The sequence below is a fragment of the Kineococcus deserti genome, assembly GCF_050871945.1.
GTDB lineage: Bacteria > Actinomycetota > Actinomycetes > Actinomycetales > Kineococcaceae > Kineococcus.
In genome coordinates, this window is record NZ_JBJLSI010000010.1 from 56,812 (window position 1) to 114,482 (window position 57,671).

The following is a 57,671-nucleotide window of genomic DNA, read 5'->3' on the forward strand; positions in this document are numbered from 1 at the left end:
AGCAGCAGCACGAGCAGACCGGACGCCGTGGGGGGCGCGCCGGTGAACAGGTGCGCCGCGGCGTAGGCCAGCAGCGCGGCCAGGATGATGACGACCCCGCCCATGGTGGGCGTTCCGCGCTTGGTGTGGTGCGTGGTCGGGCCGTCGTCGCGGACGAACTGCCCGTACCCGCGGCGCACCAGCCAGCGGATGTACAGCGGCGTCCCGAAGAGGGAGACGACGAGCGAGAACACTCCCGCGATGAGGACGGTCCTCACTTCTGCGACCCCTCCGAACTGATCAGGGTTTCGGCGAGCCGGCCCAGGCCCGCCCCGTTGGACGACTTCACCAGGACCACGTCACCGGGACGCAACCTGGCTCGCAGGAACTCCAGGGCCGCGTCGACGTCGTCGGCGAACGCCGCCTCCTCGCCCCAGGACCCCTCCATGACGGCGCCGGTGTAGATGGGCCGGGCACCGGCGCCCACGACGAGGAGCTGGTCGACGTCGAGGCGCACCACGGTGCGGCCCAGCACGTCGTGCTCGTCGCGGGAGGCGGGCCCGAGTTCGAGCATCTCCCCCAGCACGGCCCAGCTGCGCCGCTCGCCGGCCATCCCGACGAGGGCCTTCAGCGCGGCGCGCATCGAGTCCGGGTTGGCGTTGTAGGCGTCGTGCACGACCGTCACGCCGTCGGCCCGCTCGACGACCTGCATCCGGCCGGGGCTGGTGGTCCCGGCCTGCGACAGCCGCTGCGCGACCTCCTCCAGCGGGTTCCCGGTGCCCAGCGCGACGGCGGCCGCGGCCAGGGCGTTGGTGACCTGGTGCTCGCCGTGCAGCCGCAGCCGCACCGGCGCGCTCGCCCCGTCGTGGGCCAGGGTGAACCCGGGGCGGGCGTGCGCGTCGAGGACGACGTCGAGCGCGCGGACGTCGGCGTGCGGGCTGCGGCCGAAGGTCAGGACGCGGGCGCGGGTGCGCGAGGCCATCGCCGCGACGCGGTCGTCGTCGGCGTTGAGCACGGCCAGCCCGGTGGCCGGCAGCGCCTCGACGAGCTCGCCCTTGGCCTGCGCGGTCGCCTCCAGCGAGCCGAACTCCCCCGCGTGCGCGGCGCCGACGACGAGTTCGACCCCGACGTCGGGCTGGGCGATGGCGCACAGCCGGGCGATGTGCCCGATCCCGCGGGCGCCCATCTCCACGACGAGCGAGCGGGTGCCGGCCTCGGCGCGCAGCACGGTCAGCGGCGCGCCGATCTCGTTGTTGAAGCTGCCCTGCGGAGCCACGACGGGACCGGGCAGCACGCCGGCGAGCAGGTCCTTGGTCGTCGTCTTGCCCTGCGAGCCGGTGACGCCCACGACGAGGGGCCCCTGCCCGGTCGCCCGCAACCGCTGCAGCACACCGTTCGCGAGCCGCCCCAGCGCCGCGACGCCGTCCTCGACGAGCACCAGCGCGGCACCCTCGGGCAGGTCGACCTCGCGTTCGGCCAGGACGACGGTCGCGCCGGAGCGCACCGCCGCCGCGGCGTAGTCGGCGCCGTCGACCCGTTCCCCGGGCAGCGCCACGAACAGCGCTCCCGGTGCGGCGGAACGGGAGTCGATGACGACCGGCCCCTGGGCCGTCGTCGACGCGGCGCCGTGGGCGACCCGGCCACCGGCCAGGTCGGCCACCTCGGCCGCGGTCAGCGCGATCACTGCGTACCTCCCGTCGCGGCGCTCGCCGCGTGTCCAGCCCACTGCTCGAGTTCCTCGGCGCCGACCAGCCGGTCGTCGAACGGGGTCACGACCCCGGCGGTCTCCTGGCCGGTCTCGTGCCCCTTGCCGGCCAGCAGCACCGTGTCCGCCGGCCCGTCGCACGCGGCCAGCGCCGTCCTGATCGCCTCGCGGCGGTCGGCGACCTCCAGCACCCGCGCACCGCCCCGCGCGCCGGCCAGCACCGCGGCGCGGATCGCGGCCGGGTCCTCCGAACGCGGGTTGTCGTCGGTGACGACGACGACGTCGGCGGCGGCGGCCACGGCCGCACCCATCAGCGGGCGCTTGCCCCGGTCCCGGTCGCCGCCTGCGCCCAGGACGGCGACGAGCCGGCCCGGCGTGGTGCCGCGCAGCGTGTGCAGGACCCGCTCGAGGGCGTCGGGTGTGTGCGCGTAGTCGACGACCACGAGCGGGGCCTGGTCGGGGTCGTGGTCGCGGACGACGGGCTGCATGCGCCCGGGAACGCCCTGGGCGGCGGCCAGCCCGGCCACGACCGTCCGCGCGGGGACCTGCAGGCTCAGGGCGGCCACGGCGGCCAGCGCGGCGTTGGCGACGTTGAAGTCCCCCGGCAGCGGGCAGGTCAGGTCCAGCTCGTGGCCGGGACCCGACAGGTGGAAGGTGCTGCGGGCGCGGTCGGTGCGCACCGCCGACACGCGCCAGTCCCCCGCCGGGCCCACGGTGCTCACCGGGACCGTGGCCCGTTCGGCCAGGCGCGCACCCCAGCGGTCCGGGTCGGCCGGGTCGACCCAGACGACACCGCGGCGGGAGTGCGCGGGGGTGAACAGCTGCGCCTTGGCGGCGAAGTACTCCTCCATCGACCCGTGGAAGTCCAGGTGGTCCTGGGACAGGTTGGTGAAGGCGGCGACGTCGACGACGAGGCCGTCGACGCGGTGCTGGGCCAGGGCGTGGGAGGACACCTCCAGGGCGCAGCCACGCACCCCGGCGGCGACCATGCGGGCCAGCAGGGCGTGCAGGTCGGGTGCCTCGGGGGTGGTGCGGACGCTGCTGACGCGCTCGCCGGCGATGCGGGTCTCCACGGTGCCGAGCAGCCCGGTGGTCCACCCGGCCGCGCGCAGCAGCGACTCCACGAGGTAGGCCGTGGTCGTCTTGCCGTTGGTGCCCGTCACCCCGACGGTGGTCAGCGCCTCACCGGGGCGGCCGAAGATCCGGGCGGCCAGGTCGCCGAGCACGGCGCGGGGGTGGTCGACGACGAGGACGGGCAGTCCGGTGGCGGCGGCCTCGGCCTGGCCGGCGGGGTCGGTGAGCACGGCCACGGCCCCGGCCGCGGCGGCCTGGGCGGCGAAGCGCGCGCCGTGGACGTTGGCCCCGGGCAGCGCGGCGTACAGGTCCCCGGCACCGACGCGGCGGGAGTCGAGGGTCACACCGCGGACGGCGACGTTCCCGACCCCGGGGACACCGGTGCCGAGGGCCGTCGCGAGGTCGGCGAGAGTCAGCGGCTCGCCGTCGGTCATCGGCACGGTGGGAGGTTACCCGCCCGCACGATGCCTTCCGCACCGGTGACGGTGCGTGTCGAGGTCCCGGCGCCGGGAACCGTCGCGGGGATCGTCGCGGGGATCGTCGCGGGGATCACCGTCCCGTCGCTTCTCCGTCGGCCGGGCTGGTGATCTCGGCTTCGGTGTACGAGCGCCCCTCCCACGTCAACGGCAGGTGCGCGGGCGGCTGGCTCGAGGGGGCCACGCCGCGCTGGGTGAGCGCGTACGTCATGACGTCCTTGAACACCGGGCCGGCGGCCGAGCCGCCGTAGTAGTTCGTCTTCGGGTCCTGCAGGATGACCGCGACGACGAGTTCGGGCTCGTCGGCGGGGGCCAGCCCGATGAACGAGGCGGTGTAGCCGGAGTAGCGGCCCAGTTCCTCGTCGTAGCGCTGCGCCGTTCCCGTCTTGCCCGCGACGAGGTACCCGGGGATCTCCGCCGCGGCGGCCGTCCCCTCCTCGCTGACGACGGCCTGCATCATGTCCCGCAACGTCTTCGCCGTCTCGGCGCTGACCACGCGGGTGGATTCCCCCGGCGGGCTCGCGGTGCGGTTGCCGTCCGGGTCGGAGGTGCCGGAGACGAGCGTGGGTTCGACGCGGACACCGTCGTTGGCGATGGTCGCGAACACCGAGGCGGCCTGCACGGCGTTGACGGACAAACCCTGCCCGAACATCACGGTGAACCGCTGGGTGCCGGAGTAGTCCTCGGGTTCGGCCACGATCCCGCCGGTCTCCCCGGGGAACTCCAGGGTGGTCCTGCTGCCGAAGCCGAAGGCGCGCTGGTAGTCGTAGAGGGTCTGGGCGTCCAGTTCCTCCCCGGCCATGATGGTGCCGGTGTTGCTGGACTGGGCCAGCACACCGGAGAGGGTGAGCTTCTCGTCCTCGTGCTCGTGGGAGTCGTTGAACGTCTTGTCCGAGCGCTTCAGCTGGTCGGGCACGACGAAGGGGCTGTCGGGCGAGAACACGCCCTCCTCCAGCACGGCGGCCAGGGTCACGACCTTGGCCGTCGAACCCGGCTCGAAGGCCTCCGTGAGCGCGGTGTTCTGCAACTGGGCGTTGGTCATGCCCGAGAGGTTGGCCGGGTCGATGCTCGGGGCGCTGGCCAGGGCGAGCAGCCGCTGCTGGGTGTCCATGACCACGACGGTTCCCGAGCGGGCGCCGGTCTCGGCGACCTTGGCGGCGATCGCCGTCTGCGCCTTCCACTGCAGGTCCGAGTCGATCGTCAGGTGCAGCGTGGTGCCGTCGGCGGGATCGACGGTCTCGCTCTCGCCCAGCGGGATCTCCTGGCCGCCGAGGCTGCGCTCGTAGCTCATCCAGCCGTTGCGGCCGCGCAGCACGCTGTTCTCGGCCAGTTCCAGCCCGGACAGCGGCTTGTCGACGACGTTGCCGTCCTCGTCCTCCTCGGCCGTGCCCAGGATGCCGACCAGCGTGGAGGAGGCCGCGCCCGTGGGGTAGATGCGCTGGGTCTGGCGCACGGCGGTGATGCCGCTGATGCGCAGGTCCGCGACCTGCTGCCACAGCTCGGGGGTGATCCCGACGGCCACGACGGCGTACCGGTTGGTCCCGGTCAGCTTGGTGGTCAGCGTGGCCTCGTCGACGCCGAGGACCGGGGACAGCAGTGCCGCCGCACCGGCCGGTCCCTGCCCGCGGTCCTCCTTGTACTTCGAGCCGTCGGCCAGGGTGTTGAAGGAGGAGATGATCGAGGGGTCGGCGATGACGTCGCGTCGCTCCACCGAGGTGGCCAGCACGACGCCCTGGTCGTCGAGGATGTCCCCGCGCCGCGCGTACAGGGTCGTCTTCGACGTCCGCTGCTCCAGCGCGTCCTCGGCGAGCTGGGAGGCGTCGGCGCCCTGCAGCTGGACGAGCCGGCCGCCGAGGACCGTCAGCCCGCCGAGGACCCCCAGGGTGTAGACCCGCATGCGCATGTCCGGGCGGGGACGCCCCTCGTCGGGGGTGCTGCTGCGGCGCGGTCGGGACACGCGGGAACCTCTCGGACCTCGGTGGGGCGGCGTGGGGGTCGGGTGGTCCGTCAGTCGCTCACGGCGTCGTCCCCGGTGGCCGTCGGGGTCGGGGCGGGGGTCGCCTCGCCGACGGCACCGGATCCGGTGAGGTGGACGGCGTCGGGCGCCGGGACCATGCCGAGCTCGGTCGCGCGCTGGGCCAGCTGACCCGGCGAGGACTGGCGGGCCAGCGACTCCGCGGCGGCCTGCTGCTGGTCGGACAGCCGCTGGGACTGGACCTTCAGGTCGGTGATGCGGTAGGCGTCGCCGGCGATGGCGATGTTGGTCATGAGCAGGCCGAACAACCCCAGGCTGAGCAGGAGCACGCAGGCCACCGGCAGCGGCAGCCGCAACCGCCGGGCCACCGGCGGAGCGACGACCTGCAGCTCGGGCCGGGCGTCCTCGCGCGCCTTGAGCTGGCGGACCGGAGCGTTCCGGGCCGCGATCAGGGGCTGGCTCATCACGGCGTCCTTCCGTCGGTCGTGCCGTCGTCCGGCGCGAGGGGGGTTTCGGTCTGCTGCTGGGTCGGTGCGGGGGGTGGTGTCCGGGAGTTCCGGGGACCGGATCGGGCCTGGCCGCTGGAACTGCTCCGATCTTCTTCGGGCAGCCGGCGCACCGCGCGGAGGCGCGCCGAGGCCGCCCGTGGATTCTCCGCCAGTTCGGTCTCGTCGGCCTGTTCCCCGCCGCGCGTGAGCAGTTCGCCGCGCGGTCCGGAACCCGCCGGGACGAACGGCAGGTCCGGTGGCGCGGAACTGCTGGACAACTGCCGCAGCACGGTCTTCGCGATGCGGTCCTCGAGCGAGTGGAACGTCAGGACGGCGAGGCGGCCGTTCGGCGCGAGCCGTTCGAAGGCGGTCGGGAGGGTTCTCTCGACGACGCCGAGTTCGTCGTTCACCGCGATGCGCAGGGCCTGGAACGTGCGCTTGGCGGGGTTTCCGCCGGTGCGCCGGGTGGCGGCAGGAACGTTGGCGCGCACCAGGTCCACCAGCCGGGCCGAGGTCGTGAAGGGTTCGCGCTCACGTTCGCGGACGACGGCCGAGGCGATCCGCGGGGCGAACCGCTCCTCGCCGTACACCCGCAGGACGCGCGTCAGCTCGCCGTGCGACCAGGTGTTCAGGACGTCGGCCGCGGTCAGGGCCGCGCCGGGGTCCATGCGCATGTCCAGGGCGGTGTCGCGGGCGTAGGAGAAACCCCGCTCGTCGTCGTCGAGCTGCAGCGAGGAGACGCCGAGGTCGAGGAACACCGCGTCGACCGTCTCCAGCCCCAGGTCGTCCAGGGCGTCGGCGAAGCGGTCGGAGACGGTGTGCACGAACGTCGTCCGGTCGGCGAACTCGTGCAGCCGTTGCGCGGCCAGTTCCAGGGCCTGCGGGTCGCGGTCCATGCCGACCAGCCGCAGGCCGGGGTGCCGGCGCAGCAGTTCGGCCGCGTGCCCGCCCATGCCGAGGGTGAGGTCGACGCTCACCGCGCCGGGGTGCTGCAGGGCCGGGCTCAGCACCTGGGTGCAGCGCTCGAGCATGACCGAGGCGTGCCGGGCGGCGGCGCCGGCGGCCAGTTCCTCCGGGGTCCGCCGCGGACCGGCGAGCTCTCCGAGGCGCTCGGGGTCGGCGACGGACGGACGCTCGTCGTCCACCACGACCACCTCCGCCACCCGCCTTCTCGAGCTGCTCACCGCACGTGCCCGCCTCGCCTGCTCACCGCTGTCCACCGGCCGTCGAGCGCGGTCCCCATCCGCTCGTGCCCGTCGGCCCTGCCACCGGGGAAGTGGCGTCAGGACCATCGGGACCGGGCGGCTGGAGGCCGCGTCCGACGGCTCGGCCCTCGAGTCTCGACTCGAGGCGGGAGTCACAGGATCCCCGGCAGGACCTCCTCGCTGCGCTCGGCGAACGACGACTCCGCGTCGGCCAGGTAGCTCTCCCAGGTCGGCAGGTCCCACAGCTCGACACGACTGCCGGCACCGATGACGGCGACGTCGCGGTCGAGCGCCGCGTACTGCCGCAGCAACGGCGGAACGGTGATCCGGCCCTGCTTGTCCGGCACCTCGCTCGAGGCACCCGACAGGAAGACGCGCTGGTAGTCGCGCGCCTCCTTGTTGGTGAGCGGCGCCCGCCGCAGCTCCTCGTGCATCTGCTGGAACTCCTGCATGGGGAAGAGGTAGAGGCAGCGGTCCTGCCCCCTCGTGATCACCAGTCCGTCGAGCAGCTGGTCCCGGAACCGCGCCGGGAGGATCAGCCGCCCCTTGTCGTCCAGCCGGGGTGTGTGGGTGCCCAGGAACACCACGCACCCCCACCGGACGGGTCGTCGAACCTGTGTCCAGGCCCGTGTCAGTGCCGTCTGTCCGGCCCCCTGTGGACCAGACTCCTCCACGGTACTCCACTTTCCTCCACCGTCAACGCCGTTCCACCCAGAGTGACGACGTGATCGCGGTGTCGATGCAGGTCAGGACGGTGGAGCGTGGTGGGGGCCTGCCGAAGCCCCCCGCTCGGTCACCGTCCGCAACGGGCCGCCCCAGAGCCCCGGACCCCTTGTTCCGGTACCGGGACCGGTCGGCGGCGCCGGCCGTGGAGGGAAGTGGGGGGCGCGGGGACGTCCCGGGGGCCTCGCGGAGGTGCCGCAGGGGGGCGGGTACGTCGGTGAACGGGCGCAGGAGGACCACCGTGGGGCAGAGTGGAGCCGTCCGGCGCCGTCGCCCGGACCGCGGGGCGCTCGGGCCGCGCGGGCCGGCACGCGGTGCCGGCTCCGGACGTTCGCACCCGCACACGTCCACCGAACGAGACGAGGCCACGTGACCACGACGAGCGCACTCCCCGGCAGCCACGCCGCCGAACCTTCGTCCCTGGACCCGGCCGAGCTGCCCGCCGCGCTCGAACGACTGCGCAGCACCGCCGACGACCTCGCCGCGGCCGTCGACCGCGTCATCCAGGGCAAGGACGACACCGTGCGCCTGGCGCTGACGGTCCTGTTCGCCGGGGGCCACCTGCTGGTCGAGGACGTGCCCGGGGTCGGCAAGACCATGCTCGCCAAGTCGCTGGCCCGCGCGATCGACGGCACGGTGCGGCGCATCCAGTTCACCCCGGACCTGCTGCCCAGCGACGTCACCGGGTCCAGCATCTGGAACCAGGAACGGGCCGCCTTCGAGTTCCGTCCCGGCGCGGTCTTCGCCAACGTGGTCATCGGCGACGAGATCAACCGGGCCTCCCCCAAGACCCAGTCGGCGCTGCTGGAGTGCATGGAGGAGGGGCAGGTCACCGTCGACGGGACCACCTGGCGACTGGACCGGCCCTTCATCGTCTTCGCCACCCAGAACCCGGTCGAGATGGACGGCACCTACCCGCTGCCGGAAGCGCAGCGCGACCGCTTCACGGCCCGCATCTCGATGGGCTACCCCTCGGCCGAGGCCGAGCTGACGATGCTCAGCGAGCACGGCGCCACCACCCCGCTGGAGGACGTCGAGCCCGTCGTGGACGTCGCGGAGGTGCGCCGGCTGTCGCAGGCGGTGCGGGAGGTGCACGCCGCCGAGGCGCTCAAGCAGTACGTGGTGGACCTGGTGCGCCGCACGCGCACGCACCCCGACCTGCGGCTGGGCGCCTCCCCCCGGGCCGCGCTGCACCTGCTGCGGGCGGCGCGCTCCCGAGCCGCCCTGGAGGGCCGCGACCACGTGCTGCCCGACGACGTGCAGGCCCTGGCCGTGCACGTCGTGGCGCACCGGCTGCTGCTGACCGCCGACGCGCTGCTCGCCGGCCGCGACGGAGCCGACGTGGTGACCGACGTCCTGCGCACGACCGCACTGCCCTCACCGCGGTGAACACCCGCCCGGTCCGGGTGCGGCCGACCGCGCGCGGCTGGTCCTTCGCCGTCGCCGGTCTCGCCGTGCTGGTCGGGGCGCCACTGCTGGGTCAGCGGGACATCCTGCGCATCGGGGTCCTGCTGCTGGCGCTCGTCGCCGTCGCCGTGTGGTCGACCGTGCGCAGCGTCCGGACCCTCGACCTGGTGTCGAGGTCGAAGGGCGAGCTCGTGGAGGCGGGCGTGGCCAGCACCGTCCGCCTCGGCGTCGTGGGCCGGTCCCGGCCCGGCGTGCGACTGGTCGTCGAGGACCAGTCGCCGTTGGCCCTGGGGGGCACCGCGCGCCTCGGCGTTCCGCGGCTGCGGGAAGGCGAAACCCTCGACCTGCAGTACACGGTGAGGTCGGAGGTCCGGGGGTCGTACCAGCTCGGGCCCGCCACCGTCGTCGCTGCCGACGTGTTCGGGCTGGTCCGCGCCAGCCGGGGGGTCGGCGACAGCGTCACGCTCGACGTCCTGCCCCGCGTCCACCAGCTGGGCGACCTGACCCTGGGTGAGCTGGGCGGCGCCCGAGGAGCCTCCGCCAGCGCCTCGGCGGCCGCGGCGCCCGACGACGTCTCGATCCGCGAGTACCGGGTCGGCGACGACCTGCGCCGGGTGCACTGGCGCTCCACCGCCCGCCGCGGGACCGTCATGGTCCGCTCCGACGAGCACCCCGGCCGGCCCGACGTGGTGCTGCTGCTCGACACCCGCTCCACCGCGCACGCCGGCCACGGCGCGGCGTCCTCCCTGGAGTGGGCGATCAGCGCGGCGGCCTCGGCGGCGGTGCACCTGCACCGGCGGGGGCACCGGGTGCGCCTGCTGCACGACGGGGCCTACGACCCGCCGCGGGAACTGGACGAGACCTCGGCCGTGCGCGGCCTGCTGCGCTCGCTGGCCCGGTTGCGTCCGGGAGGAGCGGACGGGCTGGCCCGCTCGGTGGCGAGTCTGGGCCGGGCCGAGTCGACGCTGCTCGTCGCGGTCCTGGGCGCGGTCGACGAGGACGACGTGGCTCCCCTGCTGTCCGCCCGGCCACTGGGGGTGCCCGCCCTGGCCGTCCTGCTGCGGACCCGGGCCTGGTCCTCCTCCCCTTCCTCGTCCCCGGCTCCCGGTGAGTCCGAAGCGGGCCTGGAGCGGGCGCACCTGGTCCTGGCACGGGCCGGCTGGCGGACCTCACAGGCCGGGCCGGCCGACACCGTGCCCGACGTCTGGGCACACCTGACCCGGGTCGGGGCCCGGGGAAGTTACCGTGCAGCCTCACCCACCCCCCGTTCCACCCCGTCAGCCGAGGAGGTCGGCCCGTGACCCGCAGCGCCCGGACGGCTCTGTGGGCGGCCGCGGCCAGTGCGGCCGCCGTCGCCTCGTTGCGCCCGCTCGTCGTCTCCCCCGGCTGGCTGGTCGGCGCGCTCGGCATGGTCTGCGCCGTCGCCGGCGCGGGGTTGCTGGTGCGCGGGCTGTTCCGGCGGCGGCGGCTGGCCGTGCTCGTGCAGGCCCTCGTCGGGTTCGCCGTGGTGCTGGTCCTGTTCGGCGGCAGCACGACCGTGCTCGGCGTCGTCCCCACCGGAGCCACCGTCGACCGGCTCGTCCAGCTGGCCACCGACGGGGTCCAGGTGGTGCAGCGCTACAGCGTGCCCGCGGTGGACCTGCGCGGGTTGCGGCTGCTGCTGGTCGCCGGGGCCGGTCTGGTGGCCTTCGCCGTCGACCTGTTCGCGGTGACGCTGCGCCGCCCGGCCCTGGCGGGGATTCCGCTGCTGGCGGTGATGGCCGTGCCGCTGGCGCTGGCCCCCGGCGGGTCGAGCGCGGTGGCCTTCGTGCTGGCGGGCATCCCGTTCCTGGTGCTGCTGGCCGGTGACCGGCGGGGCGGGTGGCTGCGCTCGGGCGCACGGGTCGGCGCCCCGGGGCGTGCGGCGACCGGCCGGTCGGTCGCGGGGGTGACCGCGAGCGCCACGGCGGCGGTGGCCCTGGTGGCGGCGGTGGCCGTCCCGGCGGCCGTGCCCGGGCTGGACGAGCGACCGCTGACGATCGACACCGGGCCGGGCGACACCATCGCGGTGATCAATCCGATCCTGAACCTCAAGGCCAGCCTGGGCGCCCGCTCGGACGCGACGATCATCACGTACACGACCGACGAGCCGGATCCGGCGCCGCTGCGGATCGTGACGGCCGACGTCTTCGACGGCGAGACGTGGGCGCCGAGCACGGGCGCCGACATCCCGCGCAGCCAGCGGGTGCAGGACGGCCTGGCCCCCGCTCCGGGGATGTCCGACGCGGTGCGCAACGCCTCCACCGTGCGCTCGACCGGCATCTCGATCCGTGGTCTGGACCAGACCTACCTGCCGCTGCCCTACCCGAGCGTGCGCGTCGACATCTCCGGTGAGTGGCTGTACGAGACCGACAGCCTCAACGTCGTCGGCGACGGTGAGACCACGCGGGGCCGGCAGTACACCGCGACGCACCTGGAGGTCACGCCCACCGAGGCCGAGCTGCGGTCGGCGCCGGAGCCCCCCGAGGACCTGTGGGAGCGCTACACCGCGCTGCCGGAGTCGCTGCCGGCGGTGGTGGGCGACACGGCGCGCGAGGTGACGGCCGGGGCGAGCGACGCCTACGAGCGGGCCGCGGCGCTGCAGCGCTACTTCCGGTCCACGGGCGGCTTCACGTACTCCACGACGGCTCCCAACGACGGCGGCGCGGATGCCGTGGCGACGTTCCTGGCGGAGAAGTCGGGCTTCTGCGTGCAGTTCGCCTCGGCGATGGCGGTGATGGCCCGATCGCTGGACATCCCGGCGCGGGTCGCGATCGGGTTCCTGCCCGGTGACGAGAGCTCGGACGGGCGCTGGCGGATCAGCGCCCAGGACGCTCACGCGTGGCCCGAGCTGTACTTCGAGGGGGTGGGCTGGACCCGGTTCGAGCCGACCCCGGCGACGCGGACCGGTCAGTCGCCGACGTGGACGACGCCGTTGACCCCGATCTCGACGGCGGCGCCGTCGACCTCGGCCTCGGCTGCGGCCGCCCCCACCGCGACGGCGCCGAGCGCGAGCGCCAGCACGTCGACGTCGACCACGAGCGCGGCGGCCGGTCAGGAGCAGCTCACCGGCTGGGACCGGGTCTGGGCGCTGCCCTGGGGCTGGATCCTCGGGGCGCTGCTGCTGGTGGTGGCGCTGTTGACGCCGTGGGTGTCGGCGACGCTGCTGTCGCGGCGCCGGTGGGCCCGCGTGCACGACACGGCCACCTCGGCGGAGGCGGCCTGGGCCGAGCTCGGCGACCGGGTGCACGACCTGGGTGTCTCGTGGCCGCCGTCGACCACCCCGCGCCAGCGGGCGGCGGGGTTGTCGGAGTTCACCGAGCCCGGCTCGCCGGCCGCCGCGGAGTTGCAGCGGATGCGTGCCGCGGTCGAGAGCACGCGTTTCGGTGCGGCCCCGGCCCGTTCGGGCGGGGTGCTCGTGGAGCAGCGGACGACCCGGCGGGTGGGGCAGCAGTCCGGGCGGCTGGTGCGCGCCCAGGCCGACGTCGTCGTGGAGGCCGTGGCGGCCGGCCGGCCGCGATGGCTGCGGTGGCGGGCGAGGCTGTTCCCGATGGCCGGGGTGCGGCGGGCGCTGGACTGGTGGGACCAGGACTAGGACTGGGAGCTTCCCGCCGTCCGCCTCGAACGTCCGCGGCGCGTGCACTCTCCGCCGTGTCGTGCGGGTGGTGCAGGGCGGTGGGCGCTTTCCGCCGGTAGGTCCGTGGACGTGGGAACGGGCGCCGTGGAGTTCCACGACGCCCGTTCGATCTCACCGCGTCCGGTGCGGTGAGGAGTTGATCACCATTGACCGCGTCTGCGGTCCCACCGTTGCTCGAGGCGTTCCATGAACGACCCGCTGCGCCGCGACTTCCCCGATCGCGGCGGGCGCGGCGCGCCCGCAGGAGGCTGCCCGCTCGCGGCGCCGTGTGCTCCCCGAGCCGGTGAGAAGGCCCAGATCGTGCCGGCGAGCATGACGATGAAACCGCCTGCTCCCAACCAGATCTGACTCGTGCTGGCCCCGATGATCAGGAGCACGAGACCCACCACGACGGCTGCGATGCCGATGAAGAGGCGCCGCTTGGCGGCGCGTCCGTGACGGGTGCCTTTCATGGCGTTGGCGAACTTGGGATCGTCCGCGGACAGCGCACGTTCCATCTGCTCGAGCAGACGCTGCTCATGTTCCGAGAGCGGCACCTGTACCTCCTGGCGTGCGCACGTTGTTGTCCAAGGATATGTCCCCGTAGCGTCGGACGAAACTCGACTTACCACATCGTCTCCCACCGGACGTCGTGCTGGGGTCCGGATGGCGTGTCTCGTCCTCCCGTCGGAGGAACGACGCAGCGTTGCGATCGGTTCCTCCGCAGGTCAGCGCCCTGCTCCGTCCGGAGAAGTCGGACCGGGGCCCGTTCCCCGGTGATCACCGCCGGTCAGGAGGGTGGCCGGTCTCACACTCCCGGCGCCGAACCGGGCACTGGCCCGGTCCACCGCTCCGTCGGCCTCGCGCCACCCGTGCGCCCGCTCCCCGAGGAGCAGTTGACGCGGTGCGGTCGCCGACTCGGCCAGGCCCTCCAGCCGGATGCCCACCAGCCGGAGCCGGGCCCGCTCCAGGGCCAGGGCGTCGAAGAGGTCACGGGCCGTGGCGTGGATCTCCCGGGTGACGTCGGTGCGTTCGCGCAGGGTGCGCGAACGGGTGATCGTCCTGAAGTCGGCGAACCGGACCTTGAGCACGACGGTGCGCCCGGCCATTCCCTGCGCCCGGGCGCGAGCGGCGGTGCGCTCGGCGAGGCGGAGCAGTTCGCGGTGCACGTAGCGGGGGTCGTCGACGTCGCGGGGGAACGTCTCCTCCGCCCCGATGCTGCGCTCAGGGGCCGTGGCCACCACCCGCCGGTCGTCGCGACCCCAGGCCAGGGCGTGCAGGTGCCGGCCCGTGGCCTCCCCCAGCCCGCGCACGAGCGTGGTCACCGGGGTGTGCGCGATGTCGGCGACGGTGCGCAACCCGAGCCGGCCGAGCGCCTCCTCGATGCGTTCTCCCACTCCCCACAGCGCGGACACCGGCAGTGCGTGCAGGAAGGCCACCGTCTGGGCGTGCGGCACCACGAGCAGCCCGTCGGGTTTGGCGCCGCCGGAGGCCAGCTTGGCGACGAACTTCGTCGAGGCCACCCCCACCGAGCAGGTGATGCCCTGCTCGTCGGCGATCCGGTCGCGCAGCACCGCCCCGATCGCGGCCGGGCTGCCGAGCCGGCGGACCGCGCCGGAGACGTCGAGGAAGGCCTCGTCCAGGCTGAGCGGCTCGACGACCGGGGTCACCGAGCGGAACACCTCCATGACCCCGGCCGAGATCCGGCTGTAGTCCTCGTGGTGCGGCAGCAGGACGGTGGCGCTCGGGCACAACCGACGGGCCCGGGCCATCGGCATGGCGGCGTGCACGCCGTAGCGACGGGCCTCGTAGGTGGCCGACAGGACCACCCCGCGGCTGCCCCCGCCGACGATGACCGGGGTGCCGACCAGGTCGGGTCGGCGCAGCAGCTCCACGGAGGCGTAGAAGGCGTCCATGTCGACGTGCAGCACCGTGCAGCCGGTGTCGTCGTCGTCCAGGCCCCAGCCGTCGGGGGCCTGCGGCCGGCGCAGCTGGCGGCGGCTCACCGCTGGTCCCCCCGTCCTCCGGGAGTGGGGTCAGCGGGTGGCGTGCAGGTGCAGGTGAGCGGCCAGGACGAGCAGTTCCTCCGTCGCCGAGGCCAGCGACTCCAGCTCGCGCAGCAGTGCGAGGTCGTCGTCGGACTCGGTGACGGTCGAGGGCACGAGGTCGCTGAACGTGCGGGTGCCTTCGACCGCGGTGACGGCGAACCCGGCCTCCTCGGCCAGCGCCGTCGCGCCCGCCCGGTCGAACCGGCGTCGCAGCGGGTCGTTCGGGCTCCACCGGCGGTCGTCGCCGGAGAGCACGTGCAGCGCCTGCCCGAGCTGACCGGCCAGGACGCGGGACAGCACGCTGGCCGGCCACTGGGCGACCAGCAGACTGAGCCGGCCGCCGGGACGCAGGGTGCCGTGCGCGGCGCGCAGGGCGGCGGCGGGGTCGTCGACGACCTCCAGGACGCCGTGGCACAGCAGCACGTCGACGCTGCCGGGGACCAGCAGGGTGGACAGCTCGGTCGCGTCGCCCTGGACCGACCGGACCCGCTCGGACAATCCGGCCTCGACGGTACGCCGTTCCAGGGCCGCGAGGGCGTCCGGTGAGGGATCGACGACGACGACGCGGTGGCCGAGCGCGGCCACGCGCACCGCGAGCCCGCCGGTGCCTCCGCCGAGGTCGACGACGGTGAGTTCGTCGGTTCCCAGCTGCGCGCTCGCCTCGGCGAGCAGGCGCTGGACCCCCTCCCAGAGGACCGTCGACGTGCGGGGACGGCCCCGTTCCTTCGCCACTCGTTCCTCCAGCCTCGTGCGGGTGGTCCTGCGGTCCCCCACCCTAGACACCCGGCCGCCGCGCGCCCGTCCGCCATCCCGATCACCGCTGCGCTCACCGTCCGGAACTGCCGGAGCTGGAGTGCCACAGCTTGCGGTCGGGTCGGGCGTCGGCCGGCTGCTCGGTGGGATTGCGGCCGATGGAGCGGGAGTTGCGGCTGTCCTCCCCCGCCGGACGCAGGTCGGCGTAGGGCGACTGACGGAAACCGCTGGCGTGCACCAGGACCCGGCGACGGCCCGTGCCGCCCGCGGCGGACCCGTGCTCCTGGAGGTGGGTGGGCGGGTTGGCCACGACCGGCCGCGAGGAACGGCTCGCTGCCGCCCCTGCAGTGGCGGCGCGGGAGTACCCGGGGTCGGGCGCAGCGGCGATGACCTCGTGCACCGCCCCGATCCCGCCGTCGGTCCAGGTGTCCCACAACGCCGGCAGTTCCCACGCACCGGTGGCCCGCAACGACACCCCGCGCGGGCCGGTGCGGCGCACCACCCCGCGCACGACGAGCAGCCAGGAGTGGAACACCGTCGCCGCGTACGGCCCCTGCGCGTCCTCGAAGAACGTCGCGTCGAGCGGACCGGTGGCGTCGTCGAGGGTGAGGAACACGACCCGGCGCCCGGAGCGGACCGGTGGGGTCTGGGTCGCGACCTTCACCCCGGCGACGAGGAGTTCGGCTCCGCTGCGCGCCGAGCGCAGGTCGCGGGCGGGGGTGACCCGCAGCGCTCGGAGCAGAGGGGCGTAGAAGTCGACGACGTGCGCGCTGGCGTCGAGACCGAGGACGTCGAGCTCGGCGCGGACCCGTTCGGAACCGGTCATCTCCGGCAGCCCGCTGAGCGTGACCTCCTCGGGCGCCTCGCCGAGGTCGAGGGCGAGTTGCACCGTGCGGGTGGAGTCGTCGACCGGGCAGGCGGCCTGCGACTGCGCCGCGGCGGCGGCGCGCACGTCGAGTGCGCCCTGGGCCGCCCGTGCGGCCTTGCGGGGTTTGGGTGCGCCGCCTGCCGCGCGGCTCCAGCGGTCGAGTTCGGCGACCTGCAGCAGCAGGTCCCGGCGGGTGGTCCTGCCCCTGCGGGGCACGGCGTCACCGGCCCGGCCGACCGGACGCATCCCGTGCAGGGAGTCCAGTGCGCCGGCCAGCACGAGTCGTTCGGCGACGGGCCGGGAGGGCCGGGCCCGCTGCCACAGGTCGGCCAGCGACCGGTACGGCTGTCCGGCGACGATGCGGGTCACCTCGGCCTCGGAGATGCCCTTGACGTCGGTGAGCGACAACCGGATGCCGAAGCCCCGGCCGTCGGCGACGCCGTCCCCGAGGCCGTCGGGGTTCCTCATCCCCTCCCCACCGAGCCAGGGGTCGAAAGTGGCCTCCTCCCCGGGGCCTCGCTCGGGAACGTCCAGGCGATCGACCCGTTCGACGCGGTAGGCGTCGCCGGAGGCGTTGACGTCCAGGCCCAGGACGGTGATGCCCAGGTTGCGGGCGTCGTCGAGGATCAGCCGCTTGGGGTACATGCCGGGATCGTGGGTGAGGACACCGGCCAGGAACGCGGCCGGGTGGTGGGCCTTCAGCCACGCCGACTGGTAGGTCGGCAGCGCGAACGCCGCGGCGTGCGCCTTGCAGAACCCGAACGAGGCGAACGCCGTGAGGACCTCCCAGATGCGGTCCACCGTCTCCTCCGGGTAGCCGTGCTCGAGGGCCCGGCGACGGAACTGCGGTTCCATCTCCTCCTGGCCGGCGCGGGTGCCGAGGTGGCGGCGGTACTCGTCGGCCAGGGCGAGGCCGTGCCCGGTGGTGGCCTGGATGAGCTCGATGACCTGCTCGTGGAAGACGACGACGCCGACGGTGGGTTCCAGGACGTGCCGCAACCGGTCGTCGAGGTACTCCGGCTGCGCCCAGCCCTGCCGGGCCTGGAGGAACGGCGTCACCATGTCCGACTTCACCGGCCCGGGGCGGAACAGCGAGATGTCGACGATGATGTCGTCGAAGGTCTGCGGGTCGAACTTGCCGACGAGTTCGCGTTGCCCCGGGGACTCGATCTGGAAGCAGCCGAGGGTCCGGGTGGACTGGATGAGCCGGTAGGTCGACGGGTCGTCCAGCGGGACCTGCTCGCGGTCGTCGATGTCCACCACCACGTCCTCGACGCGGGCGACCTCCTGCACCGCGTAGGCCATCGCGGACTGCATCCGGATGCCGAGGACGTCGAGCTTGAGCAAGCCCATGTCCTCGACGTCGTCCTTGTCGAACTGGCTCATCGGGAACCCCTTCCAGCTGGCCTCGACCGGGGTCCGGTCCAGGAGCCGGGGGTTGGACAGCACCACGCCGCAGGGGTGCAGGGCGATGTGTCGGGGCAGGCCGTCGAGCCGTTCGACGAGGTCGAAGAACGCGTCGAGACGCTCCTCGCCCAGACCGCTGCGCTGCAGTTCGGGCAGCTCGGCGACGGCGGTGCGCGCGTCGCGGGCGCGCAGGTGCGGGAACGCGGTGGCGATGGCGTCGATCTCCACCGGCGGCAGACCGAGGGCGGCGCCGGCGTCGCGGACGGCGTGCCGGACGCGGTAGCTGTCCATCATCGACACGCACGTCACCCGCTCCCCGCCGAACCGGTCGAGGATCGCCCCGTAGACGTCCTCGCGGCGGGCGGACTCGACGTCGAGGTCGATGTCGGGCAACTGCCCGCGCAGGGGGTTGAGGAAGCGCTCCATGAGGAGGCGGTGCTCGAGGGGTTCGACGTCGGAGATCCGCAGCAGGTGGTTCACCAGGCTGCCCGCCCCCGACCCCCGGGCGGCGATCCGCACGCCCAGGTCGCGCGTGAGGTCGCAGACGTCGGCGACGGTGAGGAAGTAGCTGGCGAACCCCACCTCGGAGATGATCGCGAGTTCCTCGTCCAGGCGGCGGCGCACCCTGGCCTCGTGCTTGAGGTCGGCCGCCGGGTAGCGGCGGGAGATCCCGGCCTCGCACCGGGCCCGCAGGATCCCGTTCTGGTCGGCGTCGCCGGTGAGTCCCAAGGCCGCCGGGTCGGGCAGGTGGTGCCCGCCGATGCCGAGGTCGGTCCCCGGGTCCTGGGTGGCCCGCTGCGCGAGGCAGTGGGTGGCGGCGAGGAGTTCGGCCGCAGCGGTCGGATCACCGACGGCACGGGCGACGTCGGCGGCGGTGCGGACCATGTCGACGGTGGGCAGCAGGTGTCCCTGACCGCTGACCCGGTCGGTGTGCCGGGTGCCCAGCGGCACCAGCCGGCGGACCGCGTCGAGCAGGTCGGCGGTCAGGGCGCCGTCGGGCCCGGCCGACCGGACGGCGGCGGTGAGCACGGCGGGAACTCCTGCGGCGCGGGCGAAGGAGAGCATCCGGGCGGCGTGCTCCACGCTGCCGGCCGTTCCGGGCGGGGCGTGGTGGCAGACGACCTCGACGTGCAGTGAACCGGTCGGCAGGACCTCGCGCCAGCGCCGCAGGACGGCGTGGGCGAGGTCGTCGCGACGGGCCAGCAGAGCGCGGCCGAGTTCCGAACCCGGCCCGAGCAGCACGGCCAGCGCCGGCCGGCCGTCGGCGCGGCCGGCGTGGGCGGCGACGAGCTCGAGGTTGCTGACCGGGTTTCCGCGTTGCCCACCCAGGTGGGTGGCGCTGACCAGTCGGCACAACGCGGCCCACCCGTTCCCGGCCCCGGCGTCGTCGGCGCCCAGCGCCAGGACGACGATCCTCGGCAACCTCGGGTCGACCACGGCACCACCGCGGGCAGGAGTTCGGGCGGTGGTGCGGCGCACGGCGACCGAGGGATCGGCCCACGGCGGGAGCCCGTCGGCCAGACCGGTCGGGGTGGTGGCGAGGTCGACGCCCAGGACGGGGTTCAGACCGGCCTCGCTGCAGGAGCGGACGAACTTCACCGCACCGTAGAGACCGTCGCGGTCGGTGAGGGCGAGGGTGGGCATGCCGAGCCCGGCGGCGCGGGCGACGAGGTCGGCCGGGGTGGAGGTGCCGTGGCGCAGTGAGTACCCGGAGGCCACGTGCAGGTGCGGAAAGGCCTCGCTGGTCGACGCGGCGATCGGTGCGGTGCCCTGCGCGGCGGTCAGTGCGGCGGTGGTCATGGGGACGTCCTTCGGTGGAACGCGCCCGTGGGGAAGACCGGAGCAGCGGTGTTTCTGGGTCGGTCTGGTCTGCTGGGGTCGTCGGACGAGGTCAGCCCGCCAGCGGTAGGGCGCTGAGGCCGAGCCGGGACTCCACGACGCGGTGGAACCGTTCGGCGTCGGCCAGCAGGTCGTCGGCGGATGCGGCGTCCACCATCCCGGTGCGGCCCGCCTCGACGGCCGACCGCACCGCGGCGGTCGAGGCGAACCGGTCGGACCAGCCCTGCAGGTCCGGCGCGAGGGCCTGCAGCATCTCCCACACGCTGCGCGGACCACCGCCGCGCCGGCCCCGGACGGCGGGACGACCGTGCACCGCGACGAGGGCGGCCCCGGCCCGCAGCGCCGCGAGGTGGGCGTGGACGTAGCGCTCGGCCACGTCATCGGTGCGCAGAGCGGTGAGGAGCTCGTCCTCGCACCGGGCGAGGAGGTCCAGAGCGGCTGTGGTCAGCGGGCGGGGGACGCCCGCAGGGACGTCGAAGGTGGTGGGCATCGCGTTCTCCTCCGGTCGTTCGGTCGGTCTGCTGCGGGTCGGTGGGCCGTCAGTCGCTGACGCGCAGCAACTGCCAGTCCTCCGACGCCTCGGACGAAGGAGTACCAGCGCCCTCCGACACAGCGGCCGTCCCAGGCGCCACAGGGCGGGCGAGGTCATAGACACCGGCTCCGCCGGTGCGGCCGATGCTGGCCTCGACGCGGAAGACCTCGCGTTCGAGGTCGCCGATCTCCAGGACGGCGCGCTTCGTCGGCCCCTTCCCGGAACCGGTGGCATCACCGTGGACCGCGGCCACCGCGGCGTGCTCCCACCAGGCGCTGCGTTCGCGCCAGCAGGACAGCACCTCCCGCACGACGTAGAGCCGTCCGCGCCAGACGAACTGGACCGGGGCACCCGCCGTCCCGCCCACCTCGCCGGACTGGACGTGCACCTCGTCGGAGAACCGTCTCACCGTTGTCACCCTCCCCACTCGAGCCGGCGCCGCGACGGATCGCGCAGCGCGGCGAGCCGGGGGAAGCGGCTCGCGAGCACGCACTCGGGGCGCGGCCCGCGGAGCTTCCCCTCTCCGGCGGACCGCGCCTCGAGCGGTCTCATCATGTTCGAACGCCGGTTCGAACACATCTCGAAGCTACACCACGGTGCTCAGGTGGCGTCAACGGTGGAGCGGGTTGTCCACAAGACGGAGCGTCGCTTCGCAACACGGATCGTAACCAACGCGGACGGGTCACCCGAACGGCCGACGGGTTGTCCACAGTCCCCCGTTCGGCGCCTCCACCCAGCCCAGGATCGTGCGACGGTGCGCCCGTGATCCAGCTCCGTCCCGCCTCCATCGCGGTCGCCGGCCTCGCCGTGGCCGGCCTGGTCGCCGGGTGTTCGAACGAGACCGCGCCCACGGTTCCAGCGGCGGCGAAGCCTGTCGCGACGACGCCGGCAGACACAGCTCTCGAGGCATCCGCTTCGCCCGACACCTCCTCTCAGCCGGCCCCGACCGCGACTCGCGTGTTGCCAGCGCCCGAGTTGTCGGAGCTGGGCACAACCTTCACTCAAGACGGCGCCAGCGCCTTCGCTGGCTACTACGTGCAAGTGCTGAACTACTCGAGGAACTCAGGAGACGCTGGACCTCTACGCGCCATCTCCGACGCTGGATGCTCCGGCTGCAGCTACAACATCGACGAGATCCAAAAGATGTTGGAGGGCGGGTACTCACACGTAGGCTTGGAAACCCGCTTCAGAGGAACTTGGTATCTGCAGTGGAGTCCGGACATCGGCGAAATTCAGATGGACGTCTACGTCGATCGCGACCCTCACGTGATTGTCGATGAGAACGGACGCGAAGCCGCTCAGATCCCTGGCGCCAAAGAGGCTTCATTCTTCCTCTGGTTGAAGTGGGTAGATGGTCGATGGCTCGTTTGGGAGACGGAGTGAGGGCCTGCAGGACCGCAGGTGTGACAGCCGCCATGGCGGCGCTGACCCTTTCCGGTTCCATCACCGCGAACGCGAACGTCGACTCGTCCGGAACATGGAGCGGGGCAGACGCCGTCATTGATGCCAGCTCGGGGCATGCATCCGCGAGGCCCGGCAGACATGATCGAGGAGGACGACCCGCAGGCTCTGCTCCCATCGAAGTGGTCCGCACCCCCGCCTGCAGCCGCAACGGCCCCGAGGGCTCCCTCGGCGACAACTCCTGCGGTGCCGCCGCGAACAACTGCCCACCCGGCCAGACCCTGACCACCACCTGGGTCCAGAACCAGGGCGATCCCCGGTGGACCAACGGTGGAACCCGCTGCACCACCGACGCCACCCCCGGCGACCCCGTCACCCTCCCCACCGTCACGGTCAGCGACCTGCGCCGCGTCGGCCTGCCCGCGAGCCCGCTGAACCTCCAGCCGGGCAACGGGGAAGCCCTCCTGAACGTGCCGCTGATCCTGCACACCACCGCCGAGACGGCCGTCCGGAACACCACCGTCCTGGGGTACCCGGTCACCATCCGGGCCACCCCGACGAGCTGGACGTGGACGCTCGGGGACGGAACCACGCTCGGGCCGACCACCGATCCGGGCAGGCCCTACCCGCAGCAGACCCTCACCCACACGTACACCGAACCCGGCGACCACCAGATCACCCTCACCACCACCTGGGCCGGGGAGTACACGATCGCCGGACTGCCCTACGCCCCCATCGTCGGAACCGCGACCACCACCTCCGGACCGACCTCCGTCCACGTCCTCGAGGGCCACAACGTCCTGGTCGACGACAGGCCTTGAACTGCGGCACGGAGCGGCGACTTCGGAGCACCGTGTGGGGCCGGGCGTGGGTGCGGCGAGGGTACGGCGAGGGTGCGGTCAGGACGACCACTTCCCCGCACCCACGGCCGATCTCCGGCGGGACCGGCCATGGGACCGGCCACGGGACCGGCCACGGGACCGGTGCGGGGCGCCGCGCGAACCCACCACCGGCGGGCCGGCCCCACCGTTCGGCGCGACGGGCGGCGAGAACGGTTCTAGGCTCAAGGGGCATGGAGTGGACGTCGGGCCGGGAACCCGCCGAGGGTGGCGGTGGACCCCTCGTGGCCGCCTCCCCCGTCCTGCACTCCCCCGCCGTCGCGGCGACGGCCACCGCGCTGGTCGACCTCGGTGCGGCCGGTGAGGTCCTCGAGGTTCCGCCGTCGCTGCGCGACGTCGGTGAACTCGCCCGGCACCTCGGGGTTCCCGTGGCGGCCGTGGCCACCACCTCCGTCCTGGCCACCCGCCAGGACAAGCACCTCCTCGTCATCGCCTCGGCCGCGCACCCCCTGTTCCTGCCGGCCCTGGCGGCCGTCCTGTGCGAACCTGAACTGCTGCGGGACGCCGACGTGGACGTGCTGCACCGCACCGGATCCGTCCTCGGGTCGACGTCCCCGCTGGCGCTGCTGGAACCCCTGCCCACCTTCGTCGACATCGCGCTGGCCCCGCACCAGGACATCTGGGTCCCCGCCGGGCACCCGCACGCGGTCTTCCGCACCCGTTACGACGAACTGCTCCGCCTGACCGGTGGCCACCCGGTCGAGATCGGATGAGCGAACTGCTCGAGGGGTTCGCCGTCCACCGCACCGGATCGACCGACCCCGGGCACCCGCTCCTGGTCCTCGTGCACGGCCTGGGAGGCGCGGCCGCGGCCTGGTCGCTGCTCACGCCGCACCTGGCGGCCGACCACCGGCTCGTGCTGCTGGACCTGCCCGGCCACGGGCACGCCCCCGACCTGCCGGCGCAGGACATGACGCCCGCCGCGCTCGGCGCCAGGTTGCGCCGCTTCGCCGCCGCCCAGCAGGCCGCCCGGCAGGGTCCGGTCCACCTCGTCGGCCACTCCCTCGGCGGGTGGATCTGCCTGGAGGCGGCCGCCGGTGAGGCAGGACCCGTCGCCGGTGTCACGGCGTTCACCCCGGCGGGACTGTGGACCAGCCCGCGCCGACGGCCGCCCCTGCTGCCGACCGGGCAGCAGTTCGCGCGGCTGGCCGGACGCCTGCCCGGGGACCTGGTCACGTCGCGGATCGGCCGCACGCTGGCCCTCGGCGCCACCAGCACCGCCCCGCGCGCGCTGCCCGCCGAGGTCGTCCGGTCGGCCGTCAGCTCGATCGCGGCGGCCGCCGGGTACGTCGCCGCCGACGCCGGGATCGCGACCGCAGCGTTCACCCGCGCCGCCGAGGTGCCGGTTCCCGTCACGGTCGTCGTCGGCCGCCGCGACCGGGTCCTGCCCCCTGCGTTCTGCCGCCGGGAGTGCGCCCCACCGCAGACCCGGTGGATCGAGTGGGCGCACTGCGGTCACGTCCCCGCCTGGGACCGGCCCGCCGACAGCGCCCGCGTCGTGCGCGAGCACGTCGCCGCCACGGCGTAGCCTCGCCGGGTGCCCACCCCCGAAATCGTCACGCTGGACGTCTGGACCGTTGCGCCGCAGGACGTTCCGCGGGCACTGTGGCGCATGGCCACCGACCGCCGGGCCCTGGCACGACTGCCCGGCGCGAGGTTCGCCAAGCTCCTGGGCACCGGCGACGGCCGCACCTTCACCGTCCGCGACGCCGACCCGCTGCGCTGGGCGGTCCTGCTCGCCTGGGACCGCAGCGCCGACGCCGACCGGTTCGAGGGGTCGCGACCCGAACGGGCCTGGGACGCGATCGCCCGCGAGCGCGTCCAGTTCCGCCTGTCCCCGCGCAGCAGCCGTGGGCGCTGGTCGGGACGGGAACCGTTCGGAACTCCGGCGCCGGGCGACGAGGCGGGTCCCGTCGCCTCGATCACCCGCGCCCGGTTGCGCCCGACGAAGGCGGCGTCGTTCTGGCGCGCCGTCCCGCCGGTCTCCCGTGAGCTGCAGACCGTCGAGGGTCTGCGCTGCGCGCTCGGGATCGGCGAGGCCCCGCTGGGGTACCAGGGGACCTTCTCGCTGTGGGAGTCCACCGAGGCGCTGCGCGAGTTCGCCCACCGCCGCGCCGTGCACCGCGACGTCATGGCCCGCACTCCCCGGGAGGGCTGGTACGCCGAGGAGTTGTTCGCCCGCTTCGGCGTCGTGGAGGTGCGCGGAACCCTGGACGGGCGCACCCCCTGAGGTCTGCGGGTGTCCGACCCCGCTCCTAGAGTGCTGACGTGCCCTCGAAACTCGCGCCGGTCCTGACCGGGGTCCTGACCGGCGCGGCCGTGCTGTCCCAGGTCGCCTACCCGCTGCTGCGAGGGGAACGCCTGCGCCGCACGACCATCGGGTCCGTCGTCACGTTCGCGGCCGCCTCGGTCTCCGACGCCGCCCACCGCGGCGGCGTGCGCTCGGCCCTCACCACGCTCGCGGTGGCCGGTGGGGTGGGGCTGGCCGCCGAGGCGATCGGCACGCGCACCGGTCTGCCGTTCGGCCGCTACCGCTACGCCGGAACCCTGGGCCCGCAGGTGCTCGACGTCCCCGTCGTCGTGCCGCTGGCCTGGACGATGCTCGCCCAGCCCTCGATGCGGCTGGGTCGGCACCTGAGCCGGGACCTGCCGCGCGGCGCGCGGGACGTCGCCGCCGTCGCCGCGGCCGCCTGGACGCTGGCCTCGTGGGACCTGTTCCTGGACCCGCAGATGACCGCCGCCGGGCACTGGTCCTTCGAGCGGCCGCGCCCGCACCTGCCCGGTGTCCCCGGCATCCCGCTGAGCAACTACGCCGGCTGGCTGCTGACGGCGGCCACCATCTGCACGGTGCTGCACCGCGTGCTGCCGGCCGACCGCGAGCACCCGCAGACCGTCCCGGCGGCGCTGCTGGGCTGGACCTGGCTGGGTTCCGCGCTGGGCAACGCCGTCTTCTTCCGCCGCCCCGTCGTCGCGGCCTACGGCGGCGTCGGCATGGGACTGACCGTCCTGCCGTACCTGCGCTCGCTGGTGCGCGCGCGGTGAACGTCTGGCGCGCGCTCACCTGGGCGGGATCAGCGGCCGCGACGGCGCTGACCGCCCACTCCCTGCTCAACGCCCGCGCGTTGCGGACCCCCGCTCTCGATCCCCCGTCGGTTCCCGGCCGCGTGAGCGTCCTGGTCCCCGTGCGCGACGAGGAGGACCGGATCGGGGCGTGCCTGACGTCGCTGCTGGACCAGGTCGCCCTGCCCGACTACGAGGTCGTCGTCCTGGACGACGCCTCCACCGACCGCACCCCCGAGGTCGTCGGGGCCGTCGCCGGCGGTGATCCGCGCGTGCGGCTGGTCCGCACCGAGGGACCCCCGGCGGGCTGGCTGGGCAAGACGCACGCCTGCCACCTGCTGTCCCGGCACGCCACCGGCGAGGTCCTGGTCTTCGTCGACGCCGACGTCGTGCTGGCCCCGCACGCCGTCGCCGCCGCGGTGGACCTGCTGCACCGCTTCGACCTGGACGTCGTCTGCCCGTACCCGCGGCAGCTGGCGCTGAGCTGGAGCGAACGGCTGGTCCAGCCGCTGCTGCAGTGGTCCTGGCTGACGACCCTGCCGCTGCGGCACGCGGAGGTCTCCCCCCGCCCGTCGCTGGCCGCGGCCAACGGGCAGTTCCTCGTCGCCGACGCCGCGACCTACCGCCGCGCCGGTGGCCACGAGGCGGTGCGCGCCGAGGTCCTCGACGACATCGCCCTGCTGCGCGCGGTCAAGGCGGTCGGCGGCCGCGGCGGCGTGGCCGACGGGACGGCGCTGGCCACCTGCCGGATGTACCGCGGCTGGACCGACCTGCGCGCGGGGTACACGAAGTCGTTGTGGTCGGCGTTCGGGTCCCGACCGGCCGCGCTGGCCGTCGGCGCGGGGCTGGCGCTGACCTACCTCGTCCCGCCGGCCGCCGCCCTGGGCGGTTCGGGCGTGGGCGCGGTCGGCTACCTCGCCGCCGCGGTGGGCCGGTACGCCGCCGCGGAGCGCACGGGTGGGCGGTCGGTGCCGGACGCCTTCGCGCACCCCTTCTCGATCGCGGTGCTGCTGGGGTTGCTGGCCGACTCCTGGCGGCTGCGCGACCGGGGGGACCTGACGTGGAAGGGGCGGTCGCTCTGAGCCGCGTCGTCGTCGTCGGCGCTGGTTTCGGGGGGTTGTCGGCCGCGGCGCGGCTCGCGGCCCTCGGCCACTCCGTCGAGGTGTTCGAGCAGGGTCCCGACGTCGGCGGGAAGCTCGGCTGGTTCAGCCGGGACGGGTTCTCCTTCGACACCGGTCCCTCGCTGCTCACGCTGCCCGCCGTCCAGCGCGACCTGTTCCTCAAGACCGGTGACCCGATCGAGCGGGTGCTCGACGTCGTCCCGCTCGACCCGGTCGCGCACTACCGCTTCGGCGACGGCACCGAACTCGACCTGCCCGGCGGGGGTCTGCCGCAGGTCGCCCACGCTCTCGACGAGGCGCTGGGGACGGGTGCGGGGGCCCAGTGGACGGCGTTCATGCGTCGCGCCGCGCAGATCTGGGACGTGGCCCGCGGGCCGTTCCTGGAGTCGCCTCTGGAGGGTCCGCGCACGCTGCTGCGCCTGGCCCGCAACCGTTCCGACGTCCGCACGGTCGCCCCGTGGTCGACCCTGCGGGGGCTCGGCCGCACCTACCTGCGCGATCCGCGGCTGCGCACGCTGCTGGACCGGTACGCCACCTACTCCGGCTCCCACCCGGCCAAGGCGCCCGCGGCGCTGGCCACGGTGCCGTTCGTCGAGCAGGCCTTCGGCGCCTGGTACGTCCGCGGTGGGCTGCACCTGCTGGGGCAGGCCATCGCCGAGCGCGCCCGCGAGCACGGGGCGCGGATCCACACCGACGCCCCCGTGCAGGCCGTGCTGGAGGCGGGAGGCCGGGCGAGCGGGGTGCGACTGGCCGACGGCACCGAGGTCCCCGCCGACGTCGTCGTCTCGGCCGTCGACGCCGCGCGGCTGTACGGCGACCTGCTGCCCCGGCCGCGGTTGCGGCCGGACCACCGGCGCCGGTCCTCCTCGGGCTTCGTGCTGCTGCTCGCCCTCGACGGCCGCACCCCGGGCCTGCGGCACCACACCGTGCTGTTCCCCGACGACTACGACGCCGAGTTCACCGACCTCGCCGCCGGCCGGCCGGTGGCCGACCCGACCGTCTACGTCAGCGCACCCGACGACCCGACCCTGCGACCGGACGAGAACTGCGAAGCGTGGTTCGTCCTGGTCAACGCCCCCGTCCACGACCCCGGCCGGGGAACGGACTGGCGCTCGGCCGACCTCGTCGACGGGTACGCGCAGAAGGTCCTGCAGACGATGGCCGCCCGCGGCCTGGACGTCCGGGACCGGGTGCGCTGGACGGAGGTCCGCACGCCTGCGGACCTGGAGCAACGCACCGGCAGCGACGGCGGGGCCATCTACGGCACGGCCAGCAACGGTGCCCGGTCGGCCTTCCTGCGCCCGGCGAACCGGTCCCCGGTCCCCGGGTTGTTCCTCGTCGGCGGGTCCTCGCACCCCGGCGGCGGGCTGCCGCTGGTCGGGCTCTCGGCACGCATCGTCACCGACCTGGTGGGACCTGCCTAGAGCCGGCGGCCGACGGCGGTGGCGACCTGCACGAACCCGATGACCCCGAGCACCGCCCACACCCCGGTGCCGAGGGTCGCCCAGTCCAGCCACGGCACGATGGCGGTGGCGATCGCGCAGCTCGCCGCGATCGCCAGGCGCACCGGCCGTTCGGCGACCGAGACGATCTGCACGTCGTCCACGCCGAGGCCCTGACCCCGGGCCCGCACGTACTCCTGCAGCTGCGCCAGCCCGCCGGCCACCAGCACCAGCCAGGCCGGCGCACCGCACGCCCACAGCACGACCGCGCACGCGGCGTCGCCGACGCGGTCGCACGCGGCGTCCAGCAGGGCGCCGCGCAGGCTCGTGCGGCCGGTCATGACGGCGACGGCACCGTCGAGGTTGTCGAAGACGCCGGCGACCGCCAGCAGCACACCGGCCGCCACCGCGGCCGCACCGGTCGGCCCGCCCACGACGGCCAGGCCGGCGGCCAGGACCGCGAGCGCCGCACCGACGAGGGTCAGGAGCGCCGGGGAGACGCCGGCGCCGGCCAGCGGACGGGCCAGGGTGTGGGCGCCGCCGAGCCAGCCGCGCACCAGGGCACCGGCCTCGACACCGCCGTGCAGGGTCCGCCAGCGGCGCAGGTACGCCTCCCGGTCCAGCACCTGTCGCCCCGACGTCTGCCGCCTGGTCCCGTTCATCGCCTCCCCGTCCACCGCGCTGCCGTGGAGGCAGCCGCCGTCCACTCGCGCCACGGTAGGCCTCCACCCTCCGTGATCTGCCCGTGACCAGCGGGGATGTCCGGTAGCCGGTGTCGGTCCGGGTGCCTAGAGTGCCCCCTGTGCCGCCCGCCCGAGAAGCCCACCAGACGGCCCCCAGCGACCTGAGGGCGGCGGTGTCCGAAGTCCTCGAGGGCTTCCTGCACGACCAGGCCGCCGTCCTGACCGAGGTCAGCGACGACTGCACGCCGGTGCTGGAGGCGATCTCGGCGCTGCTGTCCGGCGGCAAGCGGCTGCGGCCCTCGTTCTGCTACTGGGGCTTCCACGGCGTCCCCGGACGCGCGCCGGACGAGGCCACCGAACGGGGCATCGTCACCGCGGCCGCCGCCCTGGAGCTGTTCCAGGCCGCCGCCCTCATCCACGACGACGTCATGGACGACTCCGACACCCGCCGCGGGCAGCCCGCGGTGCACCGGCGCTTCGAGGCGCTGCACCGCGAGCAGGGCTGGGACGGCAGCGACCAGCGCTTCGGGCTGGCCGGCGCGGTGCTGGCCGGTGACCTGTGCCTGGGCTGGAGCGACGAACTGTTCTCCCGCGCCACCCTGCCGATCGACGCGGTGGTCCGCGGCCGGCGGATCTTCAACACCATGCGCACCCAGCTCATGGGCGGGCAGTACCTCGACATGCTCGAGCAGGCGTCCTCGACCCAGCGCGGGGCGGCCGGCGCGGTCGACCGGGCGCGGCGGGTCCTGACGTTCAAGAGCGCGAAGTACTCCATCGAGCACCCGCTGCTGCTGGGCGGATCGCTGGCGGGGGCCCCGACCGACCTGCTGGCCGACTACTCCCGCTTCGGCCTGGCCCTGGGCGAGGCGTTCCAGCTGCGCGACGACGTGCTCGGCGTCTTCGGCGACCCGGCCGAGACGGGCAAGCCGGCCGGCGACGACCTGCGCGAGGGCAAGCGGACGGTGCTCGTCGGGCTGGCCGTGCAGAACGCCACCGCGGTGCAGTCGACCGAGATCGACCGGTTGCTCGGCTCCCCCGACCTGGACACCGACGGGGTCGAGGTCCTGCGGCAGGTCCTCACCGACACCGGCGCCCTCGAAGGGGTGGAGCAGATGATCGCCGAACAGGTCGACGTGGCGTGCACCACCCTGGACGCCGCAGACCTCGACGAGACCGCCCGGGCGGCGCTGCACGAACTCGTCGTCGCGGCCACGAGCAGGCGCTCGTGAACCTCCAGCGCACGCTCGACTGGCTGCCGGGCCGCACCCGGCACGTGGAGGGCCCCACCGAGGACGTCGTCGTCGTGGGCGCGGGGCTGGCCGGGTTGTCGGCGGCCATGCGGCTGGCCGGCGCCGGCCGCAACGTCACCGTCCTCGAACGCGAGGACGTGCCCGGCGGCCGGGCGGGGCTCGTGGTGAAGGAGGGGTACCGGTTCGACACCGGACCCACCGTCCTGACGATGCCGGACCTGATCGCCGACTGCTTCGACGCGCTCGGTGAGGACATGGCCGACTGGCTCGACCTGCACCCGGTCGACCCGCTCTACCGCGGGAACTACGCCGACGGCTCGACGCTGCACGTCTCCGCGGACGTGGAGAAGACCGCCGAGGCCATCGGGGACCTGTGCGGCGCAGCCGAGGCCGACGGGTACCGGCGGTTCGTCGAGCACGTCGGGAACCTCTACCGGTACGAGATCCGCGACTTCATCGACTCCAACATCGACACCCCGCTGGACCTGCTGAAACCCAACCTGGTGCGGCTGCTGGCGGCCGGGGGCTTCAAGAAGATGGCTCCCGAGGTCGGCCGGTTCCTCAAGGACCCGCGCACCCAGCGGATGTTCTCCTTCCAGGCGCTGTACGCCGGGTTGTCGCCCTACGACGCGCTCGCGCTGTACGCCGTCATCGCGTACATGGACTCCGTGGCGGGGGTGTTCTTCCCCAAGGGCGGGATGCACGCGATGCCGACGGCGATGGCGGCGGCCGCCGAGAAGCACGGCGTGCAGTTCCACTACGGCACCGAGGTGACCGCGGTCGAACGTCAGGGGTCGCGGGCCACGGCGGTCGTGACGGCCGACGGGCGACGGTTCGCCGCCGACGTCGTCGTGCTCAACCCGGACCTGCCGGTCGCCCGGGCCGAACTGCTCGGGAAACCGGTGCGGCGCAAGCTGTCCTACTCCCCCTCCTGCTACCTGCTGCTGGCGGGGTCGAGCAAGGACTACCCCGATCCGGTGCACCACTCGATCCACTTCGGCACCGCCTGGCGCGAGGTGTTCGCCGAACTCCTCGACGGTCGGCTGATGAGCGATCCGTCGGTCCTGGTGTCGCGGCCCACGGTGTCCGACCCCGCGCTGGCGCCGGCGGGCAAGCACATCTACTACGTGCTGTTCCCGACCCCGTCGCTGTCGGCGGGCAGTTCGCCCATCGACTGGGGCGAGGCCGGACCGCGCTACCGCGAGCACGTCCTGCAGGTCCTGGCCGAGCGCGGGTACGACGGTTTCGGGGAGGGCATCGAGGTCGAGGACGTGACCACCCCGGCCGACTGGGAGCGGCGCGGGATGGCCGACGGCGCCCCCTTCGCGGCCAGTCACGCCTTCCGGCAGACCGGCCCGTTCCGGCCGGGGAACCTGTGGGGCGAGAACGTCGTGTTCACCGGGTCCGGAACGCAGCCGGGCGTGGGGGTGCCGATGGTGCTGGTGTCGGGCCGGCTGGCCGCCGAACGCGTGACCGGGCGTGATCGCGGGTACCGTTCGCGCGCATGGCGCAGCGTGTGATGCCGAGTTCCCCCGATCCGGGAGCATCCGTCCCGAGGTCGACCGCTGCGGCCCTGGACGCCGCCGCCCGGACCGACGAGGCGCTGCTCGACCCCGGGCTGCGGGAGGCGTTCGAGGCCTGCCGCCGGCTGCACGCCGACCACGGCAAGACGTACTACCTGGCGACGCTCCTGCTGCCGCCGGCCAAACGGCCCTACGTCTGGGCGCTGTACGGGTTCGCCCGGTACGCCGACGAGTTCGTCGACTCCCTCACCGACCCCGATCCCGACGCCCTGGTGGCCTGGTCGGACGACTTCCTGAAGTCGCTGGACGGGCAGGGGCCCGGCGACCCGGTCGGGCAGGCGATGGCCGCGACGATGCGTCGCTGGGACATCCCGCGCGAACACGTCGAGGCGTTCCTGGACTCGATGCGGATGGACATCACGCAGACGGGCTACGCCACGTACGCGGACCTGCAGCGCTACGTCTACGGGTCCGCGGCCGTCATCGGGCTGCAGATGCTGCCCATCCTGGAGCCGCTGACCCCCGACGCCGCCGCCCGCGCCCGCGCGCTGGGTGAGGCCTTCCAGCTGACCAACTTCGTCCGCGACGTCGGTGAGGACCTGGACCGGGGGCGGATCTACTTCCCGCTCGAGGACCTGACCCGCTTCGGGCTGACGCGCGAGGACCTGTTCGTCGCCCGGGCCCAGCGGCGAACCCCCGAGGCGGTGCGTGAACTGCTCGCCTTCGAGGCCACCCGCACCCGCGAGCTGTACGCCTTCGCCGTGCCGGGGCTGGACATGGTCCACCCGACCAGCCGCGACTGCCTGCGCACGGCGTACCTGCTGTACGGCGGGATCCTCGACGAGGTCGAGAAGGCCGGCTACGACGTCGTCGACCGCCGGGTCCGGGTCGGCGTGCCGCGCCGACTGGCCGTCGCGCTGCCGCGGCTGGCCCACGCGCGCCTCACCCGGTGGAGCGAGGCGCGCTGGGAGCCGCTCAGAAGCTGAGGGCCTGCGCCCGGCGGCGCACCTCGGTCTTGCGGTTCGCCCGCAACGCCTCGATGGGTGTCCCCGGCAGGGTGTCGTCAGGGGTGTGCAGCCAGGCCAGCGCCTCGACGTCGGTGTAGCCGGAGTCGCCGAGCACCGACAACGTGCCCTTGAGGTGGTTCAAGGGACCCTCGGCCGTCACGAACCCCGCCGGCACCATGGCCACCGAACGTTCCCCCCGGCGGACGGCGACGAGCTCGCGCTCCTGCAGCCAGCGCCGCACGACGCGCTGGTCCTGGCCGGTCAGCTCGGCGATGTCGGGGACGGTCAGCCACTCGGGGACGAGGGCGTCCAGCTCCTCGCTGCCCTTCTCGCGGGCGATCTCTGCTCTCAGCGGTGCAACCACGGGGACAGTCTGCCGCCTCACGACTCGCCCGCCCACCTCCCACGACTGCGGACCCGGCTCCAGCATCGTGGGAGGCGCATCGCCGCAGGTGTCGGCTAGGTTCACTCCTGCCCCACCAGGTGCCGCAAGCACCACCCGTCACGACCAGCGAGGGAAGCCATGGCCGACGAGACCACTGACACCCCCACCTCCTCCGCCTCCCGGCGGGGCCGCTGGCTGGCCGCGGCCGTCGTCGGCGCCGCCGCCCCCACCGTCCTGGTCCCCGCCGCCCACGCGGCGGCCGAGACCGTCACGGTCCGCAGCGGTGACACGGTCGGGGCCATCGCCGCGGCCCACGGCACGACCGTCCAGGCGATCGTCGAGGCCAACGGCCTGGACGAGAACGCGTTCGTCGTCGAGGGACAGCAGCTGACCGTCCCCGCCCCGCAGAGCACCGCCACGGCCGGCAGCTACACCGTCCGGCCGGGCGACACCCTGTCGGGCATCGCCGCCGCCCAGGGCACCACCGTCGGGGCGCTGCGCGACGCCAACGGCCTGACCGCCGACGGGTTCATCCGCGACGGGCAGGTGCTGACCATCCCCGGCGCCGGCGGCGCGGTCACCGCCGCCACCGGCGCGAGCAGCGCCACGACCAGCGACGCGACGTACACCGTCCGCTCCGGCGACACGCTGTCGCACATCGCCGCCGACACCGGGGTGAGCATCGACGACCTCGTCGAGCTCAACGACCTGGACGAGACCGGCTTCATCGTCGAGGGGCAGACGTTGCGGCTGAGCACCGGGAGCACCGGGAGCGCGAGCACCGGGAAGCCGGCGCAGACGGAGCAGCCCCGTCAGGCGAGCACCGTCAGCGAGGCCGTGGAGGCCAACCGCGCCAAGATCGAGGCCAGCTCGCAGCCGAGCAAGAGCCAGATGCAGGAGATCATCCGTTCCACCGCGATCGAGCTGGGCGTGGACCCCTCCCTGGCGCAGGCCATCGGGTACCAGGAGTCCGGCTTCAAGATGAAGGTCGTCTCGCACGCCAACGCGATCGGCGCCATGCAGGTCATCCCCAGCTCGGGCGAGTGGGCCTCGGACCTGCTCGGCGAGGACATCGACCTGTTCGACGCGCGCGACAACGCCCGCGCCGGCGTCGTGATCCTGCGCACCCTCGTCGCCAACAACCCGCCGGACGTGGCGATCGCCTCGTACTACCAGGGCCAGGCCTCGGTGCGCTCACGCGGCATGTACGACGACACACGTCGGTACGTCGCCAACGTCCAGACACTGCAGGCGCGTTTCAGCTGAGTCGACCCAGCGTCGACCTAGACTCGCTGATCGTGGACGCCACCCTCTCCGATCCCCTCGTCGGGCGCCGGCTCGACGGGCGCTACCGCGTGCTGGGGCGGATCGGCCGGGGCGGCATGGGCGTCGTCTACCGCGCCGAGGACGAGCGGCTCGACCGAGCCGTCGCCCTCAAGGTCCTGCGCTCCGACCTCGCCCACGACCCGACGGCCCGCGCCCGCTTCGTGCGCGAGGCCAAGTCCGCGGCGCGCCTGGGGCACCCCGGCATCGTCGCGGTCCTGGACCAGGGCGTGGACTCCGAGGGCGGCACCGAGACCGCCTACCTGGTCATGGAGCTCGTCGACGGCCGCACGCTGCGCGACGTCGTGCTGGACTCCGGAGCGCTGACCCCCGGCGAAGCCCTCGGCGTCACCGCCGACGTGCTCGACGCCCTCGCCGAGGCGCACCGCAAGGGCGTGCTGCACCGGGACGTGAAGACCGCCAACGTGCTGGTCGCCGACGACGGCCGCGTCAAGGTCGCCGACTTCGGCCTCGCCCGCGCCGCCTCGACCTCCGGGCAGAGCACGACGGTCGGCACGGGCGACCTCATGGGCACCGCGGAGTACCTGGCGCCCGAGCAGCTCGAAGCCAGGGAACCCGACGCCCGCAGCGACGTCTACGGCGTCGGCGTCATGCTCTACGAGATGCTCACCGGCGCCCCGCCGTTCACCGGCGAGAGCCCGTTCAGCATCGCCTACAAGCACGTCCACGAGCCCGTCCCGCCGCCCTCGACGAAGGTGCCCGGCCTGCCGCGGGCGCTGGACGCCCTCGTCCTGGACGCCCTGGCCAAGGACCCCTTCGAACGTCCCGCCGATGCCGGGGAGATGCTCGAGCAGCTGCGCGCCGTGCGCTCCTCGCTGACGCCCGAGCAGCTCGCCGTCCGGGCGGTGCCGTCCGAGGCCCCGGCCACGGTCGGCGGCACCACGCGCCTGGAGAAGGTGCGGGCCTCGGACCCCCGACCGCAGGGGCACCAGGGGCACCGCTCGCGCCGCGGGCTGCTCGTGGGGCTGGTGCTGCTCGTCCTGGCCGTGGCCGCCGGCCTCTCCTGGTACTTCCTGGCCGGTCCCGGCGCTTACACCACGACGCCGTCGGTCGCCGGCCGGTCCCCGCAGGAGGCCAGAGCGCAGCTGCAGGCCGCCGGCCTCGACGTCGAGGAGCAGCAGGGCTACAGCGACACCGTCGCCGAGGGCCTGGTCGTGCAGACCGACCCGGCCGCCGGCGACCGGGTCCGCAAGGACGGCACGGTCACGATCGTGGTCAGCCAGGGCGTGCAGACGTTCACCGTGCCCGGCGTGGTCGGCACGCCGCGGGACGAGGCGCAGGACCAGCTCGTCAGCACCGGGCTGGCCGTCGGCGACGTCACCGAGGACTTCAGCGAGGACGTCGCGCAGGGGTCGGTCATCGCCTCGACCCCCGCCGCGGGCGAGGTCGTCCCGCACGACACCCCCGTCGCCCTGGTGGTCTCCAAGGGCCGGCAGCCCATCGACGTCCCCGACGTCGTCGGGCAGTCCCGGGACGCGGCCCAGGAGGCGATCACCGACGTCGGCCTGGCCGTGGGTGAGGTCACCGAGCAGATCAGCGAGAGCGTGCCGAAGGGCGCGGTCGTCTCGCAGACCCCGGACGACGGGACGCTGTTCCGCGGCGACGCCGTCGCGCTCGTCGTCTCCTCCGGTCCCCCGCTGGTGGCGGTCCCCGAGGTCCAGGGCAAGAACGTCGACGCCGCCCGTCAGCAGCTCGAAGGACTCGGCTTCCAGGTCCGCGTCGAGAACGTCCTCGGCGGGGTCTTCGGGACCGTCCGCTCCAGCGACCCGGCCGCCGGTCAGTCGATCCCCAAGGGCTCGACGATCACCCTCACCGTCGTCTGAGACGCACGGGGGCCCCGTGGTGAGCGATCACCACGGGGCCCCGTGCGCGCGGTCAGCGGTTGGACAGCATCTCCGCGGCCAGGAACGCCAGCTCCAGGGACTGCTGGTGGTTCAGCCGCGGGTCGCACAGCGACTCGTACCGGGTCGCCAGGGCCGCGTCGTCGATCTCCATGGCCCCGCCGAGGCACTCGGTGACGTCGTCCCCGGTGAGCTCGACGTGCAGGCCGCCCGGCACGGTGCCGAGGGCCTGGTGGACCTCGAAGAACCCGCGGACCTCGTCCACCACGTCGTCGAACCGGCGGGTCTTGTACCCGCTGGTCGAGGTGATCGTGTTGCCGTGCATCGGGTCGCAGACCCAGGTGACCTGCGCACCGGACGCGGTGACCCCCTCCACGAGCGCGGGCAGGGCCTCGCGGATCGTCGAGGCGCCCATGCGCGTGATGAAGGTCAGCCGGCCCGGTTCGCGGTACGGGTCGACCTTGTCGATCAGCGCCAGCGCGTCGTCGACGGAGGTCTTGGGGCCCAGCTTGATCCCGATCGGGTTGCGGATCTTGGAGGCGAAGTCGACGTGCGCGCCGTCGAGCTGACGGGTGCGCTCACCGATCCAGACCATGTGCCCGGACACGTCGTACGGGCCGCCCTGGCGCACGTCCCGCGGCGCGGGACCGGCCAGCGGCGGTTCCTCGTCCAGGGTGCGGGTCAGCGGGCGCTCGTAGTCGAGCAGCAGCGCCTCGTGGCTGGACCAGAACTGCACGGTCTGCAGCGCCTCGAAGTCGGCACCGCAGGCGATCATGAACTTCATCGCCTTGTCGATGTCGCGGGCCAGCGCCTCGTACTTGGCGTTGGCGGCGGTCGCGGCGAACCCGCGGTTCCACTCGTGCACCTTGCGCAGGTCGGCGTAGCCGCCCGTGGTGAACGCGCGGATGAGGTTCAGCGTCGCCGACGACGTGTGGTAGGCGCGCAGCAGCCGCTGCGGGTCCGGCGTGCGGGACTCCGGGGTGAAGGCGTAGTCGTTGACGGCGTCGCCGCGGTAGGCGGGCAGGGTGACGCCGTCGCGCGTCTCGTCGTTGCTCGAGCGCGGCTTGGAGAACTGCCCGGCCATCCGGCCGACCTTGACCACGGGCAGCGAGGCGCCGTAGGTCAGGACGGCCGACATCTGCAGCATGGTCTTCAGCCGGCGGCGGATGCCGTCGGCCGTGGCGCCGGCGAACGTCTCGGCGCAGTCCCCACCCTGGAGCAGGAACGCCTCGCCGCGGGCGGCCTTGGCCAGCTGCGCGCGCAGCTGGTCGGCCTCCCCGGCGAACACGAGCGGCGGATACGACGCGAGCTCCGCCTGCACCTCGGCCAGCGCGGCGGCGTCCGGCCACTGCGGCTGCTGGGCGGCGGGCAGGTCGGGCCACGTGGTGCTGGACTGGCCCGACGAGAGGGAACTCGTCGTCGTGGGAGTGCTCACGCGGGCAAGTGTCGCACCCTCACCGGCGTGGGATCGCCCGACTTCTCACCCAGCGTCACCAACGGAGTCCGGCCGTCTCGGCGCGTCGCGATTCGGGCACGGTCCGCAACACCCCCGTGGCCTCCGCCAGCGGCACCTGGAACACGTCGACCCCGTGCAGGGAGGCCATCGTCCCCAGCTCGCCCGCGGCCAGCGCCTCGACGGCCGACAGCCCGAAGCGGGTCGCCAGGATCCGGTCGGCCGCCGACGGCGTGCCGCCGCGCAGCAGGTGCCCCAGCACGGTGACCCGCGTCGACAGGCCCGGGAGGCGGTCCTGCAGCTCGCGTTCGAGGATCTCCCCCGCCCCGCCGAGCTGGGCGTGGCCGAAGGCGTCCTTCGGCGCGTTCTTCACCGTCTCCGTCCCCTGCAGCCGGGCACCCTCGCTGACCACGAGCAGCGGGGCCTCCCGCCGCTCCAGCACCTCCCGCACGGTCGCGGCGACCTCCTCGAGGTCGACCTCCTCCTCGGGCAGCAGCGTCACGTGCGCGCCGGCGGCCATCCCGGTGTGCAGGGCGATCCAGCCGGCGTGCCGGCCCATGACCTCGACGATCATCGCGCGGTGGTGGCTGGCTCCCGTGGTGACCAGCCGGTCGCAGGCGTCCACGGCGGTCTGGACGGCCGTGTCGAACCCGAACGTGGCGTCGGTGGCCGACAGGTCGTCGTCGATCGTCTTGGGCGCGCCCACGACCGGGACGCCCGCCTCGTGCAGCGCCGTGGCCACCCCCAGGGTGTCCTCGCCGCCGATGGCCAGCAGGGCGTCGACCCCGTGCTCGGTCAGCTGCTTGCGGATGCGGGTCACCCCCTCCTCGACCCCGTCGGCCAGCGGGTTGGTGCGGCTGGACCCCAGGATCGTGCCGCCCACCGCCAGCAGGGGCCGGACGGTCCGGGGGTCGAGGGGGACGGTGTCGCCCTCCAGGACCCCGCGCCAGCCGTCGAGGAAGCCGATGAACTCCATGCCGTGCCGCTGGGTGCCGGCGAGCACCGCCGCCCGGATCACCGCGTTCAGACCGGGGCAGTCGCCCCCTCCGGTGAGAATCCCCACGCGCATCCTGAAACCTCACTCCCCGGCGTCCTCGCCGACGTGCCGTCAGGTACGCAGCAGACGCTACGGCCGGCCGGGTCCGCGCGCGATCAGGGCCGCGTGTCGTCGGAGCCGGGGGGCGGCTGCGGGGCCGGGCCGGCGGGTGCGGCACGCCCGCCGGGACCGCCGGCCGAGGGCGCGTCCCCGGCTCCCCGGCGGGCGTAGGCGTCGACGTACTCCTGCTTGGACAGCTTCTGGATGGCGTACATCACCTCGTCGGCGACCGAGCGCACGACGAGCTGGTCCTCGGCGCGGCCGGCGTAGCGGGAGAAGTCCAGCGGTTCCCCGATGACCACCCCGACCCGGCGGACCTTCGGCAGGATCCGGCCGGTGGGCAGCAGGTCGTCGGTGCCGATCATCGCGACCGGGATGACGGGGGCGCCGGTGGCCAGCGCGATCCGCGCGACGCCGGTGCGTCCCCGGTACAGCCGGCCGTCGGGCGAGCGGGTGCCCTCGGGGTAGATGCCCAGCAGCTCGCCGCCGCGCAGGACCCGCACCGCGCTGTCGATGGCCACCGACGACGCCTTGCCCCCGGAGCGGTCGACGGGCAGCTGCCCGATGCCGCGCATGAGTCCTGCGGTCAGCTTGCCGCGCAGCCCCTTGCCGGTGAACAGGTCGGCCTTGGCGATGTAGGTGACCCGCCGCCGCACGACCGTGGGCAGCAGGACGGTGTCGGCCGCCGACAGGTGGTTGCTGGCCAGGATCGCCGGCCCGGAGCGCGGCACGTTCTCCAGCCCCCGCACCCACGGCCGGAACACCGCGGAGACCAGCGGTTCGGCGACGAAGAGCTTGATCGGCCAGTACAGGACCGGGAAGCGGGGCACGTCCGCGACGCTACCGGGCGGTGATCGGGACGGGACGTTCCGGGACGGCGCACGACGGGACGCTCGCCACGCCGAGCCCTCGACCACCCCGGGTCCGGCGTGCCACGATGAACCGTGCCCCGAACCCCGGACGACGGCTCCGGACCCCTCGACGTCGACGCGGCGTTCGCCGAGATCGTCGCGCACTGGGGCGAGGAAGCGCCCGGGCACGGGCTCGAGGACCGCACCGGGGACCGTGCCCCGCAGCGTTCCGGGGACACCGGCGACGGTGACGGCGCCGGCGCGGACGTCGGTGACGAGGCCGCGCCGCGGCACCTGGCCGACCCCGCCGATCACCGGTCACCGTCCGGGGACGGTGCCGCGCCCCCGGACGAGGGGTCCGACCGGCCCCGGGGCGAGGAGCCGGGTCAGGGCGCCGAGGACCGGTCCCGGCTCGTCCGGCCCGCCGGACCGCTGCCGCCCGCACCGCACGAGGACGTGCCGGACCCGCAGTGGTTCGCCACCCCCCGCCCGCGCGACGAGGAACCTCCCGAGCTGCGTGCGCTGAGCGAGGAGGAGGGTTTCGTCCCCGCAGACCCCTCGCCCCTGCCGCGCGACGTCGTGGGCTGGGCGGCCTGGATCGCCGTCGTCGGCGCTCCGCTGTTCCTGCTGGTGGTCGCACTCGGCTGGAACGACGTGCCGCGGCTGCTGACCGCCGTCACCGCCGGCGTCTTCGTCGCCGGCTTCGCCACCCTCGTCATCCGGCTGCCGGGCTCGCGCGACGACGATGACGACGACGGGGCCGTCGTCTGAGCCACCGCCTCCTGCGGGGAGCGTTCAGCGGGCGGGGACCAGGAGGTCCGCGACGACCGCGAGGTGGTCGCTGGCTCCCGCGGCGTTCGCCGCGGCCGGGGTGCCGACCGCCGTCACGCTGAGGTGCCGGTCGACGAGCACGGCGTCCAGCCGACGCCGCGGCGAACGCGCCGGGAACGTCGGGAACGGACTGCCCACGGCGTCGGCGGCGTCCACCAGCACCGTCGACAACCGCTGGTGCACCGTGCCCCCGGGTTCCTCGTTGAGGTCACCGGCCAGCACCGTCGGGGCGTCGAACCACGGACCGCACGGACCGGGCACCGGCGTGCCCGGCAGCAGCTGCGCGGCGTGGTCGAGGCGCTCCCCCGGGTCCAGGCCGAGGTGGACGCTGCGCACGAGGACGTCGGTCGACCAGCCCGCGGCCAGCGGGACGCGCACGACGACCTCGGCGGTCCCCCGTCGCCGCACCGGCTTCCAGCCCCGCCGCCGCGCGGTCGGCAGCGCCCGCACCGCCCCGGCCCGCACGTCGACCCGCGCCGCGGTCAGAACGGCCGTGCCGGCTCCGGCCGGTCCCCAGGCCGACGCCCACAAGCCCGTGTCGGCGGCCAGGGCGCCGAGGCGGTGCCCGGCGAAGCCGAACGTGGGCACCTCCTGCAGGCAGACGACGTCGGCGTCGGCCGTGCGCAGCAGGTCGCGCACGGTGGTGGTGTCGTCCAGCAGCTCGCGGACGTTGAAGGTCACGACCCGCAGCCGGGCCACCGCCCGGCCACCACCCGCCGAGCCGTCCATCAGCCCCAGCCGCGGGACAGGTCCGCCGCGCCGACCAGGCCGGCGGCCGGTCCCAGCTTGGCGCGCGCGATGGTCAGCTCGGGGCGGAAACCCCGGCCGGTCAGCGTGCGCCGGTAGGCCTCGCGGCACGGGCCGAGCAGGAGTTCGTCGGCGTCGGAGACCCCGCCGCCGATGACGACCGTGCCCGGGTCGAGCGCCGCGGCGAGGTTGGCCACCCCGATGCCGAGCCAGCGGCCGACCTCCTCGAACAGCTCCACCGCGGCCGGGTCGCCGCCGCGGGCCGCCTCGGTGACCAGCGGCCCGGTGATCGCCTCGGGGTTCCCGCCGGCCAGTTCGAGCAGCGTGTGCGCGACGGGTGAGTTGGAGCGGGCCAGCTCACGGGCCTCGCGCACCAGCGCGTTGCCCGAGGCGTACTGCTCCCAGCAACCGCGGTTGCCGCACTCGCAGCGGTGCCCGCCGGGGACGACGATCATGTGGCCGAACTCGCCGGCGATGCCGTAGCGGCCGCGCACGACCCGGCCCTGGGTGACGATGCCGCCGCCGATGCCCGTGCCCATCGTCACGCACACCAGCCGCGACTCCCCGCGTCCGGCGCCGAACCGGTACTCGGCCCACGCCGCGGCGTTGGCGTCGTTCTCCACGACCGTCCGGCGCCCCACGCGGCGGCCCAGCCGCGTGCGGACCCGGCGTTCGACGGCCTCGCGCAGCGGTTCGTGCCGCCAGGCCAGGTGCGGGGCGAACAGGACGGTGGCGCGCTCGGCGTCGACGAACCCGGCCGCGCCGATCCCGACCGAGACGATGTCGTGGTGGGCCGAGAGTTCCTCGACGACCTCGGCGATGGTGTCCTCGACGGCCTGCGGACTGGTGGTGGGGGTGTCGCGGCGCAGCTGCGCGACGACGTTCCCCTCCCCGTCGACGACGCCGGCGGCGACCTTGGTGCCGCCGATGTCGACCCCGACGGCGGGGCCGTCGCCGATGAAGACGCGTCGCGTCTGCTGCCGCAACCGCTGTTGCAGCGCGACCCGGCGGGGGTCGGGTGCGCGACGGCGGCGCGGGGTTCGCGGGGTGCGAGCAGGGACCACGACGGCCTCCGGGGCGGTGGGTGTCTTCAGATCCGGGCGAGGTCGGCGGCGCCGATGATCCCGGCGTCGTTGCCCTTGCGTGCGGTGCGCAGCGGCGGGGGCTTGCGGTGCGTGCGCCCCGACAGGTTCTCGGCCAGGCTCACGCGGGCCGGCCCCAGCAGCAGGTCGCCGGCGCTGGAGACCCCGCCGCCGATGACGACGACGTCCGGGTCGAGCATCGCGACGAAGCTGGCGACGGCCTCGCCCAGCCAGCGGCCGACGTCGGCCAGCAGCCGCGCGCAGCCGGGGTCGCCGGCCTGGGCCAGCCGGGTCACGATCGGCCCGGTCACGGCCTCGGGGTCGCCGCCGACCTCGGCCAGCAGCGGGGCGCCCTCGTCGTCGCCGGAGCGCAGCAGGTCGCGGGCGTCGCGCACGAGGGCGTTGCCGGACACGTACTGCTCCCAGCAGCCCCGGTTCCCGCAGCCGCAGGCGCGCCCGCCGGGCACCGCGCGCACGTGCCCGAGCTCGGCCGCCGCGCCGTTGGCGCCGCGCTGCAGCAGACCGCCGGTGACGATGCCGCCTCCCAGGCCGGTGCCCAGGGTGAGCATGACGAGGTCGTCGGCGACGTTGCCGTGCTCGTCCAGGCCACCGCCGAAGCGGTACTCGGCCCAGGCCGCGGCGTTGGCGTCGTTCTCCACGACGACCCGGGTGCCGCCCAGGCGGGCCTCGAGGTGGTCGGCGAGCGGCTCGTCGCGCCAGGCGAGGTTGGGGGCGAAGACGACGCTGCGACGGGCCGCGTCGACGAAACCGGCGGCGGCGACGCCGACCGGGCCGAACTCGTGGGTGGTGCGCAGCTCGGCCACGGCGTCGGCCACGGCGTCGGCGATGGCCGCCGGGCTCAGCGCCGGCGTCTCGCGGCGGGTCTGGACGAGGATCTCCCCGCGGTGGTCGACGACCCCGGCGGCGATCTTGGTGCCACCGATGTCGACACCGACGGCGTTGGGGACGGGCTGCTCGACCATGCCGGTGCGGATCTCCCTGCGACCTCGGCCCCGCAGCGCAGGGCGGCCGCGCGAACACGTGGCCGCCTCGGAGGCTACCGGGTCGGCCGGGCCCGTCCGCCGGGACCTCAGCCGAGGATCGCCCCGAGGACGGCCGTGCCGCCCAGCAGCAGCGCGGTCAGGCCGGCGGCACCGCCGGCGGCGACGAGGACCTTCGCCTTCCGGCTGCCCAGACCGCGCACCGGGCGAGCGCTGGTGCGGGCCAGGTCGCCGAGCATCCGCTCGACCTGCCCGGCGTCCAGGGCGGGCCGCCCGGCCCGCGTCGCGGCCCCGAGGTCGAGGGCCAGCTGACCGTCCTCGTCCTCGCGGACGAGGACGCCGGCCTCGAGGACGGCGGGCGCCGCGACGGGTTCGGGCGCGGGTTCGGGCGCGGATTCGGGCGCCGGGGTCGGCAGCAGCGACGTGTGGCACAGCGAGCACCACTCCTGCTCCGCGCGCACCCGGGCCCCGCAGGACGGGCACCGCTGCGGGCGGGCCACCGGCCCAGGCACGGGGCCGGGTTCCTCGACGGGGGCGGTCAGCCGGCTCACCGGCGGGCCGACCTCCCGGCCGCCGAACGCCGCCGAGGTGCGGGTTCCGGCGGGCGCGGCGGAGCGCGGCGTCAGCGCCAGCTCCGGGCCCTCGCCGGGGAACAGCTCCTCGAGGAACGACGCGGGCTCGTCGCGGTGATGGCTCACACCGGAGGCATCGGCGTGCGGGAACCTCACCTTGAGGTCGGCACGTTGAGCCGATCAGGTGTGCCGGTGGCGTCGCGAAGGCGCGCGCCAGCCGCGCAGGTAGGGTCGGCCGGACCCGCTGACGCCAGACGGCGGCCTCCGGACGTGCGCGACGCGTGGCACCGGGGAGCGACACGAGGAGGAACCAGTGCGGAGCAGCTGCGAGCCCCCGCTCGTCCAGCCCGCCACGACCGGGAACATGACCGACTGCGTGGTCCAGACCGCGCGCGAGGCTCCCGGGCACGTCACCGCCAGCCGCAAGCAGGCGGACGGCTCGTGGCGGGACGTGACCGCGACCGAGTTCCTCGCCGACGTCACGGCCGTGGCCAAGGGTCTGCTGGCCGCCGGGGTCACCCCCGGGGACCGGGTCGGGATCATGTGCCGGACCAGCTACGAGTGGACGCTGGTGGACGTGGCCGGCTGGTTCGCCGGCGCCGTCACCGTCCCGGTCTACGAGACGAGCTCGCCCGAGCAGATCGAGTGGATCCTGTCCGACTCCGGCGCCGTGGCGTGCTTCGTGGAGACCGGCGAGAACGCGGCGCGCGTCGCCGGCGTGCGCGACCGGCTCCCCGGCCTGCGCGACGTCTGGACGCTGGAGTCGGGGGCGCTGGAGGAACTGCGGGCAGCCGGACGCGAGGTGCCCGACGCCGAGGTCGACCGTGCCCGCGCCGTCGCCGGCCCCGGCGACGTCATGACGATCATCTACACCTCGGGCACGACCGGCCGGCCCAAGGGCTGCGAGCTGACCCACGGCAACTTCCTCGACCTGAGCACCAACGCCGAGGCCGCGATCCCGGAGGTGCTGCGCCGCGAGGGCCGGGCGACCCTGCTGTTCATCCCGCTCGCGCACGTCTTCGCCCGGTACATCCAGGCGCTGTGCCTGGTCTGCCGCATCCGGATGGGCCACACCCGCGACGCCAAGGACCTGCTGGCCGACCTGGCCGGTTTCCAGCCGACGTTCATCCTCGCCGTGCCCCGGGTGTTCCAGAAGGTCTACAACGGCGCCGAGCAGAAGGCCGCCGCCGGCGGGAAGCTCAAGGCCCGGATCTTCGAGCAGGCCGCGGCGACGGCCGGCGCCTGGTCCCGCTCGCTGGACACCGGCGGCCCCTCGCTCGCGCTGCGGCTGCGGCACCAGCTCTTCGACCGGCTCGTGTACGCCAAGCTGCGCGCCCTGCTCGGCGGCCGCGTCGAGTACGCCGTCTCCGGCGGCGCGCCGATGGGCGAGCACCTGGCCCACTTCTTCCGCGGCGTGGGCCTGGTCGTCCTGGAGGGCTACGGACTGACCGAGACGACCGCCCCGCTGGCCGTGGGCCGTCCCTCGCGACTGCGCATCGGCACCGTCGGCCCGCCCCTGCCGGGCACCGACCTCGCAGTCGGGGACGACGGGGAGATCCTGGCCCGCGGGGTCGGGGTGTTCCGCCGGTACCGCGGGCGCCCGGAGGAGACCGCCGAGGCGTTCACCGCCGACGGCTGGTTCCGCACCGGCGACCTCGGGGAGATCGACGAGCACGGGTACCTGAGGATCACCGGGCGCAAGAAGGAGCTCATCGTCACGGCCAACGGCAAGAACGTCGTGCCCGCGGCGCTGGAGGACCGGCTGCGGCCGCACCCGCTGATCTCGCAGGCCGTCGTCGTGGGCGACCAGCGCCACTTCGTCGCCTGCCTGCTGACCCTCGACGAGGAGGCGCTGCCGTCCTGGGGCGCCAACCACGGCAAGCCGGGGCTCGACCTGACCACCGCCCGAGCGGACGCCGACGTCCTGGCCGAGCTGCAGAAGGCCGTCGACAAGGCCAACGAGGCGGTCAGCCGGGCCGAGTCGATCCGCAAGTTCCGCGTCCTGTCCGACGACTTCACCATCGAGAACGGGTACCTCACCCCCTCGCAGAAGGTGAAGCGCGCCGAGGTGCTGAAGGACTTCGCGGACGAGGTCGAGGCGATCTACCGCCCGTGACGAGCACCCCGAACCCGAACCGTTGAGCCGGCGGGACGCGCAGACCCTGCTCGCCTGGTGCGGTCTGCTGGCGCTGGCCACCCACAGCGTCGTCCGGTACCGCTGGTGGATCGTCGCCGGGTACGTCGTCGTCGCCGCCCTGGTCGTCGCGCTGGCCTGGACCGCGCACGACGACCGGGGCGGCCGGGCGCCGCGCACCGGCGCCTGGGTGCCCTCGGCGGTGCTGGCGCTGACCGGGCTGGTGCACCTGTCGGTGCCCGCCTTCAGCTACCTGGACGACAGCGGGCAGCTGCTCGTGCGCATCGTGCTGGGGGTGTCGTCGTTCGCGGTGGCCGGGCTGCTGCTGCCGGGCCGGGGCGCCAGCCGGGGGCTGGCGTTCGCCACCGCCGTCGTGGGCGCGGGGGTCACGGCCGCGCTCGTAGTCGTCGGCGACCCCGCCCCGCGGATCGACGTGTGGGTGATCCTGCAGCAGGCGGCCGACGGGATGGCCCGCGGGGACTCCGTCTACGCCCTGGACTGGGTCGGCTCCCCGGGCATCAGCGACGCCTTCGCCTACCTGCCGTGGACGGCGGTGCTGACCGCCCCGGGCCGGTGGCTGGCCGGTGACGTGCGCTGGGCGCTGGCGGTGCTGGTGCTCCTCAGCGCGGTGTGCGTGGCGGCGCTGGGCCGGTGGCGGCGGGCCGCGGTCGCGGCCGCGGCGCTGCTGCTGCTGGCCCCGGGGTCGAGCACGTTGGTCGAGCAGGCGTGGACCGAGCCGACCGTGCTGGTCGGGCTGGCCGCGTGGGCCTGGCTGGTCCGCGCCGACCGGGCGTGGTGGGCCGTCGCCCCGCTGGCGGTGGCGCTGGCCAGCAAGCAGCACGTGGTGGCGCTGCTGCCGCTGCTGGCGGTGTGGCCGCGGTTCGGCTGGCGGCGGACGGTGGTGGCGGCCGGCGGGGCCGGGGTGCTCGTGGCGCCGTGGGCGCTGTCCGGGTTCGGCGACTTCTGGCACGACACGGTCCGGACCATGCTCGAGCTGCCACCGCTGACGTTCGCCGACACCCTCTACACGCTGGTGCTCAACGAGACCGGTGTGCAGCTGCCGATCGTCGTCGTCGGGCTGGTCGTCCTGGGCGTCCTGGGTACGGCCGTCGTGGCGTTGCGCCGGCGCCCGGTCGGGCTGGCCGGGCTGCTCATGTGGTGCGCGGCGGTGCTGTTCGCGGCGAACCTGGTCAACCGGCAGGCGTTCTACAACCAGTTCTGGCTCGTCGGGGCGCTGGTGCTGCTGTCCGTCGCGGCGGGCGCCGGGTCCCTCAGCGCCGATCCTCCGCGCCGTCACGGGGAACGTCGCGCCCGGCCAGCAGCTCCACCAGCCGGCGCGTCTGCTCCGCCCAGCCCCACCGGCGACTGACCCACTCCCGGCCCGCCGCCCCGAACCGCCGCGCCTGCTGCCCGTCCCGCAGCAGGCCGGTCAGGGCCGCCGCCACCTGCGCCACGTCCCGGCCGGGCACGACGTGGCCGTTGACCCCGGCGAGCACCGCGTCGGGCGCCCCGCCGGAGTCACCCACCACGACCGGCAGCCCGCAGGCCGCGGCCTCGAGGTAGCAGATCCCGAGCGCCTCGGGTTCCAGCCCGCCGAGCCGGGTGCGCGTGGGCATGCAGAACACGTCACCGGCCGCGTAGTACGCCGGCGCGGCCTCCCACGGCACCGAGCCGGTGAGGACCACGTGCTCGCGCATCCCGGTGCGCTCGACCAGCCGCTGCACCGCCGCGCGGTGCGGCCCGTCGCCGACCAGCAGCAGAGCGGCGTCCGGAACGTGCCGGCGGACCAGCGGCAGCGCGCGGACCAGCACGTCCTGCCCCTTGCGGGCCACCATCCGCGACACGCACACGACGACGGGCCGGTCCCCCAGCCCGAGCTCGGCGCGGAGGCGCGCCCGCGCGGCCGGATCGGGCCGGAACACGTCGGCGTCCACACCGGGGGTGAGCCGGCGCATGCGGTCGCGGGCGGCGGCCGTCAGGGGGCGTTCCACCCTCGAGCGGCACCAGTCCCCCAGGTAGGTGACGGTGTCGTTGCCCTCCCCGATGCGCCGCAACGCCTCCCGTGACCCCGGCAGCGTCGACCACCACACCTCGTGCCCGTGCGTCGTGGCGACCGTGCGCCGCACCCCCACCTCGCGCAGGGCCGGCGCCATCAGGCCCAGCGGCGCGGCCGCGCCGAACCACACCCGGTCGGCGCCGTGCCGCCGGGCCGTGCGCTGGACGCGGCGGACGATGCCCGGGGTGGGCACCATGAGCGGCGAGGGGTCGCGCACCACGGTGATCCCCCGATCGGCCAGGGCCTCGTCGACCGCGGCGTCCCCGCGCTGGCGCGCCGTGTGCACCACGACGCGGGCGGCGTCCCCCTCGCCCGCCTCCTCGCTGAGGGCGGGCAACCGCCGGACGAGGGCGTGGACGAAGGACTCGATGCCACCGGTGCGGGGCGGGAAGTCGTTGGTGACGACGAGCGTGCTCACGGCCCCCACCCCACCAGGTGGCCCGCCACGTCGGCGCGCCAGGTCGCCACGACGTCGGCGAAGTCCCGCCGCAGCCTCTCGCGGCAGGCGTCCTCGACGCTCGCGCCCGCCCGGACGGCACGGACCAGCGCCGTCACCGCGGGCGTGCCGGCGACGCGGGCCGCGGACGTCACCAGCGTCCAGGCGGCCGCGTAGGCGACCGGGAGGGTTCCGGCGTCGGTGAAGTCGTCGTCGGCGGGGACCTGCGGCAGAGCCGGCTGCATGAGCAGGGCAGCGGCCAGCGCGGTCGCGGGCACGTCCTCCCCGAGCCGGGCGACGTGGTCGGCGTACCCCTCGGTCAGCCACCGCGGCACCACCCCGACCTGCCGGGTGGCGCGGGTCGCGACGTGGACGAGCTCGTGGGTGAGGGTGATCCGGCGGCCGACCTGCGTGAGCGCGGCGAACCGTTCGGTCGAGAGCAGGACCCGGACGCCGGCGGGACGGCCGTCGGGCAGGTCGGCGTCCAGCCCGACGGCGACCGCGTCCAGCCCCTGCCCCGCGCCGGCGGCGAGCTCGGCCACGTCGGCCGCGGTGGGGACCACGACGACGGCGGTGCCGCGGGGCCAGTCCGGGCCCCAGACGGCGTCGACGCGGCGGGTGGCCCCGCGCAGGTCCGTGGCGACCTGCCGGCCCACGTCGTCGCCGGGCCCGACCTGCAGGACGACCCCGCCCTCGACGACGGTGGCGGTGACGTCGCCCAGGTCCCAGGGTTGCGGAGCGCCGGTCGCCGCCTGCAGCCGCCCGTCCCAGCCGGCGCGGAAGGACCCCGCGACCGCCCGTCCCTCCCCCTGCACGCGCACCCGCAGCGTGCCGTCGACCTGCCCGGCGGAAACGCGCACCCCGTCGACGGCCCACTCGGCCAGCCCGGCCGCCACGGCCCGCCCGTCGGTGCGCCGCAGGGCGTCCCGGTCGGCCGCGGCGTACCCGGCGCCGGCCGCGTCGAGATCACCGGCGAGCAGGGCCCGTCCCCGCGCGTCGAGGGCGGCCCGCACCTCGTCCCCGGTCCCGTCCCCGGTCCCGTTCCCGTCCCCCGTCCCGTCGCCGGCCGGGGCCGACGAGCACGCGGCGAGGGCGAGGGGGAGCAGTAGGAGGGGCCGCCGCGGGATCGACGGGCCGGCACGCACCGGGCCATCATCCCGCCTGCCGGCGCTGTCCCCGGCGCACCTCCAGACGCAGCGGCGGGACGAGCCCGGAGGCCGCCAGCACCTCCACCGCGGTCCGGTCCTCGGCGTCCAGCACGGCGTCCGGCGGCCCGAGCAGGACCGAGACGACGCACTCGGAGCAGGCGCGTGGGCGGGCCGTGCAGCTGTCGCAGTCGATGAGCACCGGCAGACCTCCAGCTCGTCAGGACCGGCCCCTCGGCCGGTCCTGCGGACTGTGGCAGTGACCTCCGACACACCGCCTCGAACGGGCGTTCGAGCAGGTCAGGCGGCTCCGGGGCTCGGCACCCCCGCGAGGTCGGCGGTCCACAGGTCCGGGCCGAAGACCTCGTGGTGCACGTCGCGCGCGGGCACCCCGTCCCCCACGAGCCGGCTGCGCACGGCCTTCATGAACGGCAGCGGCCCGCACAGGTAGTACGCCGCCCCGGCCGGCAGGTCGACCGCGTCGAGGTCGACGAACCCCTCGTGCACGCCGTCGACCGGCAGCAGCACCGACCGGTCGCCGCCGTCGCGCTCGAGCCACACGTGCGCGCGGGCGCCCGGCAGCGCCGAGACGTCGCCCAGCACCTGCTCGCGCAACGCGAAGGTCTCCACGGCCACGTCGGCGTGCAGCAGCAGCACCGGCAGCTCGGAGGCGGCGGCCGCGAGGTGCGAGAGCATCCCGGCGAACGGGGTGATGCCGATGCCGGCGCTGACGAAGACCACCGGCCGGCGGGAGTCGTCGAGGACCACGTCGCCGAAGGGGACCGACAGGGTCAGCTCGTGCCCGACCTGCACGGTGTCGCACAGGACGTTGGACACCTCCCCGGCCGGCTTGCCACCGACGGCGCGCACGCGCTTGACCGAGAACTGCCGGTGCCGGCCGTCGTCGGCGCGGGTGAGGCTGTACTGGCGGGGCTGGAGCACGCCGTCGGGCATCGGGACCTGCACGGTGACGTACTGACCGGGCAGGGAGGACCTCACCAGCCGGTCGTCGGTGCGCTCGACGACGAACGTCACGACGTCGCCGGTCTCGTCCCGCCGCTGGGCGACCCGCCAGGTGCGCCAGACGGTGTCCGGGCTGGTCGCCCGGGCGCTGTAGAGGCCGCGCTCGATGTTGACCAGCGCGTACGCCATCAGCCAGTACACCTCGTCCCAGGCGGCGGCCACCTCTGCGGTGACGGCCTCGCCGAGGACCTCGGCGATCGCGGCGAACAGGTGCTCGTGGACGACGTCGTACTGGCGTGGCCGGACGCCCAGGGACGCGTGCTTGTGCGCGATGCGCGTCAGGAGCCGTTCGGGCAGCTGCTCGGGGTCGCGCAGCAGCGCGCTGGCGAAGAGGGCCACCGACCCGGCGAGCGCGAGCTGCTGGCTGCCCTGGGCCTGGTTGCCGCGGTTGAACGTGCCGTCGAGCAGTTCGGGGTGCGCGTCGAACAGCCGCCGGTAGAAGCAGCGGGCGATCTGCCCGATGTTCTCGGCGACGACGGGCAGGGTCGCCTCGACCACGGGACGGGACTTCTCCGACAGCATCGGTCCTCCAGCGCGCCGGGCGTGACGGCCGGTCTGCTGCAGCCCGGCCCGACCGGCACCAGCCTGCCCGAGGAGGCGCCCGCAGGCAGCTCGGAGGGGCGCCGAGCACGGACCGCGTGTCGTGGACCTGTCGTGTCCGGACCCTCGCCTACGGTCCCGCCCATGTCCGGCAGCACCCCCGACGCTCTGACGCACGCCCCGCTCCAGGCCAGCTTCGAGGACCTGGGCCAGCCGTTGTCGGACGTGACGTTCGTCGTGGTCGACCTCGAGACCACCGGCGGCCCGCCGTCGGGGGCGGGGATCACCGAGATCGGCGCGGTCAAGGTCCGCGGGGGCGAGGTGCTCGGCGAGTTCCAGACGCTGGTCCGTCCCGCCTCCCCCATCCCCGCGTTCGTGCAGGTGCTGACGGGCATCACCAACCGCATGGTCGCCGCCGCCCCCACGAGCGAGCAGGTGCTGCCCAGCTTCCTGGAGTTCGCCGGGTTCGAGCGCGGGGCGGTCCTGGTGGCGCACAACGCCCCCTACGACACGTCGTTCCTCAAGGCCGCGTGCGAGCTCACCGGCCGTCGCTGGCCCAAGCCCCGGGTCGTGGACACCGTGGTGCTGGCCCGCCAGCTGGTGGACCGCGACGAGGCCCCCGACCGCAAGCTGGGCACCCTGGCCCGGTTGTTCGGGACGGCCACGACGCCGGACCACCGCGCCCTGCACGACGCCCGCGCGACGGTGGACGTCCTGCACGCCCTGCTCGCCCGCGTCGGCAACCGCGGCGTGCACACGCTGGAGGACCTGGGCGCCTTCGCCGCGACGGTGGTGAACCCGGCGCGGCGGGCCAAGAAGCACCTGGCGGTCGGGCTGCCGTCGGCACCGGGGGTGTACCAGTTCCGCGACGGCGCCGGCCGGGTCCTGTACGTGGGCACCTCGGTCGACGTGCACCGCCGGGTGCGCTCCTACTTCACCGCCTCCGAGACCCGGCCCCGGATGACGGAGATGGTCCGGGCCGCGGCCACCGTCGTCCCGGTGGTGTGCCAGACGCCGCTGGAGGCGCGGGTGCGCGAACTGCGGCTCATCGCCGAGCACGCCCCGCCCTACAACCGGCGCTCCAAGCAGCCCGAGAAGGTGACCTGGCTGAAGCTGACCGCCGAGGCGTGGCCCCGGCTGTCGCTGGTCAGGCAGGTGCGCGACGACACCGCCGCCGGGGCGGAGTACCTGGGGCCGTTCCGCTCCGCCCGCACCGCCGAGCTCGCGATGGCCGCGCTGCACGACGTCCACCCGCTGCGCCAGTGCACCCGCAGGATCCCGCGGGCACCGAAGGCCGACGGGCCGGGGGCCTGCGTGCTGGCCGAGATCGGCCGCTGCGGGGCCCCGTGCCTGGGGCTCGAACGGGGCGGGCAGGACCCGGCGTCCTACGCCGAGGTCGTCGGGGCCGTCCGGCGGGCCCTGCGCACCGACGCGGCCGCGACCCTGGAGCACGGCCGGAACCGGTTGCACACGCTGGCCTCCCAGCAGCGCTACGAGGAGGCCGCCGGGGCCAGGGACCGGCTCGAGGCGTTCCTGACCACCGCCGACCGCGCCCAGCGGCGCGAACCCGTCGCCCGGGCCCCGGAGATCGTCGCGGCCCGCCGTTGCGAGCCGACGCCCGGCTGGCCGGCGGGCGGCTGGGAGGTCGTCCTCGTCCGCTACGGCCGGCTGGCCGGCACCTGCCTGACGCCGCGCGGCGCGGACCCGATGCCGCACATCGCGGCCCTGCAGGCCACCGGCGAGGTCGTCGCTCCCCCGCTGCCGGGCCGCCCCGGTCTGCTCGTGGAGGAGACCGACGTCCTGCTGGGCTGGCTGGAGCAGCCCGGCGTCCGGCTCGTGAGCGTCGCCGAGCCGGAGGCCTTCCCGTGGACCTGCCCGGTGCGCGGGGCCGGCTGGGCGCGCCACCACCTGCAGGCGGCGGCGGTAACCTCACCCGCGTGATCACCGCCATCGTCAACGTGACCTGCGACGCCCGGCGCATCCCCGAGGTCGCCCAGGCCCTGGCCGAGCTCGACGGCGTCACCGAGGTCTACTCGGTGACCGGCGACATCGACCTGGTCGTCATGGTCCGCGTGCAGCAGCACGACCGCCTCGCCGACGTCATCGCCGGCGGCATCTCCCGCGTCGAGGGCGTCGCCAGCACGACGACCAACATCGCCTTCCGCGCCTACTCCCGGCACGACCTGGAGTCGGCGTTCGCGCTCGGCTTCGACTGAGCGCACCGTCAGGGGCGCGCGGAGGCGCGCACCCACCGGTCCAGGACGTCGGCCGCCGCGCCCGAGTCCAGCGACTCCCCGGCCAGCCGCATGCCCTCGCGCAGGTGCGCGACGAGGTCGGCCGAGGGGTCCACGGCGTCCAGTCCGGGGGCGCGCACGCCCGCCGCCACCATCGCCGCCGCCGCGTTGAGCACGACCGCGTCCCGCACGGGCCCCCGCGAGCCGGCGAGCAGGTCCCGCGCGACCCCGGCGTTGAACTGCGCGTCGGCCCCGCGCAGGTCCTGCAGCGTCGAGGGCGCGAGCCCGAGGTCGGCGACCGCGTCGAGCACGGTCTCGGTGACCTGCCCACCGCTGACGACCCAGATGCGCGCCGGGCCGGTCGTGGTGAGCTCGTCGAGCCCGTCCTCGCCGCGGAACACCAGCGCCGAGGTGCCCCGGCCCGCGAGCACCCCGGCGACCAGCGGGGCGATGCGCCGGTCGGCGACCCCGATGGCGGTGGCCCCGGCGCGCGCGGGGTTGGTCAGCGGCCCCAGGACGTTGAACGCCGTCGGCACCCCCAGCCCGCTGCGCGCGCCGGCGGCGAAGCGCATGGCCGGGTGGAACACCTGGGCGAAGCAGAACGTGATGCCGACGTCGAGCGCGATCCGCCCCACGCGCTCGGGCGGCAGGTCCAGCCGCACCCCGAGGGCCTCCAGGACGTCGGCCGACCCGGACGAGGACGACGCGGCCCGGTTGCCGTGCTTGACGACGCGGTGCCCGGCCCCGGCCAGCACGAGCGAGGCCATGGTCGAGATGTTGACCGTGTGCGCCCGGTCGCCGCCCGTGCCGACGAGGTCGACGATCGGACCGGGCACCTGCAGCGGCACCGCGTGCGCGAGCATCGCGTCGGCCAGGCCCGTGAGCTCGGCGCTCGTCTCGCCCTTGGCCCGCAGCGCGACGAGGAACCCGGCCAGCTGGACGTCCCCGGCCTCGCCGCGCATCACCTGGTCCATGGCCCAGGCCGCCTGGTCCGCAGCGAGGTCGCGACCGGCCATCAGTTCGGTCAGCAGCCCGGGCCACGTGGGTGCGGCGGCGGTGGTCATGACGGCTTCGCTCCCTGGTTCTGCGCGCCCCGGGGCGGGACGGCGCGCCCCGCACCCTACTGATCGCGCCGCTGCGGTGACGGCAGGGACGTGACGCGCGCAGATCGAGACCCGTTCGTGACCTGAGGTGGTGAGGCGACCTCACCGGTGCCGTCTCCACGCAGGATCCGCGCGGTTCCCGCGCCCCGGGCACGACACCTGCACACGGCGTGTCGAACCTCCCCCGACCGGCGGAACGGAGATCTACGACACGTTGTCGGTGGGCCGAGCAGCGAAGCTCGGCAGGGGTGGGGCATGATTGGCGCCGTGGCGAGTGCACAGGCTGTCCAGAGCAGTACCCCGAGTCCGGCACACGGGTCCGTGAACCGGCCGAACATGGTGTCGGTCGGCGTGATCGTGTGGCTGTCGAGCGAACTGATGTTCTTCGCCGGCCTGTTCGCCATGTACTTCACGATCCGCTCCGTGGCGCCGGCGCTGTGGGAGTCCGGACCGGAACTGCTGAACATCCCCTTCTCCAGCGTGAACACGACGATCCTGGTGATCTCGTCGTTCTGGTGCCAGTTCGGCGTCTTCGCCGCCGAGCGCTTCCAGCCGCGCCGCCTGGGCCGTCTGTGGCAGGTCGGCAAGTGGGGCATGCAGGAGTGGTTCATCCTCACCTACATCTTCGGCGGCATCTTCGTCGCCGGCCAGGTCTTCGAGTACGCCGAGCTGGCGCACGAGGGCCTGACGATCGCCACGAACGCCTACGGCTCGGTCTTCATCCTGGCCACCGGCTTCCACGGCCTCCACGTCTTCGGCGGTCTCGTCGCCTTCCTCATGGTCATCGGCCGCTCGTACGCCTCCAAGCGGTTCGGCCACCAGGAGGCGACCAGCGCGATCGTCGTCTCGTACTACTGGCACTTCGTCGACGTGGTGTGGATCGGCCTGTTCACGGTCATCTACATCCTCAAGTAACGACCGTCCGCCAGCGCAGTTCCCCGGCGCCGGCGCCGGACAGCCCGAAACGCCCCGAAGGAAGCGAGCACCAGCACCGTGACCAGGACCCTCACCGCCCTCAGCGCCCGACGGCGCCACCCCATGGCCGTCGTCGTGCTGATCGCGTTGGCGCTCCTCCTCGTCGGCGGCCTCTACTCGGCCCTGTCCCCCCGCGAGGCGCAGGCCACCACGGCCACCGCGTCGGCCGACGACATCGAAGAGGGCAAGAAGCTGTTCCTGGCCAACTGCGCCACCTGCCACGGCATCAACGCCGAGGGCGGCGCGCAGCTGCCCGACGGCAGCGGCGCCGGCCCCTCCCTCATCGGCGTCGGCGCGGCGTCGGTCGACTTCCAGGTCGGCACCGGCCGCATGCCGCTGGCCCAGTCCGCCGCGCAGGCCCCCGAGGTCAGCAAGATCCGCTTCTCGCAGGAGCAGATCGACCAGATGGCGGCATACATCGCCTCCCTGGCCCCCGGGCCCGCGATCCCGACCGAGGAGGAGCTCGACACGAGCGACCTGACCGAGGAGCAGATCGCCCGCGGCGCGGCCATCTTCCGCACCAACTGCGCGATGTGCCACAACTCCGCCGGCAAGGGCGGCGCGCTGACGGCCGGCAAGTACGCCCCCGACCTGACGGGTGTCTCCGCCAAGCACATCTACGAGGCCATGGTCACCGGCCCGCAGTCGATGCCGGTCTTCAACAACAACAACATCAGCCCTGAGGACAAGACGGCGATCATCGCCTGGCTGGTCAACGAGAACGACGAGGTCCGTCCGGACCCGGGCGGCCTGTCGCTGGGCTCCCTGGGCCCGGTCTCCGAGGGCCTGGTGGCCTGGATCGCGGGCATCGGCCTGCTGATCGGCTGCTCGGTCTGGCTGGGGATGAAGTCCTCCTGATGAGCACCACCCACCGCACCACCGCGAGCACCACCGAGAAGGAACCGAACGGGCAGGGAGCATGAGCGACATCGAACGCGCCGAGGAGGCGCACGGGCAGCCGGGGACGACCCTGGCCAAGCCCGAGGGCGGCGTTCCCGACCGCTTCGAGAACCCCGGTCTGCCGCCCCACCAGCACCGCATGGGCGACACCGACCCCAAGGCGGCCAAGCGCGCCGAGCGGCAGGTGGCGTTCTTCCTGCTGCTGTCGATCATCGGCTCGATCGGCATCATCGTCTCGATCATCGCGATCAAGTACGACGGCAGCTTCGACCGGATCAGCCTGTCGACCAAGGCCATCGGCCTGTCGATGTTCCTGTCCCTGTTCGCCCTCGGCGTCGGGGCCGTGCACTGGGCCAAGACGCTCATGCCGGACGACGAGCGCATCGACTACCGCCACCGTCAGCGCGGCACCACCGCCGAGCGCGAGGAGGCCGTGGCCATCCTCAAGGAGGGTGCCGCCGAGGCCGGCCTCGGCCGCCGCCCGCTGATCCGCAACACCCTCATCGGTGCGCTGGCGCTGTTCCCGATCCCCGCGGTCTTCTTCTTCCGCGACACCGGGCCGCTGCCGGGCAACGACCTCTCCACCACGATGTGGGAGGAGGGCATGTACCTCGTCAAGGACCCCGAGGGTGGCCGCATCCGCGCCGCCGACGTGACCCTGGGCTCGGTCGTGCACGTCCTGCCCGAGGGCATCGAGGAAGTCGAGAGCCCGCTCAACGAGAAGGCCAAGTCGGCCGTCCTGCTGATGCGTCTCGACGAGGACCTGATCACCGAGAAGCAGGCCGAGTGGGGCGTGGCCGGCACGGTCGCGTACTCCAAGATCTGCACCCACATGGGCTGCCCGGTGGCCCTGTACGAACAGCAGACCCACCACCTGCTGTGCCCCTGCCACCAGTCGACGTTCGACCTGACGCAGGACTGCAAGGTGATCTTCGGCCCCGCCAAGCGGCCCCTCCCCCAGCTGCCGATCGCAGTGGACGACGAGGGTTACCTGGTGGCGACGAGCGGCTTCCACGAAGCCGTGGGCCCGAGCTTCTGGGAGCGCGGATGAGCACCATCGACAAGGCGGCGGGCGGCGTCGCCAACTTCGCCGACGACACCGTCGGCGCGAGCAAGGTCGTCAACGGGTTCGCCCGCAAGATCTTCCCCGACCACTGGTCGTTCATGCTGGGCGAGATCACGCTGTACAGCTTCGTGATCCTGCTGCTCACCGGAACGTTCCTGACGTTCTTCTACGAGCCCAGCGCAGCCGAGACGACGTACTACGGCCAGTACATCCCGCTCTACGGCCAGCACGTCTCCGAGGCGTACGAGTCCTCGCTGCGACTGTCCTTCGACGTCCGCGGCGGCCTGCTCATGCGGCAGGTCCACCACTGGGCGGCGCTGGTCTTCGTGGCCGCGACGATCGTCCACATGGCCCGCG

52 protein-coding genes (2 of these 52 only partly in view) are annotated in these 57,671 nt (G+C 74.4%); 25 read left to right on the forward strand and 27 right to left on the reverse strand.

Annotation, left to right across the window (positions count from 1 at the left end; all coding sequences use genetic code 11):
• From mraY to mraZ, 7 genes are all read right to left on the reverse strand, one after another.
• A protein-coding gene (gene mraY / locus ACRYR2_RS10430; RefSeq protein WP_432562791.1) for a phospho-N-acetylmuramoyl-pentapeptide-transferase crosses the window boundary here: on the reverse strand, positions 1-257 show its 5' end (the start). 835 nt of this gene lie to the left of the window's left edge; the window shows 257 of its 1,092 coding nt (coding positions 1-257); it begins with the start codon at positions 255-257; its stop codon lies off the left edge, out of view.
• Positions 254-1,663 carry a UDP-N-acetylmuramoyl-tripeptide--D-alanyl-D-alanine ligase gene (locus ACRYR2_RS10435; RefSeq protein ID WP_432562792.1) on the reverse strand — a complete coding sequence of 470 codons (1,410 nt, stop codon included), beginning with the start codon at positions 1,661-1,663 and terminating at the stop codon, positions 254-256. Before ACRYR2_RS10435 ends, mraY begins: the two co-directional genes overlap by 4 nt.
• Positions 1,660-3,192, reverse strand: a complete 1,533-nt coding sequence (locus ACRYR2_RS10440) for a UDP-N-acetylmuramoyl-L-alanyl-D-glutamate--2,6-diaminopimelate ligase (protein ID WP_432562866.1) — start codon at positions 3,190-3,192, stop codon at positions 1,660-1,662. Before ACRYR2_RS10440 ends, ACRYR2_RS10435 begins: the two co-directional genes overlap by 4 nt.
• Before the next feature lie 115 nt (positions 3,193-3,307).
• Complete coding sequence (locus tag ACRYR2_RS10445) at positions 3,308-5,191, reverse strand: peptidoglycan D,D-transpeptidase FtsI family protein (protein WP_432562793.1); 1,884 nt, start codon at positions 5,189-5,191, stop codon at positions 3,308-3,310.
• A 50-nt stretch (positions 5,192-5,241) separates the two neighbouring features.
• Complete coding sequence (locus ACRYR2_RS10450; RefSeq protein ID WP_432562794.1) at positions 5,242-5,673, reverse strand: hypothetical protein; 432 nt, start codon at positions 5,671-5,673, stop codon at positions 5,242-5,244.
• Positions 5,673-6,764, reverse strand: coding sequence for a 16S rRNA (cytosine(1402)-N(4))-methyltransferase RsmH (gene rsmH, locus ACRYR2_RS10455; RefSeq protein WP_432562867.1), 1,092 nt, complete (start codon positions 6,762-6,764; stop codon positions 5,673-5,675). Before rsmH ends, ACRYR2_RS10450 begins: the two co-directional genes overlap by 1 nt.
• 290 nt (positions 6,765-7,054) lie before the next feature.
• Entirely contained in the window at positions 7,055-7,486 is a 432-nt protein-coding gene (gene mraZ, locus ACRYR2_RS10460) for a division/cell wall cluster transcriptional repressor MraZ (RefSeq protein WP_432562795.1), read from the reverse strand.
• A gap of 559 nt (positions 7,487-8,045) precedes the next feature.
• Between mraZ and ACRYR2_RS10465 the strand changes: the two genes are divergently transcribed.
• The 3 genes from ACRYR2_RS10465 to ACRYR2_RS10475 are packed head-to-tail and all read left to right on the forward strand — an operon-like array spanning position 8,046 to position 12,645.
• On the forward strand, positions 8,046-9,014 hold the full coding sequence (locus tag ACRYR2_RS10465; protein ID WP_432562868.1) for an AAA family ATPase: 969 nt from the start codon (positions 8,046-8,048) through the stop codon (positions 9,012-9,014).
• Positions 9,011-10,333 carry a DUF58 domain-containing protein gene (locus tag ACRYR2_RS10470; RefSeq protein WP_432562796.1) on the forward strand — a complete coding sequence of 441 codons (1,323 nt, stop codon included), beginning with the start codon at positions 9,011-9,013 and terminating at the stop codon, positions 10,331-10,333. Before ACRYR2_RS10465 ends, ACRYR2_RS10470 begins: the two co-directional genes overlap by 4 nt.
• Positions 10,330-12,645 carry a transglutaminase family protein gene (locus tag ACRYR2_RS10475; protein ID WP_432562797.1) on the forward strand — a complete coding sequence of 772 codons (2,316 nt, stop codon included), beginning with the start codon at positions 10,330-10,332 and terminating at the stop codon, positions 12,643-12,645. The genes ACRYR2_RS10470 and ACRYR2_RS10475 overlap by 4 nt, the downstream gene beginning before the upstream one ends.
• Before the next feature lie 182 nt (positions 12,646-12,827).
• On the opposite strand, the gene ACRYR2_RS10480 is transcribed toward ACRYR2_RS10475, so the two are convergent.
• From ACRYR2_RS10480 to ACRYR2_RS10505, 6 genes are all read right to left on the reverse strand, one after another.
• The gene (locus ACRYR2_RS10480) at positions 12,828-13,223 is read right to left on the reverse strand and encodes a DUF3040 domain-containing protein (RefSeq protein WP_432562798.1); all 396 of its coding nucleotides are present in this window, start codon (positions 13,221-13,223) and stop codon (positions 12,828-12,830) included.
• 171 nt (positions 13,224-13,394) lie between these two features.
• Positions 13,395-14,672, reverse strand: coding sequence for a DNA polymerase IV (dinB, locus tag ACRYR2_RS10485; protein WP_432562799.1), 1,278 nt, complete (start codon positions 14,670-14,672; stop codon positions 13,395-13,397).
• A gap of 30 nt (positions 14,673-14,702) precedes the next feature.
• On the reverse strand, positions 14,703-15,446 hold the full coding sequence (locus ACRYR2_RS10490) for a methyltransferase domain-containing protein (RefSeq protein ID WP_432562800.1): 744 nt from the start codon (positions 15,444-15,446) through the stop codon (positions 14,703-14,705).
• Positions 15,447-15,540: 94 nt separating this feature from the next.
• Entirely contained in the window at positions 15,541-19,542 is a 4,002-nt protein-coding gene (locus ACRYR2_RS10495; protein WP_432562801.1) for a DNA polymerase III subunit alpha, read from the reverse strand.
• A gap of 91 nt (positions 19,543-19,633) precedes the next feature.
• Entirely contained in the window at positions 19,634-20,071 is a 438-nt protein-coding gene (locus ACRYR2_RS10500) for an SAV_6107 family HEPN domain-containing protein (RefSeq protein ID WP_432562802.1), read from the reverse strand.
• 49 nt (positions 20,072-20,120) lie between these two features.
• Entirely contained in the window at positions 20,121-20,522 is a 402-nt protein-coding gene (locus ACRYR2_RS10505) for a DUF6504 family protein (RefSeq protein ID WP_432562803.1), read from the reverse strand.
• 353 nt (positions 20,523-20,875) lie between these two features.
• Here ACRYR2_RS10505 and ACRYR2_RS10510 point away from each other — a divergent pair, with 353 nt between their 5' ends.
• The 8 genes from ACRYR2_RS10510 to ACRYR2_RS10545 all read left to right on the forward strand — a co-directional run bounded on the left by ACRYR2_RS10510 (position 20,876) and on the right by ACRYR2_RS10545 (position 28,018).
• A complete protein-coding gene (locus tag ACRYR2_RS10510; protein ID WP_432562804.1) occupies positions 20,876-21,496 on the forward strand; it encodes a DUF6318 family protein in 621 nt (206 codons plus the stop codon).
• A gap of 200 nt (positions 21,497-21,696) precedes the next feature.
• Positions 21,697-22,335: a PKD domain-containing protein gene (locus tag ACRYR2_RS10515; protein WP_432562805.1), complete on the forward strand. Its 639-nt coding sequence runs from the start codon at positions 21,697-21,699 to the stop codon at positions 22,333-22,335.
• A gap of 251 nt (positions 22,336-22,586) precedes the next feature.
• Positions 22,587-23,126 carry an aminoacyl-tRNA deacylase gene (locus tag ACRYR2_RS10520; RefSeq protein ID WP_432562806.1) on the forward strand — a complete coding sequence of 180 codons (540 nt, stop codon included), beginning with the start codon at positions 22,587-22,589 and terminating at the stop codon, positions 23,124-23,126.
• Positions 23,123-23,941 carry an alpha/beta fold hydrolase gene (locus ACRYR2_RS10525; RefSeq protein ID WP_432562807.1) on the forward strand — a complete coding sequence of 273 codons (819 nt, stop codon included), beginning with the start codon at positions 23,123-23,125 and terminating at the stop codon, positions 23,939-23,941. Before ACRYR2_RS10520 ends, ACRYR2_RS10525 begins: the two co-directional genes overlap by 4 nt.
• Positions 23,942-23,950: 9 nt before the next feature.
• The gene (locus ACRYR2_RS10530) at positions 23,951-24,643 is read left to right on the forward strand and encodes a monooxygenase (protein WP_432562808.1); all 693 of its coding nucleotides are present in this window, start codon (positions 23,951-23,953) and stop codon (positions 24,641-24,643) included.
• A 38-nt stretch (positions 24,644-24,681) separates the two neighbouring features.
• Complete coding sequence (locus tag ACRYR2_RS10535; RefSeq protein WP_432562809.1) at positions 24,682-25,455, forward strand: carotenoid biosynthesis protein; 774 nt, start codon at positions 24,682-24,684, stop codon at positions 25,453-25,455.
• On the forward strand, positions 25,452-26,555 hold the full coding sequence (locus tag ACRYR2_RS10540; protein ID WP_432562810.1) for a glycosyltransferase family 2 protein: 1,104 nt from the start codon (positions 25,452-25,454) through the stop codon (positions 26,553-26,555). Before ACRYR2_RS10535 ends, ACRYR2_RS10540 begins: the two co-directional genes overlap by 4 nt.
• On the forward strand, positions 26,552-28,018 hold the full coding sequence (locus tag ACRYR2_RS10545) for a phytoene desaturase family protein (RefSeq protein ID WP_432562869.1): 1,467 nt from the start codon (positions 26,552-26,554) through the stop codon (positions 28,016-28,018). Before ACRYR2_RS10540 ends, ACRYR2_RS10545 begins: the two co-directional genes overlap by 4 nt.
• Here ACRYR2_RS10545 and ACRYR2_RS10550 read toward each other — a convergent pair.
• Complete coding sequence (locus ACRYR2_RS10550; RefSeq protein ID WP_432562811.1) at positions 28,015-28,752, reverse strand: CDP-alcohol phosphatidyltransferase family protein; 738 nt, start codon at positions 28,750-28,752, stop codon at positions 28,015-28,017. The two genes, ACRYR2_RS10545 and ACRYR2_RS10550, sit on opposite strands and share 4 nt — an antisense overlap.
• Before the next feature lie 86 nt (positions 28,753-28,838).
• Here ACRYR2_RS10550 and ACRYR2_RS10555 point away from each other — a divergent pair, with 86 nt between their 5' ends.
• From ACRYR2_RS10555 to ACRYR2_RS10565, 3 genes are read left to right on the forward strand one after another with little or no spacing between them, the layout of a single operon-like run.
• Positions 28,839-29,948: a polyprenyl synthetase family protein gene (locus ACRYR2_RS10555; protein ID WP_432562812.1), complete on the forward strand. Its 1,110-nt coding sequence runs from the start codon at positions 28,839-28,841 to the stop codon at positions 29,946-29,948.
• Positions 29,945-31,489, forward strand: a complete 1,545-nt coding sequence (crtI, locus tag ACRYR2_RS10560; RefSeq protein ID WP_432562813.1) for a phytoene desaturase family protein — start codon at positions 29,945-29,947, stop codon at positions 31,487-31,489. Before ACRYR2_RS10555 ends, crtI begins: the two co-directional genes overlap by 4 nt.
• Entirely contained in the window at positions 31,474-32,478 is a 1,005-nt protein-coding gene (locus ACRYR2_RS10565; RefSeq protein WP_432562814.1) for a phytoene/squalene synthase family protein, read from the forward strand. Before crtI ends, ACRYR2_RS10565 begins: the two co-directional genes overlap by 16 nt.
• On the opposite strand, the gene ACRYR2_RS10570 is transcribed toward ACRYR2_RS10565, so the two are convergent.
• On the reverse strand, positions 32,468-32,884 hold the full coding sequence (locus ACRYR2_RS10570; protein WP_432562815.1) for an Rv2175c family DNA-binding protein: 417 nt from the start codon (positions 32,882-32,884) through the stop codon (positions 32,468-32,470). The two genes, ACRYR2_RS10565 and ACRYR2_RS10570, sit on opposite strands and share 11 nt — an antisense overlap.
• A 138-nt stretch (positions 32,885-33,022) precedes the next feature.
• On the opposite strand from ACRYR2_RS10570, the gene ACRYR2_RS10575 reads away from it, so the two are divergent.
• Together ACRYR2_RS10575 and pknB are read left to right on the forward strand one after the other, a co-directional pair.
• Complete coding sequence (locus tag ACRYR2_RS10575; RefSeq protein WP_432562816.1) at positions 33,023-34,150, forward strand: lytic transglycosylase; 1,128 nt, start codon at positions 33,023-33,025, stop codon at positions 34,148-34,150.
• A 32-nt stretch (positions 34,151-34,182) separates the two neighbouring features.
• Positions 34,183-36,051, forward strand: coding sequence for a Stk1 family PASTA domain-containing Ser/Thr kinase (gene pknB, locus ACRYR2_RS10580; RefSeq protein ID WP_432562817.1), 1,869 nt, complete (start codon positions 34,183-34,185; stop codon positions 36,049-36,051).
• Between the two features lie 52 nt (positions 36,052-36,103).
• Here pknB and ACRYR2_RS10585 read toward each other — a convergent pair whose 3' ends face one another.
• The 3 genes from ACRYR2_RS10585 to ACRYR2_RS10595 all read right to left on the reverse strand — a co-directional run bounded on the left by ACRYR2_RS10585 (position 36,104) and on the right by ACRYR2_RS10595 (position 39,448).
• Positions 36,104-37,504 carry a class II 3-deoxy-7-phosphoheptulonate synthase gene (locus tag ACRYR2_RS10585; RefSeq protein WP_432562818.1) on the reverse strand — a complete coding sequence of 467 codons (1,401 nt, stop codon included), beginning with the start codon at positions 37,502-37,504 and terminating at the stop codon, positions 36,104-36,106.
• Between the two features lie 55 nt (positions 37,505-37,559).
• Entirely contained in the window at positions 37,560-38,591 is a 1,032-nt protein-coding gene (locus tag ACRYR2_RS10590; protein ID WP_432562819.1) for a 6-phosphofructokinase, read from the reverse strand.
• 83 nt (positions 38,592-38,674) lie between these two features.
• Positions 38,675-39,448 carry a lysophospholipid acyltransferase family protein gene (locus ACRYR2_RS10595; RefSeq protein WP_432562820.1) on the reverse strand — a complete coding sequence of 258 codons (774 nt, stop codon included), beginning with the start codon at positions 39,446-39,448 and terminating at the stop codon, positions 38,675-38,677.
• A gap of 114 nt (positions 39,449-39,562) precedes the next feature.
• Here ACRYR2_RS10595 and ACRYR2_RS10600 point away from each other — a divergent pair, with 114 nt between their 5' ends.
• Entirely contained in the window at positions 39,563-40,240 is a 678-nt protein-coding gene (locus ACRYR2_RS10600; RefSeq protein WP_432562821.1) for a hypothetical protein, read from the forward strand.
• Between the two features lie 24 nt (positions 40,241-40,264).
• Here ACRYR2_RS10600 and ACRYR2_RS10605 read toward each other — a convergent pair whose 3' ends face one another.
• The 4 genes from ACRYR2_RS10605 to ACRYR2_RS10620 form a co-directional block, all read right to left on the reverse strand.
• Positions 40,265-41,029 carry an endonuclease/exonuclease/phosphatase family protein gene (locus ACRYR2_RS10605; RefSeq protein ID WP_432562822.1) on the reverse strand — a complete coding sequence of 255 codons (765 nt, stop codon included), beginning with the start codon at positions 41,027-41,029 and terminating at the stop codon, positions 40,265-40,267.
• Positions 41,029-42,111: an ROK family glucokinase gene (locus tag ACRYR2_RS10610; protein WP_432562823.1), complete on the reverse strand. Its 1,083-nt coding sequence runs from the start codon at positions 42,109-42,111 to the stop codon at positions 41,029-41,031. The genes ACRYR2_RS10605 and ACRYR2_RS10610 overlap by 1 nt, the downstream gene beginning before the upstream one ends.
• A 26-nt stretch (positions 42,112-42,137) precedes the next feature.
• On the reverse strand, positions 42,138-43,112 hold the full coding sequence (locus ACRYR2_RS10615) for an ROK family glucokinase (RefSeq protein ID WP_432562824.1): 975 nt from the start codon (positions 43,110-43,112) through the stop codon (positions 42,138-42,140).
• 107 nt (positions 43,113-43,219) lie between these two features.
• Complete coding sequence (locus ACRYR2_RS10620; protein ID WP_432562825.1) at positions 43,220-43,828, reverse strand: hypothetical protein; 609 nt, start codon at positions 43,826-43,828, stop codon at positions 43,220-43,222.
• 187 nt (positions 43,829-44,015) lie between these two features.
• Between ACRYR2_RS10620 and ACRYR2_RS10625 the strand changes: the two genes are divergently transcribed.
• Both ACRYR2_RS10625 and ACRYR2_RS10630 read left to right on the forward strand, forming a co-directional pair.
• A complete protein-coding gene (locus ACRYR2_RS10625) occupies positions 44,016-45,818 on the forward strand; it encodes an AMP-dependent synthetase/ligase (RefSeq protein ID WP_432562826.1) in 1,803 nt (600 codons plus the stop codon).
• Between the two features lie 22 nt (positions 45,819-45,840).
• Positions 45,841-47,205, forward strand: a complete 1,365-nt coding sequence (locus ACRYR2_RS10630) for a hypothetical protein (RefSeq protein WP_432562827.1) — start codon at positions 45,841-45,843, stop codon at positions 47,203-47,205.
• Here the strand turns inward: ACRYR2_RS10630 and ACRYR2_RS10635 are convergent.
• The 4 genes from ACRYR2_RS10635 to ACRYR2_RS10650 all read right to left on the reverse strand — a co-directional run bounded on the left by ACRYR2_RS10635 (position 47,108) and on the right by ACRYR2_RS10650 (position 51,018).
• A complete protein-coding gene (locus tag ACRYR2_RS10635; protein WP_432562828.1) occupies positions 47,108-48,310 on the reverse strand; it encodes a glycosyltransferase family 4 protein in 1,203 nt (400 codons plus the stop codon). The two genes, ACRYR2_RS10630 and ACRYR2_RS10635, sit on opposite strands and share 98 nt — an antisense overlap.
• A complete protein-coding gene (locus tag ACRYR2_RS10640) occupies positions 48,307-49,473 on the reverse strand; it encodes a hypothetical protein (protein WP_432562829.1) in 1,167 nt (388 codons plus the stop codon). Before ACRYR2_RS10640 ends, ACRYR2_RS10635 begins: the two co-directional genes overlap by 4 nt.
• 7 nt (positions 49,474-49,480) lie before the next feature.
• Positions 49,481-49,675: a hypothetical protein gene (locus tag ACRYR2_RS10645; RefSeq protein ID WP_432562830.1), complete on the reverse strand. Its 195-nt coding sequence runs from the start codon at positions 49,673-49,675 to the stop codon at positions 49,481-49,483.
• Between the two features lie 98 nt (positions 49,676-49,773).
• The gene (locus ACRYR2_RS10650; RefSeq protein WP_432562831.1) at positions 49,774-51,018 is read right to left on the reverse strand and encodes a globin domain-containing protein; all 1,245 of its coding nucleotides are present in this window, start codon (positions 51,016-51,018) and stop codon (positions 49,774-49,776) included.
• Between the two features lie 162 nt (positions 51,019-51,180).
• On the opposite strand from ACRYR2_RS10650, the gene ACRYR2_RS10655 reads away from it, so the two are divergent.
• Positions 51,181-52,977, forward strand: a complete 1,797-nt coding sequence (locus ACRYR2_RS10655; protein ID WP_432562832.1) for a DEDD exonuclease domain-containing protein — start codon at positions 51,181-51,183, stop codon at positions 52,975-52,977.
• Positions 52,974-53,252 (forward strand): Lrp/AsnC family transcriptional regulator, encoded by a 279-nt coding sequence (locus ACRYR2_RS10660; RefSeq protein ID WP_432562833.1) that lies wholly within the window; start codon positions 52,974-52,976, stop codon positions 53,250-53,252. The genes ACRYR2_RS10655 and ACRYR2_RS10660 overlap by 4 nt, the downstream gene beginning before the upstream one ends.
• An 8-nt stretch (positions 53,253-53,260) precedes the next feature.
• Here the strand turns inward: ACRYR2_RS10660 and trpD are convergent, their stop codons facing one another.
• Positions 53,261-54,334, reverse strand: a complete 1,074-nt coding sequence (gene trpD / locus ACRYR2_RS10665) for an anthranilate phosphoribosyltransferase (protein WP_432562834.1) — start codon at positions 54,332-54,334, stop codon at positions 53,261-53,263.
• Between the two features lie 294 nt (positions 54,335-54,628).
• Between trpD and ctaE the strand changes: the two genes are divergently transcribed.
• From ctaE to qcrB, 4 genes are all read left to right on the forward strand, one after another.
• Complete coding sequence (gene ctaE, locus ACRYR2_RS10670; RefSeq protein ID WP_432562835.1) at positions 54,629-55,288, forward strand: aa3-type cytochrome oxidase subunit III; 660 nt, start codon at positions 54,629-54,631, stop codon at positions 55,286-55,288.
• 123 nt (positions 55,289-55,411) lie between these two features.
• Entirely contained in the window at positions 55,412-56,206 is a 795-nt protein-coding gene (gene qcrC, locus ACRYR2_RS10675; protein WP_432562870.1) for a cytochrome bc1 complex diheme cytochrome c subunit, read from the forward strand.
• Positions 56,207-56,267: 61 nt separating this feature from the next.
• Positions 56,268-57,299 (forward strand): cytochrome bc1 complex Rieske iron-sulfur subunit, encoded by a 1,032-nt coding sequence (gene qcrA, locus ACRYR2_RS10680; RefSeq protein WP_432562836.1) that lies wholly within the window; start codon positions 56,268-56,270, stop codon positions 57,297-57,299.
• Positions 57,296-57,671, forward strand: partial view of a cytochrome bc1 complex cytochrome b subunit gene (gene qcrB / locus ACRYR2_RS10685; RefSeq protein WP_432562837.1) — the beginning only. It continues 1,295 nt past the right edge of the window; the window shows 376 of its 1,671 coding nt (coding positions 1-376); the start codon lies at positions 57,296-57,298; its stop codon lies beyond the right edge, outside the window. The genes qcrA and qcrB overlap by 4 nt, the downstream gene beginning before the upstream one ends.

Coding starts and splice junctions, on each gene's coding strand:
- ACRYR2_RS10440 (WP_432562866.1), bottom strand. CDS start 3,192: ATGACCGACGGCGAGCCGCTGACTCTCGCCGACCTCGCGACGGCCCTC.
- ACRYR2_RS10450 (WP_432562794.1), bottom strand. CDS start 5,673: ATGAGCCAGCCCCTGATCGCGGCCCGGAACGCTCCGGTCCGCCAGCTC.
- ctaE (WP_432562835.1), top strand. CDS start 54,629: ATGATTGGCGCCGTGGCGAGTGCACAGGCTGTCCAGAGCAGTACCCCG.
- trpD (WP_432562834.1), bottom strand. CDS start 54,334: ATGACCACCGCCGCCGCACCCACGTGGCCCGGGCTGCTGACCGAACTG.
- ACRYR2_RS10605 (WP_432562822.1), bottom strand. CDS start 41,029: ATGGACGGCTCGGCGGGTGGTGGCCGGGCGGTGGCCCGGCTGCGGGTC.
- ACRYR2_RS10565 (WP_432562814.1), top strand. CDS start 31,474: ATGGCGCAGCGTGTGATGCCGAGTTCCCCCGATCCGGGAGCATCCGTC.
- ACRYR2_RS10575 (WP_432562816.1), top strand. CDS start 33,023: ATGGCCGACGAGACCACTGACACCCCCACCTCCTCCGCCTCCCGGCGG.
- ACRYR2_RS10590 (WP_432562819.1), bottom strand. CDS start 38,591: ATGCGCGTGGGGATTCTCACCGGAGGGGGCGACTGCCCCGGTCTGAAC.
- ACRYR2_RS10655 (WP_432562832.1), top strand. CDS start 51,181: ATGTCCGGCAGCACCCCCGACGCTCTGACGCACGCCCCGCTCCAGGCC.
- ACRYR2_RS10520 (WP_432562806.1), top strand. CDS start 22,587: ATGGAGTGGACGTCGGGCCGGGAACCCGCCGAGGGTGGCGGTGGACCC.
- ACRYR2_RS10525 (WP_432562807.1), top strand. CDS start 23,123: ATGAGCGAACTGCTCGAGGGGTTCGCCGTCCACCGCACCGGATCGACC.
- qcrC (WP_432562870.1), top strand. CDS start 55,412: ATGGCCGTCGTCGTGCTGATCGCGTTGGCGCTCCTCCTCGTCGGCGGC.
- ACRYR2_RS10500 (WP_432562802.1), bottom strand. CDS start 20,071: ATGCCCACCACCTTCGACGTCCCTGCGGGCGTCCCCCGCCCGCTGACC.
- ACRYR2_RS10650 (WP_432562831.1), bottom strand. CDS start 51,018: ATGCTGTCGGAGAAGTCCCGTCCCGTGGTCGAGGCGACCCTGCCCGTC.
- ACRYR2_RS10615 (WP_432562824.1), bottom strand. CDS start 43,112: ATGGTCGAGCAGCCCGTCCCCAACGCCGTCGGTGTCGACATCGGTGGC.
- qcrA (WP_432562836.1), top strand. CDS start 56,268: ATGAGCGACATCGAACGCGCCGAGGAGGCGCACGGGCAGCCGGGGACG.
- ACRYR2_RS10495 (WP_432562801.1), bottom strand. CDS start 19,542: ATGACCACCGCCGCACTGACCGCCGCGCAGGGCACCGCACCGATCGCC.